The organism is Rhodococcus sp. T7, assembly GCF_009872365.1.
In the GTDB taxonomy this organism is placed as follows: Bacteria; Actinomycetota; Actinomycetes; order Mycobacteriales; family Mycobacteriaceae; genus Rhodococcus_F.
The window spans coordinates 111,300-168,970 of the sequence record NZ_WXYH01000111.1; the positions used below are offsets into that span (position 1 = coordinate 111,300).

Below are 57,671 nucleotides of genomic sequence, written 5' to 3' on the forward strand. Positions count from 1 at the left end.
AATACATTGCCGTCGACACGGACCAGCCGCGGACGTCGAGGGCGGACACCGCGTTGGATGTGGCGATCGCCGAACCGACGGCGCGGGACGCCTTCACCCGTCTCATCGCCCTCGTGACCAATGCCCGGATCCCTCTGCGCGACATTCGACGACGCATGGAGGAGCGGCGGCCGCGCCGATACCGCAAGACGCTCACAGACGCGGTACGACTACTCGCAGACGGGGTGCAGTCCGTGCTCGAATACCGCTACGCCACCGACGTCGAGGACGCGCACGGGCTTCCGCGGGCGCGGCGCCAGTCACCCGTGGTCGTGGATGGCCGCACCCTCTTCGAGGACTGCGACTACTCCGACCACGGCGTGCCGCTCATCGTGCGGCTCGACGGTCGCCGCGCGCACGCCATGGCGGAGGTGGCGTTCCGGGACCGTCGACGCGACAACGCGGCGGAACTGCAGGGGCGGCCGCGACTCGTCTACGGGTTCGACGAGGTGACGAAGAATCCGTGCGTCGTAGCCCGTGAAGTGGAGACCGTGCTCGTGCGGGAGGGGTGGAGCAGGCCCGGCGAAATTCCCTGCCGGGCCTGTGCGCCTTTCTGGTTGCCGTAGCTACCAAAAAGGCGCACGAGCGGCGGAGCCGCCTACTTCCACCACGGCCGGAGCGGGACGTGCGCCTCGCCCTTCGGCCCGAGCTTGACGGCGAGGACCTGGTGCAGCTGAACGACGTTGCGTTCGAAGCCGAGTCGCGACCCGGCCATGTAGAGGCCCCACACGCGGGCGGTGCCTTCCCCGACCTCTGCGACGCAGGCATCCCAGTTGTCGACCAGGTTCTGGCACCATCCGGCGAGGGTGAGTGCGTAGTGTTCGCGCAGGTTCTCCTCGTGCCGCACCTCGAGTCCGACGTTCTGGATCTCGGAGATGATGCGTCCGGAGCCGGTGAGTTCGCCGTCGGGGAACACGTACCGGTCGATGAACCCGCCTGCGCGGGCCTGACTCTGGTTGTCGGGCCGGGTGATGCAGTGGTTCAGCAGCCGGCCGCCTTCGCGGAGTTTGCTCTGCAGCAGTCCGAAGTAGGCGGGGTAGTTGCCGACGCCGATGTGCTCGGTCAGGCCGATGGAGGAGATGGCGTCGAAGCCGGTCTCGGGGACATCGCGGTAGTCGGAGAACCGGACCTCGGCGAGGTCGGACAGCCCCTCTTCGGCGATGGCCTTCTGCGCCCATTCGGCTTGTTCGCGGGACAGGGTGACGCCGATGACCTTGACGCCGCGGCGTGCGGCGAACCGGACCATCGATCCCCAGCCGCAACCGATGTCGAGCAGGCGGTCGCCGGGCTGGAGGCCGAGCTTCTCGAAGACGAGGCGGTACTTGTTTTCCTGCGCCTCTTCGAGGGTCTGCTCGGCGTTCTCGTAACACGCGCACGTGTACGTCATGGACGGGCCGAGGACGTACTCGTAGAACGTGTTCGAGACGTCGTAGTGGTGGTGGATGACCTCGGCGTCGCGGGACTTGGAGTGCCGCAAGCCTTCTGCGACCCGGCGCCACCGCGGGAGGTGCTCCTGCGGGGGAGGGGCGATGGGGCGCAGCAGATCCCAGCCGAGCGACCGGGTGATGGCGGCGAGTGTGAGCGCGGACGGGCGACGGAAGTGCAGTTCGTCGCCCATGACGCGGAGGATCTCGTACGGGTCGCCGGGGTGGACGCCGCGGGCCTCGAGGTCGCCGGACACGTAGGCCCGGGCCATGCCGAGGTCGCCGGGTGCGGTCGCCAGGTACGTGGTGCCCCTGGTCGTCTTGAGGTGGAGCCCGTAGGGGGCGTCCTCCGGGCCTGCGGCGCTGCCGTCGTAGGCGGAGAACCGCAGGGGGAGCATGCCGTCGGACAGAGTTTCGAGAATCTCTGCGATGGTCAGCTTGTGGTCTTGCGAGCGTGAAGCTTTCAGGGTTGTCATCGACGTTGCACCGCCTTGGAGAAAAGGTCCAGTAATCGTGTTTTGGGGTCGTAGCGTTTTTTCAGTTCCGTGTATCGATCGCCGCCGTAGTAGAGGCGTTCGAAGTCTTCTCGTGAATAGTACGAATCGGAGTAGAGGGACTTGTGTCCGTCGAAGTCGCTGACCTTGTCTTCGATCAGTCGATTCGCCGCCCCCTCGGGCCGGCCCGGGACGATGGGGACCGAGGACCAGAAGCCGATGTTCACGTACGTGCGTTTCGGTTCGAGGGGGTACAGGGGCCACGGGCGTTGCGAGGACGCGCCTGCGGGGGCGGGTTCCCGCAACCGCAACGGGCACAGCCACAGCGGCTCGATGGGGATCTCGTCGAGGAACCAGCGGACGAAATCCGCGGTGCGGTCGATGGGGACTTCGACGTCCTGCACGACGCGTTCCCGCGGCGGGTTGCCCTTGCGCTTCTCGATCCGGTCGCCGATGTCGTACTTGTGGTCGAGGGCGATGAGCTTCCAGTAGAAGCTGCTGCGGAGGAGCCGCTTCGGCCACAGCCTGCGGACGGTGGGGTTCTGGGCACCGAAGGCGCGTGAGCACCAGAACCAGTCGGTGTCCCAGCGCCACAGATAGTCTCGGATGGTGAGTTTGTCCGTTTTGGGGTGGTTCACGGAACTGTGCTGGATGGATCGGTAGAAGATGTTCTGGCCGGTGTAGTCGCTGACGGGGCCGCCCTCGTCGGTCTGATGGCCCAGCGTCAGGTAACTCTCGGACTCGGTGAAGACGACGCCGTCCAGGTAGTCGACGGGGATGCCGTCATGGACGCGGTCGGTGACGATGCGATCCATCGCCGACTGCAGCTCGTCCAACGAGTCGAAACGCAGATGCCGCAGTGCCACATATCGGTTGACGGGCTCGAGCTGGATGCGCAGACGCGTCGAGTAGCCGAGCGTTCCGTACGAGTTGGGGAACCCCCAGAACAGGTCGGAATTCTCGCCTTCCGGTGTCGCGGTGACGATGTCGCCGTTGCCGGTCAGGACGTCGATCTCGAGGACCGATTCGTGGGGGAGCCCGCTGCGGAACGACGTCGACTCGATGCCGAGGCCGGTGACCGCGCCACCGAGCGTGATGGTCTTGAGCTGCGGAACCACCAGCGGCGCCAGCCCATACGGCAGGGTGGCGTCCACCAGGTCCTCGTAGGTGCACATTCCGGCGACGTCCGCGGTCCGGGCCTGCGGGTCGACGGAGATGACTCCGCCGAGGCCGGAGACGTCGAGGCCGGGTGCGCTGGTCTGCGCCCGGGCCCGGAACAGGTTGGACGTCTTCTTCGCGAGCCGCACCGTGGCGTCCGTGGGGATCGCACGGTAGGACGCGAGGAGTCGTCGGACGCCGGCGCGGTGAGCGTCGATACCCGTGACGGGCAGAGTGCGATGCGCACGGAAGGGGCGTCCACCCTCCCGCATGCTTTTCAGTAGTTCAACCGAAGAGGCAGCCACACCTTGACGCTATCCCTCTCCGAGGGTTCAAGCCACGCATATCGGCGCGCGCGACCCAAGATTCACACAAATGTCTCATCAATGTGCGGGTCGCGACCATGCCGAAGTGAGCTACCTCACAATAGATTGCCACGTCATCGCCCCGACTCGCGGCCGGAAGGCAGGATGGGAGGAGGAAGCAGTTTCGTACAAATCGTACAAGAGGAGTCAGAACAGTGGGCCAGGTCAGCGCGAGCAGTTCGATCACCGTCGCAGCCACACCGGAGAAGGCGCTCGCGGCTTTGACGGACTACGAGACGGTGCGTCCGCGCATCCTCTCGGAGCAGTACCTGGACTACCGCGTCCTCGAGGGCGGGCAGGGCGGCGGCACCGTCGCGCAGTGGACGCTGAAGGCCACCGAGAAGCGGTCCCGCGACATCAAGGCCACGGTCACCGTGGCGGGCAACACGATCACCGAGACGGACGCGAACTCGTCGCTCGTCACCACCTGGGTCGTCGCGCCGAGCGGCAGCGGGTCGACGGTCACCACGACCACCGAGTGGAAGGGCGCGGGCGGCATCGGCGGCTTCTTCGAGAAGACGTTCGCCCCGCTGGGTCTGAAGAAGATCCAGGGGCAGGTGCTGGCGAACCTCGAGCGCGAACTCGGCTGACCCGGGTCCCGTTCGCTCCGGCGCCGTCGACGGGATTCGCGCGACGGGCGTCGGCGGCGGACCGCGCCGACGGTCACGGTCTACGCTGGCAGGGGAAACAGCAGAAAGGACCACGTCAGTGCAACCAGGTGGACAACCCGACATGTCGCAGCTCCTCGCGCAGGCGCAGCAGATGCAGCAGCAGCTGATGGCCGCGCAGCAGGAGATGGCCGAGGCCGAGGTCACCGGGCAGGCCGGTGGCGGACTCGTGACCGCGACGGTCAAGGGAACAGGTGAAGTGGTCGGTCTGAAGATCGATCCGAAGGTCGTCGATCCCGACGACGTGGAGACTCTGCAGGACCTCGTGATCGGTGCGATCGAGGACGCGTCGAGCAAGGCGCAGGAGATCGCGGCGCAGAAGCTCGGTCCGCTCGCGGGTGGATTCGGTGGGGGCGGCCTGCCCGGCCTCCCCGGTTTCTAGAGGCGCGGCGTGTACGAAGGTCCGGTTCAGGATCTGATCGACGAGCTGGGCAAGCTGCCCGGCGTCGGGCCGAAGAGCGCGCAGCGCATCGCGTTCCACCTGCTCAGTGTCGAGCCGCCGGAAATCGACAGGCTCAAGAACGCCCTGCAGCGGGTGCGTGACGGCGTCCAGTTCTGCGTGGTGTGCGGCACGGTGTCCGACAAGGAACACTGCCGCATCTGCGCCGATCCGCGCCGCGACCGCACGGTGATCTGTGTGGTCGAGGAGCCGAAGGACGTCCAGGCCGTGGAGCGCACCCGCGAATTCAAGGGCCGCTATCACGTTCTGGGCGGCGCGCTGGATCCGCTGTCCGGGGTGGGCCCCGACCAACTGCGTATCCGGGAGTTGCTCGCGCGCATCGGTAATCAGGAGGACGGCGTCGACGTCTCCGAGGTGATCATCGCGACCGATCCCAACACCGAGGGGGAGGCCACCGCGACGTATCTGGTGCGGATGCTGCGGGACTTCCCCGGTCTCACGGTCAGCCGGCTCGCGTCGGGTCTGCCGATGGGCGGCGACCTGGAGTTCGCCGACGAGCTCACCCTGGGCCGGGCGTTGTCGGGGAGGCGCACGCTGTGACGTCGGATCCGGGCACGGCGGCGCCGGTGAAGCGGACGGCCGAGCAGTCGCGGTCGCTGATCGTCGACGCTGCGGGCCGGGCGTTCGCGACGCGTCCGTACCGGGAGATCACGCTCAAGGACATCGCCGAGGACGCGGGGGTCAGCGCACCGCTGATCATCAAGTACTTCGGGTCGAAGGAGCAGCTGTTCGACGCGCTCGTCGACTTCCGATCTGCAGCGGAGGTGCTGTTCAGCGGTCCGCTGGACGGTCTGGGTGAGCGGATGGTGTCGACATTCGCTCGGCCGCTCGAACCGTACAAGCCGTTGTCGTTGAGCATCCTGTTCATGAGCGGGCCGAGCGAGGAGGCCAGCCGAAAGCTGCGGGCCAACTATTCGACGCAGATGATCGACACGCTGGCCGTACGACTGCCCGGGCCCGGTGGCCGGCTGCGCGCGGAACTGGTGATGTCGATGCTGACGGGTCTCGCCGTGATGCGCCGCAAGATGATGCAGGAGCATGCGACGGGCACCCCGGACGAGGTGGTGGCGCGTTACGCCCCGCTGGTGCAGGAGTTGCTCGACGGCTAGGGCGGATTGTCGGGCTTGCGGGGTAAATGGTTGTTCACCTACTGTGGTGAACAACCATTTACCAGCTGCGCGAGGGGTGACATTTGACGATCTCGTTGCCGCGCCCGCTCTCGGCGCTCGCGGATCACCCGGGCGCGCAACCAACATCGGCCAACGGATCGCGTTACCTCTTCCCGATTCTCGCCTTCGCGGGTGTGTTCCAGGCCGTCCTGCAGACGGTCATGGTGCCCCTCCTGCCCAGCATGCCGACGTTCACCGGCGCGAGTCAGACGTCGGTGTCCTGGCTGATCACCACCACCCTCCTGGTCGGCGCGGTCGTCACCCCGATCTTCGGCAGACTCGCCGACATGTTCGGCAAGAAGCGCATGCTCCTCGTCGCGTTCGTCTTCATGACGATCGGCGCGTTGATCTGCGCCGTGACGTCCGACATCGCGTTCCTGATCTTCGCGCGGGGACTGCAGGGGGCGGGCGCCGCCGTCATCCCGGTCGGAATCTCGATCCTCCGCGACGAACTGCCGCGCGAGAAGGTCCACGGCGCCATCGCCATGATGAGTTCGACCCTCGGTATCGGCACCGCGCTCGGACTGCCGTTCGCGGCGTCCGTTGCCGAGTACTCCAACTGGCACGTCCTCTTCTGGGTCATCGCCGGCATCGGGCTCGCGGTCACCGTGGCCGCGATGCTGTTCATCCGCGAGTCCGAGGTGCGGTCGGGTGGGCGGTTCGACGGGGTCGGCGCCGTCGGTCTCACCGCCGCACTCGTCTGCCTGCTCGTCCCGATCACCCAGGGCAGCTCGTGGGGCTGGGGAAGTCCCGCGGTGCTCGGCATGTTCGGGTCGGCGGTGTTCCTGTTCGCGCTGTGGGGGTATCAGCAGCTACGGAACCGGAATCCGCTCGTGGATCTGCGGGTGTCGGCGCGACGGTCGGTGCTGCTGCCCCACGTCACGGCACTGCTCGTCGGTTTCGCGTTCTACGGAAACGCCCTCATCACCACCCAACTTCTTCAGGCGCCCCGCGGCGACGCCGGCTACGGCCTGACGATCCTGCAGGCCGCGGTGTGCCAGCTCCCGACGAGTCTGTCGATGATCGTGTTCGCGCAGGTCGGGGCCCGGGTGTCAGAGCGCTACGGCTCGAAGGTGACGATTCTGTCGGGCGCGATCTGCTTGGTCATCGGCTACGTGCTGCACACCGTGCCGCACAAGGAGCTGTGGCTGGTGATCGCGGCGCTCGGGGTCGCGGCGATCGGAACGGCACTGGTGTACAGCACGCTGCCGATGCTCATCGTCCGGGCCGTGCCGTCCACGCAGATGGCCGCGGCCAACGGCGTCAACGTGCTGCTGCGGACGATGGGCACAACCATGTGCAGTGCGGTCGTCGCGACCGTCCTGGCCGCGAGCATGGTGGGAGGCGTCGCCTCCGCCACCGGATTCTCGATCGCCTACGGGGTGTGCGCCGTGCTGGCGGTCCTGGTGTTCGCGGTGTCCCTGGCCCTGCCCGGGCACGATCGGGCGAAGAAAAGTCCGATGGAACCTCTTGTGACGTAGATCACTCGCGTGTATCGTCAGTGATGCGGATCGAGGAAATGTACCTGTGAGCAGAGAAAACTCGAGAAGCAGAGATCCGGCCGAGAATGCAGAAGCATTCCCGGCCGAACCCCTGTCTGGGGTCTTTACTCCTCCATCGATTCCGCGATCTCCTTGATGGCTGCCAAACGACGGTCCCACTCGGCCCCGATCCGTTCCAGTGTCCGTGCCGTCTTGTTCAGTTCGGCGCCCAGCGCGCGGTAGCGGATCTCGCGGCCCACCTTCACCGATTCCACCAGCCCGCACGCTTGCAGCGCGGTCAGATGTTTCGCGATGGCCTGCCGCGACACCGGAAGCCGGGTGGCCAGCGACGACGCCGACTGGTCGGACCGCCCGAGTTCGGTCAGGATCTCCCAGCGGGTCTCGTCGGACAGCGCCGCGAACACCGAGGCCAGTTCGGCATACGTGCCCACCGTCATGCCTTCACGCCGTGCAGGTACGCGACCAGTTCGTCGAGTTCGGCGTGCCAGCCCTGGGCGTTGGCCTCGCGGGCCCGCTTCTGATCGGCGACCTCGCGGTCGAGGGTGTCGAACCCGGTTTCGACGACGGTCAGTTCGGTGCCGGCGGCGTGCTCGGACAGCGTGAACCGCACCAGGGTCGAGTTGCCGACCACCGGCTCGGCGTCGATGTCGGCGGCCCAGCGGAAACCGAACGCGTTCGGTTCGTCGACCTCCGTGACGACGGCGCGGGCCGTGCCGTGCTCGTCCCACGTGAAGGCGGCCTCGCCGCCGACACTGAGGTCGAGCGACGTGTGCTGCCCGAACCACTGGCTGATCTTGTCGGGATCCGTGATCGCCGCCCATACCGCCGCTCTCGGGGCGTTCGCGACAACGGTCCTGGTGATGCTGCTCGATGCGTCCATGGCGGCTACCTTTCTCGCGGGTTATCTGCAACTCCATGGTTGCACACGTCTGCCGGTTCGTGCAACTGCTGGGTTGCACTGACACGTGAGTGGCAAAGCGTCGCCGGGGACGCTTTGCCACTCACCTGGGTTATGCACAGCTTGTGGATAACCGGGCCTGCGGGACCGATCCGTGTCGGGGACGGCCGACACCGTTTCGGGCATGGAACACGACTCATGGCAAGCGCTTCTCGACGCCCAGGACGGCGTCGTCACCACGGCACAGCTACGGGCGCACGGCGTCAGTGCCACCGCACTCCGGCACCGGGTGGTCACCGGCCAATGGTTGAGGGTGCTTCCCCGGGTCATCGCGGTGACCAACGGCCCGCTCACGCGCCCGATGGCCCTCTCCGCCGCGCTTCTCTACGGCGGCGGTCGCGCGATCCTCAGCCACCGGACCGCGGCCGAGGAGTGGGGGATGCTCCGCATCGACGACCCGTCCGCTCCCGTCCACATCACCGTGCCCTACAAGTGCTCGGCGGTGAACCAGGGGCCGTCGGTACGTGTACCGGGCGGTCCACGCCCGACCTCTGCCGGCAACGCCCTCGTGCACGGCGGCGTCGTGGTCCATCGGTCCCGGGCCTTCGGGCACATCGCCGTCCCGTTTCGCCAACCCCGAACATCGAAGGCCGACACGGTGTTCGACCTCGCTGTGTCCGAAGAAACCCCGAAGGAAGCGGCGGCGCGATTGATCGAAGCGGCCACCAACGGCAAGGTTCACGTCGATGCGCTCCGCCGGAAACTCGAGCTCCGGCGCCCGTACCGGCACGCGACGGAGATCGCCGATGCGGTGACGCTGCTCGGCGACGGCGTCCAATCCGTCCTCGAGCATCGGTACGCGCTCGACGTCGAGAGGTCGCACGGACTGCCGGCCGGGAAGCGTCAGATGCCGCACGTCGTGGACGGCCGGATTCTGTACGAAGACGTCGACTACAGCCCGACCGGAGTCCCGTTGATCGTCCGGCTCGACGGGCAGCAATATCACAGCGGGCAGCAGTCCCGCTTCCGTGACCGCCGGCGTGACAATGCCGCGGAACTCGCCGACCGTCCGCGGTTGGTCTACGGGTGGGACGAGACCACCCGCGACCCGTGCGGGGTGTTCGAGGAGGTGCGGCGCGTGCTGGTCCGGGAGGGCTGGGCCGACACGACGCACCGCTGTCCCGCCTGCCGACGTGAGTGAAATAGCGTGTCCGGGGACTCTTTCCCACTCACCTGCGAGGTGAGTGGGAAAGCGTGCGGGACCACACTTTGTCACTCACGTACCTAGACGCGCAGACGCTCCCGGCGCAGTTGGTCGACCTCGGGCAGGTCGAGGGGGGCGAGTTCGTCGACGCCCAGTGCCCGCTTCAGCAGCAGGTCGGCGAGTTCGGGGTTGCGGGCGAGCGCGGGTCCGTGCATGTACGTGCCGATCACGGAACCCTGCACGACGCCTTCGAGCCCGTCTCCGACGCCGTTGCCGACACCGTGCGTGACCCGGGCGAGTCCGCGGGCTCCGGCGCCGAGTGTGGTTCCGCCGCGGTGGTTTTCGAATCCCGTCAGCGGCTGCGTCAACCCGTCGATCTGCGGGGTGGTGATCACCTCGCCGATGGACCGCGTCGCCTGCGGGGACGTGGTGACGTCGAGCATCGACACGCCGTCGACGCGTTCGCCGCTCGACGTCTCGTACCAGTTGCCGAGCACCTGGATGGCGGCGCAGATCGCCAGGACGGGGGCGCCGCGTTCGGCGGCTTTCTGCAGTCCGGGGTACTTGGCGAGGTGCCGGGTGGCGAGGCGTTGCGCCGAGTCCTCGGCCCCGCCGAGCGTGTACACGTCGAGGGACTCCGGGACCGGGTCGTTCAGCGTGATCTCGACGATCTCCGCGTCGTAGCCGCGCATCCGCAACCGCTGCCGGAGGATCAGGGCGTTGCCGCCGTCGCCGTAGGTGCCCATCACGTCGGGCAGCACCAGGCCGATGCGGACGGTCGAGTCAGGCATTGCGCGCCTCCTTCGCGATGGCGGTGTTGAGGTCGCGGAACGCGGTGTAGTTGGCGAGCACCTCGACGCGTCCGGGTGGGCAGGACGCGATGGCCCGCAACGGGTTCGGGTCGAGGGTGTGCTCGACGCCGGCGTACGTGAGGCGGACGGCAAGGTCGGTGCCGCGTTCGCCGGCCGCCACCACCTTGACGCCCTCGAAGTGCTCGAACCGCACGTCCCACAGCCAGGACAGGTCCTCGCCGTCGGGAACCTGCCCGTTGACGGCGATCACGAGTCCGTCGACGGTGGGGTCGATCATCGACAGCGCTTCCTGCCAGCCGGCGGGGTTCTTCGCGAGCAGCATGTGCACGGAGTGCGATCCGACCTCGACGGTGCTGTAGCGGCCCGCGACCTCCTGCACGGTGGCCGCGGCGGCGACCGCGTCCTCCGCCTTCGCGCCCATCGCGACGGCCGCCGCGACGGCCTGCGCGGCGTTGCCACGGTTGGCGCGCCCGGGCAGGGCGAGCGTCATCGGGATCTTGAGACCGTCGGGCCCGTACAGGTTTTCGTCGTCCAGCCACCAGTCGGGGGTGGGGCGCGCGAAGTCGGAGCCGGTGCTGCGCCAGTGCGAGCCCTCCCAGACGATGGGTTCGCCGGTGCGCGGACAGCTGGCGGCGTCGCTGGCCCAGCCGCCGCCCGCGGCGACCCAGACGACGTTCTTCGCGTCGTAGGCGACGGAGGCGACGAGGACGTCGTCGCAGTTGGCGATCACGACGGACTCCGGGTGCGCGGCGACGCAGGCGCGAAGTTTGCGTTCGATCATGTTGATCTCGCCGACGCGGTCGAGCTGGTCGCGGCTGAGGTTGAGCAGAACGAGGGCTTCGGGGTTGACGGCGTCGCTGACGTGCGGGACGTGCAGTTCGTCGACCTCGAGGGCGGCGAGGGGCGCGTGGACGCGGGTGCTGAGTGCGGCGACGATGCCGGCGTCCATGTTGGCGCCGTCCGCCTGCGTCGCGACCTCACCGAGGGTGGAGAGCGCCGCCGCGGTCATCCGGGTGGTGGTGGACTTGCCGTTGGTGCCGGTGATCACCGCGGTGCGCCGGTGGGCGCCGAGCTGTTCCATCAGGGTCGGGTCGATCTTGAGGGCGATCAGCCCGCCGATCATCGAGCCCTTGCCGCGCCCGGCCTTCTGCGACGCCCAGGAGGCCGCGGCCGCAGCGCGCAGGGCGACCTTCCCGCGCGTGGTGATCCCAGTTCCAGTACTCACTCCGCGAGTTTTGCACAGGGTCCGGTCAGACGCCGACTCGCGCGGGGGCAGGTGAGTGCGAAAGTGTGCTCGGACGCGCTTTGGCGCTCACCTGGGTGGCGGCGGCACCGGCGATGACGACGGCCCCGCCGATCAGCGACAGGACGCTCGGCTCCTCGTGCAGCACCAGCCAGGACGCCCCGATCCCGACGATCGGGACCAGGAGGGAGAACGGCGCGACCATTCCGGCGGGGTAGCGGCTGAGCAGCGCCGTCCACAGACCGGAGCCGGCGACCGTGCCGAGGATCACGATGTAGGCGAGGCCCGCGAGCGCGAGCGGACCGGTGCCGTGCAGCGAGGACGTCAGGGCGTCCCAGCCGGCCGACGGCCCCTCCACCCCGAGCGACAGCGCCAGCATCGGCAGCGGCGGGATGACGCACATCCACAGCATCAGCCGCATCGGCTGGTCGGACGCGGCCTTGCGGTTGCCGATGTTGCCCAGCGCCCACGACAGTCCCGCGAGCAGGGTCAGGGCCACCGGCAGCAGCGCGGCGTGCTGGGCGCGGTCCCAGCCGATGAGGGTCATTCCAGCCATCGCGACGAGCAGTCCGCCCACCTGCGCCGGCCGCAGCCGCTCCCGCAGCGCGGCCGCGCCGAGGACCACCGTGAACGGCGCGGAGGACTGCAGCACCAGCGACGCCAGCCCGGTCGGCATCCCGACGTGCATGGCCCAGAACAGGAACGCGAACTGGCCGACGCCGAACCCGACGCCGTACACGAGCAGCCACTTCAGCGGGACCTGCGGTCGGGGAACGAACAGGATCACCGGGATCGCGATGACGAAGAATCGCAGGGCCGCGAAGAAGAACGGCGGGAAGTGGTCGAGGCCGGCGCGGATGGCGAGGAAGTTGAGCCCCCAGAGGACGACGACGGTCAGTCCGAGCAGCCGGTCGCGGGAGGTCATGCATTCCATCGTGAGGGCCGGAAACAATCAGGACAAGCGCATTAAAGTGCACCATCGATGTAGTTTTGTTACATGGATGCGACCCGGTTGCGCGTGCTCCGAGAGCTGGCGGACCGCGGGACGGTGGCGGCGACCGCGCAGGCGTTGTCGATGACGCCGTCGGCGGTGTCGCAGCAGCTCAAGATCCTCTCGCGGGAGGCCGGGGTGACGCTGCTCGAACCGGCAGGCCGCCGGCTGCGGCTCACCGATGCCGGTCAGGCCCTCGTCGTCCGCGCCGACGACGTGGTGGCCGCCCTGGACCGCGCGGCGGCCGAGATGAGCGCCTACCGCGGTTCGCCACGCGGCCGGGTACGGGTGGCGCTGTTCCCGTCCGGTGCCGCACTGCTGCTGCCCGGACTGCTGGACGCGCTCGCGGGCAGCGGGGTGGACGTGCAGGCGCGTGACGAGGACCTGCCGGCGGCCGCGGTGCCCGCCCTGCTCGCCGATTACGACGTGGTGCTGACCCATCGCGACGAGCGGGCCCCCGACACGTCTTCGCCGCGGGTGACGGCCGAGCCGCTGATGCGCGAGCCCATCGACCTGATCCTGCCGCCCGGCCATCCGCTCGCCGGACAGGACGCGGTCCGGCCGGACCAGCTGGCGGACGAGAGGTGGATCAGTGTGCGCGGCGGGTTTCCCGTCGACGACGTGCTGATGTCGGTGGCCGCCGCGACCGGTGTGCAGCCGCACGTGGCGATGCGCATCAACGACTTCCGGGTCATCGAGGAACTCGTCGCCGGCGGTCACGGCGTGGCTCTGCTGGCCCGGCACGCGGTGACCAGCCGCGCGGTGGTTCAGCTTCCCCTCGCCGGGGTCCGTGCGGCCCGCATCTACGAACTGGCGCGCCGACCCGCGGCCGACGACATTCCCGCCGTCGCCACCGTGCTGCAGGCGTTCCGGGACGTCGCGGGCCGGATCGGGGAGTGAAGGAGCGGATCGCGGACTGAACGGGCCGGATCGGGGACTCAGCGGGCCGGAAACGGAAGAAGGTCCGCCGGGCAGGCGGGCCTTCTTCGGGGCGGGCGCTCAGCTGCCCAGTGCTCAGCTGCTCCGTGCTCAGCTGCCCAGTACTCAGCTGCTCAGCGCCTTCGCCTTCAGCGTCTCGTATTCCGCCTGCGTGATGGTGCCTGCATCGAGGAGGCCCTTCGCGTCCGCGATCTGCTCGGCCGAGGATTTGCCCGCGACGGAACGGATGTAGCTGTCCTGCGCCTGCTTCGCCTCCTGCGCGGCCGCCATCGAGCGCTCGGCCATGCTCTTGCTCCGGGTGATGAGGTACACGAGCGCGGTCAGCAGCGGGACGAAGAACAGGAAGACGATCCAGATCGCCTTCACCCAGCCCGACGTCTTATGGTCGCGGAACAGGTCGGTGATGATGGAGAACAACAGGATCAGGTAGGCCACGAAGCCGAAGGTGACGATGATCACCCAGAGAAAGTCCCAGAAAGAGTCCATAGCAGCGCTCCATTCACAGTCGAATTCACTCTGCGCTGACTATCGCACCGGGTCGGGGCGCCCGCGTCATCCGAAACAGGTGAAATGCGGCGGTGCAGAGCCCGGCTCCGTGAAACACCGAACGGCCGCGACACCAGGTAGGTGCCGCGGCCGTTCGGGTGGGGACTACTTGCCGGCTTCGACCGCCCGGCGCATGCCGCGCTCGACCGCACCGATGATGTACGGACGCAGCTCCACGGCGGGGATGACGGCGTCGACGGAGCCGACCCGCTGTGCCCGCTGGATGTTGTGCACGGCCTCGAACTCGGCCGCGACCTCACCGAGCTTCTCGTTGCGCACCGCAGCCTGCTGGGCCGCCAGTTCCACCCGCAGGTGAGCCTGCTGGGCGTCGTTCTGGGCGCCGGCCAGGTTGGCCTCGAGCTCCCGGATCGACGGGTCCGCCGCCACCCGCGAGTTGACCTCACGGGTGAACACGACGGCCGCGGCGGGGGCACCACCGAGGACCGAGGCGAACGAGCCCTCGACCGCCAGCACCTCCATGTTGTCGTTCAGTGCTCCGGAGAACACCACGAACGCGCCACCGTGGTAGCGGGAGACGACGCAGAACACGATCGGGCCGTCGAAATTGACGATGGCGCGGCCGATCTCGGCACCGTACTCGAGCTGGATGTGGCGCAGCGAGTCCGGGGAACCGTCGAAACCGGACAGGTTGGCCAGCACCACGAGCGGCCGGCTGCCGCTGGCGGCGTTGATCGCCCGGGCCGTCTTCTTCGACGACTGCGGGAACAGCGTGCCCGCGGTCCACTGGTCGGGACCGTTGGCCGGCGACCATCCCTTACGGGCGATGGCGCGCGACTCGATGCCGATGACGCTCACCGGGTATCCGCCGAGGTGTGCGTCGAACACGACGGACGTGTCGGCGTCGGCCATGTCGGCCCACCGCTCCAGCACCGTGTGGTCCTGGTCGACGAGTGAACGCATCACCGTGCGAATGTCGAACGGCTTCTTGCGTTCCGGGTTCGTCTCCGCGGAGAAGATGTCGCCGACCGTGGTGAAGTCGCTGGACGGGTGGATGTGCGGGAAGGACCGCACGTCGCGCCCGATCGGGTCGCTGGTCTGCGCCCGCCGCGGGAAGCGTTCTCCGGCAACGACGTACGCGTGGTCGTAGTGCGCGAACAGGATCTCGCACGCGGCGGGCAGGTTCGGCGCCCAGTACTGCGCCTCACCGTTGGGGCCCATCACGCGGTCGTAACCACCGATGCCGAAGTTGTCCTCGGCCGAGACGCCACCCGAGTAGTCGAGCGAGTTCTTGCCGGTGAGCACCATGGCGCTGTCCGGCGTCATGACGAGGATGCCCTTGGTGTGCATCAGCATCGTGGCTTCGGCGTTCCAGTACGGCTGCGCACCGACGTTGATGCCGGCCACGATCACGTTGACCTCGCCACCGTCCTGCGTGAACGTGATGAGGCGACGCAGACCGCGCGACACCCAGTCCATGTTCTCGGTGCCGCTGTCCATGGAGATCGTCGCGCCGGACGACAGCGCGAACCACTCGACGGGAACACCCAGCTTCTCGGCCAGGTCGACACCGGCGACGAGGCGGGCGCACTCGGCTTCCGCCACGGTGCCCAGAGCCTTCGTCGGGTCACCGAACAGCGCGACGCGGGTCATGCCCTCGGGGTGCCGGTCGGTGCGGGCCGTGACCAGACCGACGACGAGGCCGGCCTTGTTCTGGCCGTACGGACGCTCGACGGGCACCAACTGGCCCGACTCGTCCAGGTCGTGCTCGACGAAGCTGCCGTCGCGGCCGGTGAGCAGCGGGATCAGCTCGTACGGGTAGACGGTGCCGCGGGCACGGGAGCTGCGGACCTTCTGCGTGTACGCGTCGAGCGGCTGCAGCGGCTCGGTCGGCGGTTCGGTGACCTTGACGACCACACCTGCGCCGGTGCGGTAGGAGAAGCGCAGAGCCTTCTCCCGCGACTCCGTGCCGGGCTCGCCCTGGAGGCGGGCGATCACGGTGATCTCCTCGAGGCCGGCGCCCGCGGTGAGCGGTGCCGCGACCCGGGCGAACGCCTCGAGATCCTCGACGGGGACGTCGATCTTCGGCCACACGTACAGCACGACGCGGTTGGCGTCGAGCTTGCGCTTGCTGCCGCGCGTGGCCTGCGCCCGGCGGATGCCGTCGAGGCACGACTGCAGCACACGCTCGGCCGCGGGAACACCGACGACCTGGCCGTCCTCGTTGCGGACCGGCGTGATGTCACGGACCTCGGCGAGCGCGATGAGGCGCTCGTCGGTGGGGTTGTCGCGCGAGACCAGGTTGAACAGGAACGTCTCGGCGGACGCGGGGAGGCGGGTGCCGTCGAAGTTCTTCAGGCGCCACAGGTCGAGTCGCTGACCGGTGAGCGGGTGCATGTCCCGGATCAGCTTCTCCTCCGCGAGGACGCCAGCGTCCGGGCGGTAGGTGAACTTGCGGACGTCGACGTCGGTTCCGCCGAAGACGGACACCGTGACGCGGCGGCAGGTCGCGGCCAGCGGCAGCGCCGTCAGTGCCTTCCGCAGGTCCTCGGACATGGTGTCCGGGTCGGCGGGCGGCGCGGTCCACGACAGGTAGAGGTCGAGGACGAGGTTCTCGGGGTTCTCCGAGGCGACGGCACCGATCTCGTCGAGCGCGCCGGGCAGTTCGGCGTACTCGGCGACGGCGGAGACCAGGTTCAGGCGCTCGCCGAGCAGGTCGAAGTTGCCGGTGACGAAACGGCGTCCGTTGCGTTCGAAGGACGTGACGTCCTCGAGCGTGCGGATGTCGTAGTAGCGCCGGGTGACGACCTCCAGCAGCGGGCCGACGGTCGTGCTCTTGCGCGCGATCCGCTGTCCGAGGAGCTCGGTCAGCGACTGCGGGGTGGCGACCAGGGCTTCGAGGCGTTCCTGGTAGTCGCCGGCGGCGGGGTTCTCGGCGAGGTACTCGAGGCTGCCGCGGACACCGTCGTACACCTGCTCGCGGGCCTTGCGGATCTGCGGCTCGTCGAAGAAGCGGAACCGCACGTTGCGGGCGACGTTGCCGATGACCGGGTAACGGACCTGGGTGGCGGTGATGAGCCGGTCCAGGACCTCGCCGAGTCCGCTGGGTGCGCGGCCGGGAGCGTTGCCCTCGTTCAGCCACCGGTCGAGCAGGGCGGCGATGACGGGAACCTGGTTGTCCATGCGCTGCTGCGCGAGGAACAGGCGGTAGACCGCCTCCTCCAGCTCGCCGGTGCGCTCGAGGTCGGTGACGTCGTAGTGACGCAGCGCCCGCGACAACCGGGTCGTGAACGACTCCGGCAGGCCTTCGAGTTCGACGTCGAGGGTGTGCAGGTAGGTGTGGAAGTGCTCGCGCGGGCTGTGGACGCGCTCGTCAGCGTCCTCCTCGGCTGCGGTGGGACGGTTACGTCCGATCTCGCAGATGTCCGCGAACGTGTTCAGCAGGGCGAGTTCCGCCTGCACCAGATCCGCGTCGCCCGCGATTTCGGAGCGCAGCTTCTCGTAGTCGGCGAGGAGCACGCCTGCCCGCTTCGCGCTGACGTCGTAACCGGTGAGCAGCGCGGCGAGCGCGTCGATCTGCTCGAGGGCGTCGGTGCGGACGTCGCCCTTCGAGGCGGGGACGGCGACCTCGAATTCGACGCGCGGCGACTTCGGAGCGGTGGACTCCTCCGCGGTCTCCTCGACGCGCAGCAGTGCGGTGCCGGCGTCGACCTGGGAGTTGACCATCGCGAGAACTTCGCGGACCCGGCCTGCGACGGGCGCACGGACGGCGGTCTCCATCTTCATGCTCTCGAGGACGACCAGCGTGTCGCCGACCTCGACCTCGTCGCCGACGGACACGGGCACCGCGACCACGACTGCGGGAGCGGGTGCGCGGACGACGCCGGCCTCGTCCTGGCTGATCTGGTGGCTGATGCCGTCGACCTCGACGAGGTACTGGGCGCGGCCGGCGACCGACACCACGTGGTGGCGGCGGGTGCCGACGACGAGGCGGCTCTCGAATTCGCTGAGCCGGTCGACCTCGACCTCGACGTCGGGGCTGTCGCCGTCGACGCGGTAGCTGTGGGCGCCGACCTGCGTGACGGTGAGGCCGTAGGCCTGACCCTGGTAGCTGAGCTCGACCTTGCGGCCGATGGCGTGACCGGCGCGGGGGCGTCCACCGCGAGCGGAGGAGAGGAACGCCTCGCGCTCGAGCTTCTCCTCGGCGTCGTAGACGTCGATGGCGGCGGCGATCAGTGCGACATCGGCCACCTTGGTGGGCGTCGTGACGCTACCGACGCCGGTGCGGTCGAGCCAGCCGGTGTCCGCGGACGCGGAGATGACCTCTTCGCGGTCGAGCAGTTCGAGGAGGAACGACTTCGTGGTGGTGCCGCCCTGCAGCACGACGGTGGTCTCGCGGAGCGCGGTGCGCAGACGCGCGAGGGCCTCGGAGCGGTCGCGACCCCAGGCGATGACCTTGGCGACCATCGAGTCGTAGTCGGGCGGGATGACGTCGCCCTGGGCGATGCCGGTGTCGACGCGGAGACCGCTGCCGAGCGGGAACTTGAGCAGCTGCACGGCGCCGGGTGCGGGAGCGAAGCCGTTGGCGGCGTCCTCCGCGTTGAGGCGGGCCTCGACGGCATGACCGAACTCGGGCGGGCAGTCGCCGACGAGCGGCTCGCCGCTCGCGACGAGGATCTGCAGCTTCACCAGGTCGATGCCCGTGGTGGCCTCGGTGATGGGGTGCTCCACCTGCAGGCGGGTGTTGACCTCGAGGAACGTGAACGTCTTCTGCTCGGGCTGGTACAGGTACTCGACCGTGCCGGCGCCGCGGTAGCCGGCGGCGCGCACGAGCTCGGCGGAGACGGTGCGCAGGTGGTTCGACTGCTCGGCGGTGAGGAGCGGGGAGCTGGACTCCTCGATGACCTTCTGGTTCTTGCGCTGGATGGAGCAGTCGCGCACACCGGGAGCCCAGACGTTGCCGAAGTTGTCGGCGATGACCTGTACCTCTACGTGGCGTGCGTCGGTGACCAGCCGTTCGATGAACACGACGGGGTCGCCGAAGGACCGCTGGGCCTCACCCTGGGTGCGTTCGAGCGCGAGTTCGAGCTCGTCTTCCGACCACACCTTGCGGATACCACGGCCACCGCCGCCGGAGCGGGCCTTGATGATGAGCGGGTAGCCGATGGCCTGGGCGTGACGACGGGCGTCGGCGCGGGTGGCGACGGGGCCACCGCTCCACGGCGCGACCGGGACCTCTACCTTCTCGGCGAGGAGCTTGGCCTCGACCTTGTCGCCCAGCAGGCGCATCGCTTCGGCGGGCGGGCCGATGAACGTGATGCCGAGTTGCTCGCAGACCTCGACGAACGCCGGATCCTCGGCGACGAAGCCCCAGCCGACCCACACGGCGTCGGCCTTGCTCTCGCGCAGCGCGCGGGCCAGCTCGGCGTGATCGAGGTAGGCGGTGCCGGTCTTGACTGTGCGCAAGCACACACCTTCGTCGGCCTGCCGGACGAACATCGCGCGACGCTCGGCCTCGGTGTGCAGGGCGATCGTGCGGATGCCGTAGTTGTGCTCGGCGTTCAGTTCGCGCACCGCACGAATCAGGCGGACGGCCGCCTCGCCGCGGTTCACTATCGCTATTCGCTTGAACATCTGTTATCGCTCCGTTTCCGTAAAACTCATTGATCCGCAGAGTGTTTCGATGGCCAAGGCCATGTCCGCCGAGGACTGGGTGCCGCCTTCGCGGACACGTGCACCCCTGCACAACCCACTTGACTTCCTCCAGGGGCGCCCCGAACGCGATCGTCGAACCTGCGTCGTTGCAGGGCCGATGCTCGGGGAATGCGAGCATAACGTCGAAAATATGTACCCGCGCGTAACTTCTGCGAGGCCCGGATCGGCTTGTCAAGTCTTCAAGGACTTGCGTGTCGACCCTACGAGAGAGTAAGAAGGCCGGAATTCCGTCGAGCTGGGCGTCCTTCGGCAAACTATCTGCAACCCGTTGTCACGGAGTCGGTTTCGTCCGGTTTTTCGAGATGTTCTCGCAGACGGGAACTTTCACACGGAAGTTACTGAGGGTTCACCTTCGGTTCGGCGGTGGCCGGTTCGGTCGCGTGCGCCACCGCGCCCCGCAGGCCCACGTGCGCCTCGCGGTGCATCCGGTCGACCATGTGCGGATAGTGCAGTTCGAACGCAGGCCGCTCGGAGCGGATGCGCGGCAACTCGGTGAAGTTGTGCCGCGGCGGCGGGCAGCTGGTCGCCCACTCCAGGGAGTTGCCGAAACCCCACGGGTCGTCCACGTTCACCACCTCGCCGTACCGGTAGCTCTTGAAGACATTCCAGACGAACGGCACCGTCGACGCGCCGAGGACGAACGCGAACACCGTCGACACCGAGTTGAGGACGGTGAAGCCGTCCGAGGGCAGGTAGTCGGCGTAGCGGCGCGGCATCCCCTCCGCTCCGAGCCAGTGCTGGACGAGGAACGTGCCGTGGAACCCGGTGAACGTCGTCCAGAAGTGCCACTTGCCGAGGCGTTCGTCGAGCATGCGTCCGGTCATCTTCGGGAACCAGAAGTAGATGCCGGCGTACGTGGCGAACACGATCGTCCCGAACAGCACGTAGTGGAAGTGGGCGATCACGAAGTAGCTGTCCGTCACGTGGAAGTCCAGCGGCGGGCTCGCGAGGATGACGCCGGTGAGGCCGCCGAAGATGAACGTGATGAGGAAGCCGAGCGAGAACAGCATCGGGGTCTCGAACGTCAGCTGACCCTTCCACATCGTGCCGACCCAGTTGAAGATCTTCACCCCGGTCGGCACCGCGATCAGGAACGTCATGAACGAGAAGAACGGCAGCAGCACCGCGCCGGTCGCGTACATGTGATGCGCCCACACGGCGATCGACAGCGCCCCGATGGCGATCGTCGCGTAGACGAGCCCGCTGTACCCGAACACCGGTTTGCGGCTGAACACCGGGAAGACCTCCGTGACGATGCCGAAGAACGGCAGCGCCACGATGTACACCTCGGGGTGGCCGAAGAACCAGAACAGGTGCTGCCACAGCAGCACGCCGCCGTTCGCCGGGTCGTACAGGTGCCCGCCCAGATGCCGGTCGACGAACAGGCCCATCAGCGCGGCGGTGAGGATCGGGAACGCCACCAGGATGAGGATGCTGGTGACGAAGATGTTCCACGTGAAGATCGGCATCCGGAACATGATCATGCCCGGCGCCCGCAGGCAGATGACGGTGGTGATCATGTTGACACCGCCGAGGATGGTGCCGAGGCCCGACAACGCCAGCCCCATGATCCACAGGTCGGCGCCGACCCCCGGGGAGTGCAGCGTGCTCGTCAGCGGCGAGTACGCCGTCCAGCCGAAGTCCGCGGCGCCGCCCGGGGTGACGAACCCCGCGATCGCGATGGTCCCGCCGAACAGGAACGCCCAGTAACTGAACGCGTTGAGACGCGGGAACGCCACGTCGGGCGCGCCGATCTGCAGCGGCAGGATGTAGTTGGCGAACCCGAACACGATCGGCGTCGCATACAGCAGCAGCATGATCGTGCCGTGCATCGTGAACAACTGGTTGTACTGCTCGTTCGACAGGAACTGCAGACCCGGGACGGCCAGTTCGCCGCGGATCAGCAGCGCCATCAGACCGCCGGCCATGAAAAATGCGAACGACGTGATCAGGTACAGAATCCCCAGGTCCTTGGGGTCCGTCGTCGTGATCATCTTGTAGAAGAAGGCGCCCTTGGGGCGACGCCGGGCCGGATACGGACGGACCGGACGATGCTGTTGAAATGCCAGATTCACGACGCCCCCCGAAGGGTCCGAGGCGGTTCGGGTCCGGTGTGGACTCCGTTACCAGGGTAGTCACCCGGTGCCCGGAGAGCGGCACTTTCGCACCCCGAAACAAGGCCCGGAAACGACGCTGCCGCAGGTGCGCGTGATGCGCGCCTGCGGCAGCGGTGGTGCGGGAGCGGTCAGTGCGCCCGGTTGACCGCCGAGACGACGGCGCGCAGCGACGCGGTGGTGATCGACGTCGCGATGCCGACGCCCCAGACCACGGTGTTCCGTCCGTCGGGAGCGGTCACGGCGCACTCGACGTACGCGGCGGCCTGGGCGTCGTCGCCCGCCGACATGGCGTGCTCCGAGTAGTCGAGGACCCGCACGTCGAAGTCGATCGTGGCGAGCGCGTCGACGAACGCGGCGAGCGGGCCGTTGCCCGAACCCGAGATCTCGTGCTCCTTGCCGTTGACCTTCACCGTCGCGGTGATCGAGTCGGTGCCGCCGTCCTCCTCGGCCGCGGTGACCTTCTGCTTCATCCGCTCGAGCGGCGTGATCGGAGCCAGGTACTCCTCGTGGAAGACGTCCCACATCTCCTTGGGCGACACCTCGCCGCCCTCGCCGTCGGTGATCCGCTGGACGGCCTGCGAGAACTCGATCTGCAGGCGACGCGGCAGCACCAGTCCGTGATCGGCCTTCATGATGTACGCGACGCCGCCCTTGCCGGACTGCGAGTTGACGCGGATCACGGCCTCGTACGTGCGGCCCACGTCCTTCGGGTCGATCGGCAGGTAGGGGACCGCCCACAGGATGTCGTCGACGTCCGCGTCCTGCGAATCGGCGTCGAACTTCATCGCGTCGAGGCCCTTGTTGATCGCGTCCTGGTGGCTGCCGGAGAACGCGGTGTACACGAGGTCGCCGCCGTACGGGTGGCGCTCGTGGACGGGCAGCTGGTTGCAGTACTCGACGGTGCGGCGGATCTCGTCGATGTTCGAGAAGTCGATCTGCGGGTCGACGCCGCGGGTGAACATGTTGAGCCCGAGCGTGACCAGGCAGACGTTGCCGGTGCGCTCGCCGTTACCGAACAGGCAGCCCTCGATGCGGTCGGCCCCGGCCTGGTAGCCCAGCTCGGCGGCGGCCACACCGGTGCCGCGGTCGTTGTGCGGGTGCAGCGACAGGATGACCGAGTCGCGGCGGGCCAGGTTGCGGTGCATCCACTCGATGGAGTCGGCGTACACGTTCGGCGTCGCCATCTCGACGGTGGCGGGCAGGTTCAGGATCACCGGGTTCTGCGGCGTCGGCTGCAGCACCTCGGTGACGGCGTCGCACACCTCCTTGGCGTACGCCAGTTCCGTGCCGGTGTACGACTCGGGGGAGTACTCCCAGCGCCACTGCGTGTCCGGGTACTTCTTCGCCTCTTCGAGGGCCAGGGTCGCCGCGTCGGTCGCGATCTTCTTGATCACCTCGCGGTCGGCCTTGAACACCACCCGGCGCTGCAGCACGGACGTCGAGTTGTAGAAGTGGACGATCACCTTGTTCGCGCCCTCACAGGCCTCGAACGTGCGCTTGATCAGTTCCGGCCGGGACTGCGTGAGCACCTGGATGGTGACGTCGTCCGGGATCGCGCCGTCCTCGATGATCTCGCGGACGAAGTCGAAGTCCGTCTGGCTCGCCGACGGGAAGCCGACCTCGATCTCCTTGTACCCCATCCGCACCAGCAGTTCGAACATGCGGCGCTTGCGGGCGGGGCTCATCGGGTCGATCAGTGCCTGGTTGCCGTCACGGAGATCGACGGCGCACCACTGCGGGGCGCGGTCGATGATCTTGTCGGGCCACGTGCGGTCCGGCAGCGACACCGGCTCCACTTCTTCGGAGAAGGAGCGGTAGCGGAACGTCGGCATCGACGAATTCTTCTGCGTGTTCCATTCCGGCTGATCGGAGGGAGCAGGCTTGGATGGCGGCGTGATGGTGCGCGATCCGGAGGTAAAGGCGTCAGCGGGGGACATGGGATTGATCTCCAGGTTCGATGTGGACTGTGGGGAGTCCAACGGCTGTGTCGACCGGCGCACGAAAAACCCCGCGACGGGAAGCCAGTCTGGATCAGACCCCGTCGCGGCAACCAAGGAGGAGTGCGCGCTGCATACTCAGCACTGTACTCCGGGCACCGTCGTCCGCGTGCCGGGGTTCGAAGTCCGAGTGAGGAGAGAGCGGTGGGCCGCAGCGCGACGGTGGTATCACCGCTGGTGGCCGCCGTTTTTGCGATGGTGCTGGTGTCGTGTTCCGGCGTCGTCGCGGGGGCGCCGAGCGTCGCGGGGGAAGGTGAGCCGATCTACGGCCTGCCGGTCAGCGAGCACACCCGCGCGGAGTTGGCCGTCGCCGCCGCGGCCCGCGACCTCGCACCGTGCGGACTGCTCGACGGGGATCTGGTCGCCGCGTTCGGGCAGGTCACCGCGTACGGACCCGTCGGCGATCTGTCGACCTGCCACGCCGAACTGGTGCCTGCGCGCGGCACCCCCGCCAACCCCGTCTGGGTCGAGGTGACGGTGGGTGAACGCGAAACCACGGAGCGCACCGGCGCGGGGGAGGCGGCGTCGGGAATCGAGGTGCGTTCCGCGGCCGGCGCACTGCCGGGCACGTGCACCCTCTACTTCTCGCTGCCGCCGGTCCCGGACGCCGCCGCCCCCGGTCGCTGGGGTCATGTGTCGTACCTCGACGGGGCCGGCGGGACGGGCGACTCCGCGGCCGGGGACGACTGCGCGGAGGCTCGGACGGTACTCGGATCGGTCGTGGGCAGGCTGGGGTCGCCGGTGTCTGGACCGTCGGATATTCCTCTTGCGCAACAGGATCCGTGCCGGGTGGTCGAGAAGCTGTCCGTCGAGACGTTCACCCCCGGCAGCCGCCCCTTCGAATGCCTCCTGACACTCCGCGGCGGCGCCGAGGCGTCCGTGCAACTGGCGCTGTCGCCGGAACCGTCGCAGGCCGGCGGCCCCGAAACGGTCGAACTCGACGGCAAGCCGTTCACCTACTTCCGGGACGCGATCGAATGCCACTACTACTTCTATCCGGGGTCCGTGTTCGACACGAACCTGCCGTCGAGTCCGGTGAGCGAACGGGACAAAATCGGCAACCGGCTGACGGCGTCCGTCGCGGCGTCCGCACCTAGCTGCGACGACGCGGAAACGCTGGTGCTCGCCGCGACCGAAGTGTTCGACTACTGAGATGAACACACAGGTCGATGTCGCCCGGGCCTACCTGGACGCGTTGCTCAGCCACGACGGCAACTCGGTGCCCATCGAACCCCGGGCCGTGCGATACGAGATGGGGCTGAAGACGGCGTTCTCCGGAAATCACCTGCGCCGAAGCCTGTCCGGCGGTCCGCAGTACCGGGTGATCCGGTCGATCCGCGACTGCGTGTGGACGGTCGACGGCGACGACGTCACCGTCGACTACCTCCTCGACGCCGGACTCCTCGGCCGCACCCTCGCGACGGTCCGGGTGGTCGAGACGTTCCGGATCCCGCCGCATGACCTGCGCATCCACCGCATCGACGCGAAGATCCGGCGCCCCTGAGCGGTAGCTTCCGATCGGGCTGTCGCGCTGGGACTTCCGGCACGTGAGTGGCAAAGTGTGCTCCCGCACGCTTTGCCACTCACGTACCCGTCAGGCGAGTGTTTCGTGCGCTGCGGGAACGGAACCCAGGCGGCCGGCCTGGAAGTCCTCGAACGCCTGCAGCACCTCGGCCTTGGTGTTCATGACGAACGGTCCGGCCATCGCGACGGGCTCGCGGATCGGCTTGCCGCCGAGGACGAACACCTCGAACGACTCGGTCCGCGAATCCTGCGTGTCGGCCGCGGCGATCGTCAGGGTGTCACCGCGCCCGAAGACGGCGGTCTGACCCATGCGGATCGGCCGGCGCTCGGATCCGACGAGTCCGTCGCCCGCGAGGACGTAGGCGAGCGCGTTGAACTCGGGGTTCCACGGCAGCGTCAGGCTCGCACCCGGCGCGACCGTCGCGTGCACGAGGCTGATCGGCGTGTAGGTGGACCCGGGACCGTGGTGACCGCCCACGTCACCGGCGATCACGCGAACGAGGGCGCCGCCGTCGGGCGAGGACAGCAGGGCCACCTTCGCGCCGGTGATGTCCTGGTAGCGGGGTGCGGCCATCTTGTTGTCGCGCGGCAGGTTCACCCACAACTGGACGCCGTGGAACAGGCCGCCGCTCGTCACCAGGTGCTCGGGCGGGGTCTCGATGTGCAGGATGCCGCCACCCGCGGTCATCCACTGGGTGTCGCCGCCGCCGATGGTGCCGCCGCCGCCGTTGGAATCCTGGTGCTCCATGATGCCGTCGATCATGTAGGTGACGGTCTCGAAGCCGCGGTGCGGATGCCACGGTGTGCCCTTGGGTTCACCGGGTGCGTAGTCGACCTCGCCCATCTGGTCCATGTGGATGAACGGGTCGAGGGCCGACAGGTCGATGCCGGCGAACGCGCGGCGCACCGGGAAGCCTTCACCCTCGTACCCGACGGGTGCGGTGGTGAGCGAACGGACCGGGCGGTCGACGGCGCCGGGAGCAGGTGCGTCGATACGCGGCAGGGCAAGGATGTTGTCGACCGTCACGGCTGGCATGGGGTGTCTCCTCGTACTCAGGTAATTGATTGTTCAACTACTTCATGCTGTGTAACACCCGCGGGGGAAATAAATTCCCCGTGCGCCTTTCTGGTAGCTGCAGCAACCAGAAAGGCGCACGGGCGCGAAGCGCCTAGTTGAGGACGTTCTCGTGGTCCGGGCAGTACCGCGTGATCGCGCCGATGATGTACGGGTAGACGCCGTCGTTGGTGAGCATCGGCGTCCACTCCTCACGCACCTGGTCGAGGGGCTTGCCCGCGTCGAGGGCGGTGCAGATCTCGCCGGCCTGATGCACCGCCAGGTCGTCGTCGGTGACGGTCTGGTTGTTCGCGCGCAGGTAGGCCAGGTAGTCGGCGGCCGTCTGCGGGTCGTCGGCGACCGCGAACACTCGGCTGCCGGGGGCTGTGGCGGCGGTCGTCCGCGCCGCCACGGACGCCGAGGCGGACGTGGTCTCGGATGCTGAGGTGTCGGTGTCGCCACCACCGCAGGCGGTGAGGAGTGCCGCGGAGCAGACGGTGAGGGCGGTCAGAGCAAGGGTGCGGCGCATGGGGCGTGTGATTCCTTTCGAGGCCTGTGACGGCGACGATCGTATCGCCTGCGGGGCCGGTGTTCCCGGCGGCGATCACCCACGCTGTTCCCGGTCAGAGACCGCGGTCGATCAGGTCCAGGATCTCCTCACTCGTCGCGGCGTGAATCTTGTCGACCGCGGCGGCATGCGCGTCGTCGGACGTTCCGACCTCGGCGAGGAGGCTTCCGAGGCGTTGCGCGATGGCCGACCGCGCCTCGGCGTCGTCGCCGAGTTCGGCGATGGTGGCGCGCAGCCGGTCGACGTCGGCGAGCGCCACCGACATCGGATCCGGGACGAGTTCCGAGCGCAGGAACTCGGCGACGGCCCGCGGGCTCGGGTGGTCGAACACCATGGTCGGCGGCAACCGCAGTCCCGTGGCGGCACCGAGATGGTTGCGGAGCGCGACGGCCGCGAGTGAATCGAAGCCGAGTTCCTTGAACGCCTGATCCGGGTCCACCGAGTCCGACGCGTCGTAGCCGAGCACCGTGGCGGCCCCGCCCCGCACCAGGTCGAGCATCAGGTGCCGCTGCTCGGGGATCGACAGGTCGGCGAGTCGCTGCGACCAGTCCGACGGCCCCGACCCGTTCGGCCCGGTCACGACCGAGTCCGATCCGGCGGCGTGCGGGCGCGACTCCCGGATCAGGCCCCGCAGCGGCGGGGGAACGTACGGTGCGGCCGAACCGGAGTGGTCGAACCGCGCGGCGGCGACGGTGGGGGCACCCGCGGCCAGCGCGCTGTCGAACAGGGCGAGGCCGTCCGCTGCGGGCATCGGCACCATCCCACTGAGACGGGCGCGGGCGAGGTCGATGGCACCGAGGTTGTCGGTCATGGCGCTCGGTGTCGCCCACATGCCCCACGCGATCGAGAGCCTAGGCAGCCCGAGCGCGTGCCGGTGATGGGCGAGGGCGTCGAGGAACATGTTCGCGGCCGCATAGTTCGCCTGCCCGGGAGCGCCGAGGACGCCGGCGAGCGAAGAGAACACGACGAACGCCCGCAGATCGCTGTCCGCGGTCAGCCGGTGCAGATTCCAGGCTGCGTCGACCTTCGGCCGCAGGACCGTGTCGAGTCGCTCGGGTGTCAGCGACGCCAGGGTGCCGTCGTCGATCACCCCTGCCGCGTGGACCACCGCTGTCAGGGGATGCTCGGACGGTATCCCCGCCAGCAACCCGGCGACCGCCGACTCGTCCGCGGTGTCACATGCGACGATGCTCACCTCGGCGCCCAGATCGCTCAGTTCGCGGCGCAACCGGTCGCTGCCCTCGGCGCCGGGTCCGCGCCTGCTGGTCAGCAACAGGTGCCGGACTCCGTGCTCGGTCACCAGGTGGTGGGCGACCAGAGACCCGACCGTCCCGGTGCCGCCGGTGACGAGCACGGTGCCGCCGGGATCGAACGTCGTCGGCTCGTCGACGGCGGGCATGCGCCGCAACCGCGGTGCGCACAGCGTGCCGTTCCGGGCCGCCACCTGCGGTTCCCCGCTCGCCAGTGCCGACGTGATCGCGGCCTCGGCGTCCGACGCGTCGTCGAGGTCGATCAGTACGAACCGGTCCGGGTTCTCGTTCTGCGCGGAGCCCACCAGGCCCCACACCGCCGCGGCCGCGAGGTCGGGACGGGCGTCGTGGTCCTGCCCGTCGTCGGTGACCATGGCGTTGCGGGTCACGATCACGAGCGGGTTGTCGGCGAACGTCTCGTCGTCCTGCCAGTCCTGCAGCAGTCGCAGCACCCGCGCGCACAGTTCGTGGGTCGCGTCCGGACCGTGGTCGCCGTCGGTCGCGCACCCGACGAGCACCGTCCACGGACGCCGGTCGTCTTCGTCCGGCCCGGATTCCATCGCGGTCCGCAACGACTCCAGGTCGGGACACCCCGGGAACGTCGAACCGATACCCGGGTCGCCGAATCCGTCGGAGCCGAGAACGACCACCGGTCCGCGCGGCCCGGACGGCGCGGCCTCCACTCGGATCCAGGCGGTCCGGTGCAGTCGCAGCGGAGCCGGACGGCCCCCGTCGACCGTCCTCTGCACCACGCGCAGCGCCTCGACGGTCAGCACCGGCTCACCGGCGGGGTCGACGGCGGTGATGCGATGCCGTCCGTCGTCGCCGGGTGTGAACCGGGCGGTCACCGCGTCCGCACCGACGCTGTGCAGACGGATCCCCGACCAGGTCTGCGGCCGGCCGTCCCACCCGAGGAGGGGTTCGATCGCGGCCTGCAGCAGCACCGGGTGGATGCCGAACCCAGACGTGTCGACGCCGTCCCCGAGCCGCACCTCGGTTTCGGTGTCGACCGGATCCTGTTGCGGCACTGCGGTGGACGAGCCGACGACGTCGTCGATTTTCGCCGACGCGTTCCGAACCCAGCTGTCCGGGCTGTCGGTGTCGCCCGACTTCGACGACACGGTGACGGTGCGTGCCCCGGTGGTGTCCGGCGGCGACACGAGGACGCGGATCGAGGCCAGCCCCGACGTCGAGAGGACGAGCGGGTGGTGCAGGGTGAGTTCGTCGATGTGGTCGAGGCCGACGTGGTGGGCCGCGTGCAACGCGAGTTCGACCGGCACCGCGGGCAGCACCGTCTGTGCCTCGCTCGCCGACGGGGAGTCGCCGTCGTCGACCGGCGGTGGCACGAGCCAGGGGTCCCGGTGCAGCGACAGCTGTCCGGTGAACAGGGTCGCGTCGTCGTCGAGGGTCACCGCGGCACCGAGCAGCGGATGATCGGACGGGGTCAGTCCCAGTTCGGTGGGATCGCCGGTGTTCCGGACCGATGCCGTCGGCCAGTAGGAGCGGCGCTGGAATGCATACGTGGGCAGGGCAACCCGGCGCCGGCCGGGCAGCACCCGATCCCAGTCGACCGGTGCGCCCTGCACGTAGGCGGCGGCGACCGCCGCGATGATCCCGTGCGCCTCGTCGTCGGTCCCGGGAAGCGTGGCGATCGTGTTCGGCACGACCTCGGCGGCGAGTGCCGCCAGGGTTGCGCCGGGACCGACCTCGACGAGGCGGGTGACGCCGAGTTCGTCGAGGGCGCGCACGCCGTCGTGGAACCGCACCGTGTGCCGGATGTGCCGGGTCCAGTAGTCCGGCGACACGAGTTCCTCGGCGGTGGCGACGCGTCCGGTGACGTTGGAGACGACCGGGATCTTCGGTTGCTGCGCCGACAGTTTCGACAGGACGGCGGTGAACTGGTCGAGGATCGGATCCATCAGGGTCGAGTGGAAGGCCCGCTCCACCCGCAGGCTCGTGGTCTTCAGTCCGGCGGCGGACAGTTCGGCGGCGACGGCGTGCACGTCGCGTTCGCCGCCGGCGAGAACCACGGATTCGGCGCCGTTGACGGCCGCGAGATCGACACGACCATCGATCCGCGGCAGGATGTCCTCCTCGCGTGCCCGGACGGCGATCATCTGACCCGGTTTGGTGGACTGCATCAACCGTCCGCGGTCACCGACCAGGGCGGCCGCATCGGGCAGGCTGAACACGCCCGCGACGTGGGCCGCAGTGATCTCGCCGATCGAATGGCCGATGAGGTAGTCGGGGGTGATGCCCCACTCCCGCAGCAGCCGGTACAGCGCGACCTCGATCGCGAACAGCGCCGGCTGGGTGTATTCGGTGCTGTCGAGTTTTGCGCCGTCGTCCTCGTCCCAGATCACTTGCCGTACCGGGGTTTCGACATGCTCGTCGAGGACGGAGCAGACCTCGTCCAGTGCCGTCGCGAACACCGAGTAGGCGTCGTAGAGGCCACGGCCCATCCCGATGCGCTGCGCGCCCTGGCCGGTGAACATGAACGCCGTCTTGCCGCGGGCGCTCGTCCCGGTGACGACGTTGCCGCCGGGACGCTCCGTGACGATGCGGGCGAGTCCGTCGCGCAGGTCGTCCAGCGTTTCCCCGATCACCGCGGCGCGGTGCGTGAAACCGGATCGGGTGGTGGCCAGCGAGTAGGCGAGGTCGGCCGGGTCCGGGAGTTCGGTCTCGTTCGTGTCGAGGAATTCCGCCAACCGGGTTGCCTGCGCGCGCAAAGCGTCCCCGGTCTTTCCGGAGAGCACCCACACCAGTGGCGACGCCGACGGCGGCGAGATCTCCGGCGGCGCGTCCTCGGGTGGCTGTTCGAGGATCATGTGCGAGTTGGTGCCGCTGATCCCGAACGACGACACGGCCGCCCGCCGGGGCCGCCCGGTTTCCGGCCAGGCCACCGCTTCACCGAGCAGCGACACCTCCCCCGCGGTCCAATCGACGTGCCGGGTGGGGACGTCGCCGTGCAGGCTCGGGGGCAGCACCCCGTGCCGCATCGCCATCACCATCTTGATCACGCCCGCGACGCCCGCCGCCGCCTGCGAATGGCCGATGTTCGACTTGACGGAACCGAGCCACAGCGGACGGCCCTCCCGGCCCTGCCCGTACGCGGCGAGCAGCGCCTGCGCCTCGATCGGGTCGCCGAGCGTGGTGCCGGTGCCGTGTGCCTCGACGGCGTCGATGTCGGTGGGGCCGAGCGCGGCATCGGCCAGCGCCTGACGGATGACACGTTCCTGGGACGGTCCGTTCGGGGCGGTCAATCCGTTGGACGCCCCGTCCTGGTTGACCGCGGATCCACGGACGATCGCCAGCACCCGGTGCCCGTTGCGCCGGGCGTCGCTGAGCCGTTCCAGCACCACCATTCCCGCGCCTTCGCTGAGGCCGGTGCCGTCGGCCCGGTCGGAGAACGGCTTGCAGCGTCCGTCCGAGGCGAGCCCACGCTGGCGGCTGAACTCGACCAGCACACCGGGTGTGGCCATCACCGTCGCCCCGCCGGCGAGCGCCAGCGTGCATTCACCGTCGCGCAGGGCCCGCGCCGCGAGATGCATGGCCACCAGCGACGACGAGCACGCCGTGTCCACCGTGACCGCGGGACCGGTGAAGCCGAGCGTGTAGGAGATCCGGCCGGACGCCACGCTGTTGCTGGTCCCGGTCATCAGATAACCCTCGGCGTCGACATTGCGCTGCGTCATCAGGTGGAACCCGTAATCGCCGCCCATCAGCCCGACGAACACACCGGTGTCGGTGAGCCCGGGCGCGGTCGGCTGGATCCCGGCCTGTTCCAGGGCTTCCCACGCGCTTTCGAGGAGCAGCCGGTGCTGCGGGTCCATCGCGATCGCCTCACGCGGGCTGATGCCGAAGAACGCGGCATCGAATTCGTCCGCGTCGTAGAGGAACCCGCCCTCCCTCATGTACGTGGTGCCGGGCCGGTTCGGGTCGGGGTCGTAGACCTCGTCGAGATTCCAGCCCCGGTTGTGCGGATATTCGCCCACCGCGTTGTGGCCGTCGCGGACGAGTCGCCACAGGTCCTCCGGGCTGTACACCTTGCCCGGGTAGCGGCACGCCATCCCGACGATCACGATCGGGTCGTCGTCCCGCCGGGCCCGCGCCGGGCCTGCCGGCTGCGGAGCCGCGTCGTCCCCGAGCAGGCGGGCCACCAGTTCCTGGGTGAGCGCGTCCGCGGTGGGATGGTCGAACACCACCGTCGCCGCCAGACGCACACCGGTGGCGGTCGCCAGCTGATTGCGCAGTTGCACCGCGGTCAGCGAGTCGAAACCGAGTTGCTTGAAGGCGCGTTCCGGGTCGATCGCCTCCTTGCCTTCGTGACCCAGCACGGCCGCGACGTGGGTGGTGACGATGTCGAGCACCCGGCTGTGCCGCTCCCCGGGGTCCAGCGCCCGCAACTCCTCGGCCAGTCCGGTCGGGGAATCGGCGGCAGCGGCGCGGCGACGACGGACCCCGAGCACTCGGCGCAGGATCGGCGGCAGCGACTCGCCCTCGGATCGGGAGGCTCGCGTCGACAGCCGGACCGGCACGATCAACGGCCGGTTCACGGCGAGCGCGGCGTCGAACAGCGCCAGCCCCGCCTCCGGGCTGATGGTGTCGATGCCGTTGCGCTGCAACCGGTCCAGGTCGGCCGCATTCAGATGCGACGTCATCCCGCTGGGCCGGTCCCACAGCCCCCAGGCCATCGACGTCGCGGGCAGCCCGCGGGCCCGACGGTGCTGTGCGAGCGCGTCGAGGAAGACGTTCGCCGCCGCGTAGTTCGCCTGTCCCGCGCCGCCGAGCACGCCCGCCGCCGAGGAGAACAGCACGAACGCCGACAGGTCGCGGTCCCGCGTGAGGTCGTGCAGATGCCAGCCGCCGTCCACCTTGGGGCGCAGAACCGCGTGCAATTGCTCCGCGCTCAGGGTGGCGGCGGTGGCATCCTCGAGCACGCCGGCGGCGTGGATCACGCCGGACAGGTCGGGAATGCCGGCGAGCAGCGCGGCCACCGCGTCGCGGTCGGCCACGTCGCAGGCGACAGCGTCGACCTCCGTTCCCGACTCGGCGAACTCGGCCCGCAGTTCGGCCGCCGCCTCGTCGTCGAGCACACGCCGGCCGGTCAGCACGAGCCGCCGCACCCCGTGCTGCGCGACGAGGTGCCGGGCGATCAGCCTGCCGATGGTGCCGGTGCCGCCGGTGATCAGGACGGTGCCGTCCGGGCCGAACGTGGCGGGATCCTCGTCGGGCGCGGCCGTCGCGGGGGTCACCGCGGCGAGCATCGGCGCCAGCAGCACCCCGTTCCGGACGGCCAGCTGGGGTTCGTTGCAGGCCAGCGCCATCGACAGCAGCGCGGGATCGGAGAGTTCACCGGCCGCCGCGTCCAGATCCACCAGGGTGATGCGGTCCGGATGCTCGTTCTGCACCGCGCCGATCAGCCCCCACGCGGGCGCCGCGGACACGTCGTCGACCGGTTCGTCGTCGCGGACCGCCACCGCGAGGCGCGTCGTGACCAGCAGGCGGGTCTCGGCCAGCCGATCGTCGCCGAGCCAGGCCCGGACCGCCCGCAGCGTCGACTCCGCGGCGGCGTGCGACCGGGCGGGCACGTCCGCCTCGTCGCCCGGTGCGCGGTCGAGCCACAGCACGCGACCGTCGGGGTCACCGCCCGCGAGCGCCTCGTCGAGCGGCATCAGATCCGTCGGAGAAGCGCTCGACGCACCCACCGGCATCCACTCCACCCGGTACAGGCTGTCGCGGACCCGGGCCGCGGGCACACCCGCGTCGCCGAGCGGCCGCAGGGCCAGCGATTCGGCGGTCAACACCGGTCGGCCTGCCGCGTCGTACGCGGAGACCCGGTAGCGCTCGGGTCCGGTCGTGGTGACGTGCACGCGCAGCGCGGTGGCGCCTACGGCGTGCAGTTGCACCCTGTCCCAGGCGAACGGCAGCCGGATGCCGGTGTCCGCAGCCCCGAGCGCAATCAGGTGCAGCGCCGCGTCGAGCACCGCCGGATGGATCCCGTACCCCGCGACCGCGGCGGCCGGGTCCTCCCCGCTCAGCCGCACCTCGCCGTACAGGTCGTCGCCGCGGCGCCATGCCGCCTTCAGACCGCGGAAGGCCGGGCCGTATTCGTAGCCGGCGTCGTCGAGCACGTCGTACAGGCCGCGGACGTCGATCGGCGTGGCCTCCGCGGGCGGCCACTGCTGTTCGAGGGCGTCGGCGGTGTCCACGGCCACCGTGAGCGTGCCGGTGGCGTGCCGGGTCCACGGCGTGTCCGGCGCGGCATCCGCGGGCCGGGAGTGCACCGACACCGTGGAACGGCCCGCCTCGCCGTCGGCGAGCACGCTCACCTGCAACGCCACCTCACCCTCGGCGGGAATCACCAGGGGCGCCTCGATGGCGAGTTCCTCGAGCCGCCCGCACCCGACGCGGTTCCCCGCGTGCAGGGCGAGTTCCACGAAAGCCGTGCCCGGCAGGATGACCGTGCCCTCGACGCCGTGATCGCTCAGCCAGGGAAGGCGTTGCGGCGACAGCAGTCCCGTGAACACGGCGCCCCGGCCGTCGCCGAGTTCGACCGACGCGGCGAGCATCGGGTGCCCGCCCGCCTCCATGCCCGTGGACGCGAAATCGCCCTGCGGGACCGGGCTCTCCAGCCAGTAGCGGCGATGCTGGAAGGCGTACGTGGGGAGGTCCACCCACTGCTGCCGGTCGTCGTGCCGGGCCCAGCCCACCCGGTCCCACTCCACGTGCAGTCCGTGGACCTGCGCCTCGGCGAGCGCGGCGGTGAACTGCCGGAGCCCCGCGCGGTCGCGGCGGATGGTGCCGACGGCGCGGCCGGCGACGCCCGCCGCGTCCAGGGTTTCCTGCAACGCCACCGTGAGGACGGGGTGGCTGCACGACTCGACGAACAACCGGTACCCGTCCGCGGCCAGCGATCTCGTCGCCTGCTCGAACCTGACTGTCCGTCGCAGATTCCGGTACCAGTAGTCGGCGTCCAGCGCGGTGCCGTCCAGCACGCCACCGGTCACCGACGAGTAGAACGGGATCCGCGACCGGCGTGGGGTGATCGACGCGAGGACGTCGAGAATCGGCTCCCGCAGCACGGACACGTCCGCACAGTGCGACGCGTATTCCACCGCGATCCGCCTGGCCTGGACACCGTCGCCCTGCAACTGTGCGATCAGCAGGTCGAGGGCGTCGACGGGGCCTGATATCACCGTCGCGGACGGACCGTTGATCGCCGCCACCTCGACGGCTCCGGCCCAGGGCTGAATCTTCTCCCGCACGAGGTCCGCGGGCAGCGTCACCGACGCCATCCCGCCGCCCCGCTTGGCCGACGCGCCGATCACCCGGCTGCGGGCCGCCACGACGAGCGCCGCGTCGGACAGGCTCAGCGCCCCCGCGACATACGCGGCCGCGATCTCGCCCTGTGAATGCCCGACGACTGCCGCGGGTTCGACGCCGTGCGAACGCCACAGCCCGGTGAGCCCGACCATCATCGCGAACAGCGCCGGTTGCACCACGTCGACCCGGTCGAGCGCGGCGGGATCGCGGTCGCGCAGCACGTCCAGCAGCGAGAAGTTGGTGTACGGAGCCAGCGCTTCGGCGCACTCCCGCACGGTGTCCGCGAAAACCGGTGACGTGTCCAGCAGTTCGGTGGCCATGCCCACCCACTGCGAACCCTGGCCGGGGAAGACGAACACCGGCCGGTCGCCGGCCTCCAGCGCCACACCGGTGACCACGTCGGCGCTGGGCGCGCCGCGGCTGAGCGCGTCGAGGCCGTTCAACAGCGCGTGGGGTTGTGCGCCGATCACGGCGGCGCGGTGGTCGAACGTGGCACGGGAACCCAGCAGGGCGCCGGCCACCGCGGCGGGTGTCAGGTCGGGGTGGCCGCTGACGTACTCGCGTAACCGCTCGGCCTGGGCGCGCAGTGCGGGCTCGGTGTGTCCCGACACGAACCAGGCGACGACTTCGTCAGGGGGACGCGGCGGTTCGGCGTCCGACGGTTCGATCGGCGGCGCCTCCTCCAACACGACGTGAGCGTTGGTGCCGCTGATGCCGAACGACGAGACCGCGGCCCGGCGGGGACGGTCGGATTCGGGCCACTCCCGGTTCTCGGTGAGCAGCGACACCGCACCGGCGGTCCAGTCGACGTGCGGGGTGGGCCGGTCGACGTGCAGCGTTTTCGGCAGGACGCCGTTCCGCATCGCCATGATCATCTTGATCACCCCGGCGACGCCCGCGGCCGCCTGGGTGTGCCCGAGATTCGACTTCACCGAGCCGAGCCACAGCGGCCGGTCGGCGGGGTGCTCGCGGCCGTAGCCGGCCAGGAGGGCGGACGCCTCGATGGGGTCGCCCAGTTTCGTGCCGGTGCCGTGCGCCTCGACCACGTCGACGTCCCCGGGCCCGAGTCCCGCATTCGCCAGCGCCTGCGCGATCACCCGCTCCTGCGCCTGCCGGTTCGGTGCGGTCAGTCCGTTGCTGGCGCCGTCCTGGTTCACCGCGCTGCCCCGGATGACGGCCAGGATCCGGCGACCCTTGCGTTCCGCGTCGGACAGCCGCTCCAGCGCGACCATCCCCGCGCCTTCACCCCACGCCGTGCCGTCCGCCGCGGCGGAGAACGCCTTGCACCGCCCGTCGCGGGCCAGTCCGCGCTGACGGCTGAACTCCACGAACACCGCGGGGGTCGCCATGACCGTCGCCCCGCCCGCCAGCGCCAGTTCGCATTCGCCGCTGCGCAGCGCCTGCATGGCCAGGTGGATGGACACCAACGACGACGAACACGCGGTGTCCACCGTGATCGCGGGACCGTTCAGTCCGAAGCTGTACGCCACCCGGCCGGACGCGACGCTCATCGCGTTGCCGGTGATGAAGTAGCCCTCCAGGTCCTCGGGCGGCATGCCGCCCGCCCGCGCCGCGTAGTCGATGCCGGACAGCCCGGTGAAGACGCCCACCTGCCTGCCGTGCACCGACCGCGGGTCGATGCCGGCGTGCTCGAACGTCTCCCAGCTCGTCTCCAGGAGAAGCCGTTGCTGCGGGTCCATCGCCAATGCCTCGCGCGGCGAGATGCCGAAGACCTCGGGGTCGAACCCGGCGGGGTCGTCGAGGAAACTGCCCTGCACCGTGTACGTCTTGCCGGCCTGCTCGGCCTTCGGGTCGTAGAGATCCGCCAGGCCCCAGCCGCGGTCCTCGGGGAAACCGGCGACGGTGTCCGACCCCGACTCGACCAGCCGCCACAGGTCCCGCGGCGAACGCACACCGCCGGGGAACCGGCAGCCCATGCCGATGACGGCGATCGGTTCGCGGCTCACGCCCTCGACCTCACGGAGCTTCTCCCGCGCCTGATAGAGGTCCGCGGTGACTCGTTTCAGATAGTCGAGGAGCTTCGCCTGATCGGCCATACGAGGTCCTATCCGAGATCCGCCGTACGTAGCGCGGAAACCTCGATTGTATCCGCCGACACGATGCGGATGGAGCGGTCTGAGCTTCGCGCCGACGACCGATCTACCTGGTCAGCTCGGCACGCCAAGGGGATACCCAGCGGCGCTCCGGTGTATGCCGATTCCGGCTGTTCGGCTTCCCGGCGACCACCGCTGTCGGTAGTGTTGCGACTCCCAGCAGGATCCGTATCGAGGAGGTGAGAACCGTGTCCGTTCGTTCAGGTCGGGTGCTCTCACTTCGCGACCGCGCGGTCGTACCGACATAAGGTGACCGGGAGAGCGCCCATCGGCATTCCGAAAGGCTCTCCCATGCCAGTGTCTCTCTCCCCGTCCCTCGAATTCGTCCTCGTCACGAGGCTTCGCGCCGCCGGCTGTGTGTTCGCCGAGGACGAGGCGCGCCTGATCGTCTCCGCCGCCCGCACGTCGGACGAACTCGCCTCGATGCTCGACCGCCGCGTCGCCGGCGTCCCCCTCGAACACGTCCTCGGCTGGGCCGAATTCTGCGGGCTCCGGATCGAGGTCGATCCGCGGGTGTTCGTGCCGCGGCGCCGCACCGCGTTCCTCGTCGAGCAGGCCGCCGCCCTCGCATGCCCGCACGCGGTCGTGGTCGACCTGTGCTGCGGTTCGGGGGCGGTGGGCGCCGCGCTCGCAGACACTCTCGACGGCATCGAGTTGTGCGCGGTGGACATCGACCCCGCCGCGGTCCGGTGTGCGCGGCGCAACCTCGCCGAACCGGCCCGGGTGTTCGAGGGCGACCTGTACGCACCGTTACCCCCGGCGCTGAGGGGACGCATCGACGTCCTGGTGGCCAACGCCCCCTACGTGCCGACCGATGCGATCAGGTTGATGCCGCCGGAGGCCCGGTTCCACGAACCGCGGGTCTCACTCGACGGCGGCGCCGACGGACTCGACGTCCAGCGGCGCGTCACCGCCGGGGCGTGCGACTGGCTCGCGCCGGGCGGTCACCTGCTGATCGAGACCAGCGCGAGTCAGGCCCCGCTCACCGCCGCGGCGTTCGCGGAGGCCGGGCTCACCACCCGGATCGAGACGTCCGAAGACGTGGGCGCCACCGTCGTCGTCGGCACCAATCCCAGGTGAGCGACCACTCCAGGTGAGCGCGACCATCCTCAGGTGAGTGGCAAAGCGTCCCGGGGGACACTTTGTCACTCACGTGGGGAGTCGATCCGCACGCAGCAGTACCCCTCGGCCGGGGCCAGAGTCGCGTGGCGGTCCTCGCAGCCCGCGCCGTCGAGCAGCCCGGACAGCAGTGCGAGGTTCATCCCGCACACCATGTCGGTGTGCTGCCGGGCGAGCGCATGGAACGGGCAGTTGACCAGCACGATGGTCCCGTCGCTGCTCCGCGGTTCGTAACCGCACTCCGCGAGCGCCGCGGTCAGGTCGTCCTCCGAGCAGCCGAGGTCGGCGCCGAGGCCGCGCCCGAAGTCGTGCGCCCGCGCGGACAGGGCGTCGCGCGGAGAGGCGCCGGTCGCGTCGGCGTCTTCGATCGCCCGCGCGAACAGCTCGCCGGCGAGCGCGTACGTGCGTTCGGGGAGGTGCACCGCGAACTCGCGGTCGGACCGCCGGTACAGCTTGGCGGGTCGTCCCGCGCCCGGTCCCGAGCGCCCGCCGCGCCGCGCGAACTCGACCGCCAGCAGTCCCTCGTCGGCCAGTTTCTCGAGATGGAACGCGGACGTCGAGCGGGCGAGACCCAGCGCCTCGGCGACGTCGTCGCGGCTGACGGGGGACGGCTGCGTGCGCACGTGGTCGTACACCTGCCTGCGGACCGGTTCGCCGAGGGCGGAGACGGCCGAGACGTCCGAGCGTGGTGTGGCATCCATGAGCCCATTGTAAAACTCAGAATCGTTGACTAAATTGCGCGCGGAATTCTATAGTCAAAGAACATAGTTTTTAGAAGGAGTCATCATGGCTACCAACACACCCCACCAGGTCAGCCACGGTTCGCACACCCTGTCCGAACCCGGCTACCAGGCCTTTCTCGTGCTGCGCACGGTCTTCACGGTGGCACCCATCCTGTTCGGGCTCGACAAGTTCACGAACTGGCTCACCGACTGGCCCCAATATCTGGCGCCGTGGATCGACGACATCCTGCCGGGCACCGCGCAACAGGGCATGTACGTCGTCGGCGTGATCGAAGTGATCGCCGGAATCCTCGTCGCCGTGGCACCGCGGATCGGCGCCTGGGTCGTCGTCGCCTGGCTGGCCGGGATCATCGTCAACCTGCTCACGCTGTCCGGCTACTACGACGTCGCACTGCGCGACTTCGGATTGCTCGCCGGCGCCGCCGCCCTCGGCCTGCTCGCCGCCGAGTACGGGCGCCCGATCCACCGCCCACACACCTGATCGGAGCCGCGCACCGCACGTGAGATGCACCTCATCGACTGTTTCGAGTGACACGACCGCTCGTAGGGTGAGTGGTCGTGTCGGTAGGTGCGCAGGATCAGGGAACCGGATCGCGGGATCACGGTGTGCCGATCCCTGCGCCGGCCCCGGCACGGTCTTTGCTTCTCGGAGTGCCCAAGCTGGGTCGGCGCTGGCCGGGTGTGGTCCGTGCCGGCGTGGCCGTGGGCCTGCCCGCGCTGGCGGGGGTCGCGCTCGGACATTCGGCTGTCGCGGCGACCGCCACCCTGGGGGCGTTCGCCGTCGTCTACGGCGAGGGCCGCGCATACCGGGTGCGGTGGCGGGTGGTGTCGATCGCCGCTGCCGTGATGGTGCTCCTGGCCGGGGTGGGCGCGGCGGTCGGCGGGTTCGTGCACGACCTGACCGCGTCGGGAGGGTCCGCGCTGTGGGGGATGGCGCTCGTCCTCACGATGACCGTGGTCGTCGCCGTCTGCGCCTTCGTCGTCGACGGACTGCGACTTGGCGCGCCGGGCGCCTTCCTTCCGCTGCTCACCGTGGAGATCGCGTCCGCGCTGCCCGCGCTCGGTGTCGGCGTGGCGGAGGTGGTCGTCTGGGCGGCGGTCGGCGCGTTGTCGGCGTTGCTCGTGTCGATGTCGGGACTGATCGTTCGTCCCCGCACCCCCGAGCGTGCCGCGGTCGCGACCGCGGTCGCTGCAGTAGACACCGCACTCTCCGACCCGTCGTCGCCCGGTTCCCGGCGGGACGCGGTGCGGTCGCTGCACACCGCCTGGCAATGCCTCCACGACGCCGCCCTCGTCGGCCGTGATCATCCGCTGACCCGCACGTTGCGTGCGGCGCATCTGCGGTGTGCGGCGACCGTGGACGGTGTCGACGCGGACCATGCCTCGGACGACGACGACCTGCGGCCGCAGGTCCCGCTGCCGCGTCCGTCGATCCGCTACCGGCTCCGCCGAGCGTCGCATCTGCGGGGCCGGTCCTGGACGATCGTCGCGCGACTGCTGGTCGCGTGCCCCGCGGCCGGTCTCCTGGCGCTGGGCTTCGGTGTCGGCAGGCCCGACTGGGCGGTGATCACCGCGGCAATGATCCTGCACCAGGGACCGGACCGGGTGCTGGGGACGTACCGCGGGCTGCACCGGTTCTTCGGAACGGTGCTCGGACTGGTCGTGCTCGCCGTGCTGTCATCGCTCGACCTGCCTGCGGCGGCGCTGGTGCTCGTGGTGGCGGGTCTGATGGCGGGGATCGAGGCGTTCCTCGTCCGCAATTACGGGCTGGCGATGGTGTTCATCACCCCGCTCGCCCTGGTTCTCGGCAGCCGCGGCACGCACGTGGACCTGACGACGGTGTCCCGCGACCGGCTCGTCGAGACCGTGCTCGGTGTCGCGGTGGCGCTGGTGGTGCTGTGGACCGTGCTCCCCGGTTCCTACCGGCGGATCCTGAGCGACGCGGACGAGCAGGTGGCCGCGACGATCGGCCGGCTCGGCGACGCCCGGGAACCGGCTGCCGTCGCCGCACTCCGCCGGGACCTCGAGTTCGACCTGCACGCCTCCACGACCGCCGCGATCACCGCCGCCCACACCGACCCGGCGTGGACCCGCGACCGGTGGCCCGAGCACCACCACCTTCACGAACTCGGCTACCGAATCCTCAGCCGGCACTTCGGACCTCGCCTTTAGCCGGTTGTCGCCGGATTTCCGCTGTTAGGGTTCGGTGATGGGTCCTGTGACGGGAATCGGAACAGTATTTCGGGCCTCGTTGGCCGCGGCTCTCTGCGTCGGGGTGCTGGCCGCGTGCTCGTCGGACGAGGAACCGCAGAGCGATCCGGCGGCCACGTGCGCGGACGTCCCCAACGGCACCCCGGTGTCCAAGGCGCCGCCGCCTCCCGGCCCGGCGCCGACCACCCAGAATCTCGCGACCAACCCCGAGATCGCCACCGTGTACCGCTCCGGGATGACGCCCGTGACCACCGCGTCGTACGCGGTCTCCACCGCCAATCCGGTGTCGACGCAGGCCGCGTGCGAGGTACTCCGGGACGGCGGGACGGCCGCCGACGCGCTGATCGTGGCCCAGACCGTTCTCGGTCTCGTCGAACCGCAATCCTCCGGAATCGGTGGCGGCGCGTTCCTGCTCTATTACGACGCCGGGCAGAACAGTGTCGAGGCGTACGACGGGCGGGAGGTCGCGCCGATGGCCGCGACGGAGAACTACCTCCGCTGGATCAGCGACACCGACCGCACCGAGCCCAAGCCCGACGCCCGCGCGAGCGGACGGTCCATCGGTGTCCCCGGCGTGGTGCGGATGCTCGAGATGGCGCACCGCGACCACGGGCGGGACGCGTGGCGGGAATTGTTCGACCCGGCCATCTCCCTCGCCGACCAGGGCCTCGAGATCAGCCCGCGGATGGCCGGGCAGATCGCCGAGTCCGCGCCCGACCTGGCCGTCGACGAGCCGTCGAAGGCGTATTTTCTGAACCCCGACGGCAGCCCGAAGCCGGCCGGGACGAAGCTGACGAACCCGGCCATGGCCAAGACGCTCGGAGCGATCGCCGCGGGCGGCGCGGACGCCTTCTACACCGGGGCCGTCGCCCAGGGCATCGTCGACGCGACGGCGACCGCGTCGGGCGGCCGCACCCCCGGCCAGATGACTCTCGACGACCTCGCCAACTATCAGGCGAAGAAGCGGACACCGCTGTGCACGCCGTACCGGGACCACGAGATCTGCGGCATGCCGAACCCCTCGTCCGGTGGCACCGCGGTCGCGGCGACGCTCGGCATCCTGGAGAACTTCGACCTGTCGCAGTACGGGCCGACGAACCTCGACGACAACGGCGGAAAGCCGACTGCGGAGGCCGTGCACCTCATCTCCGAGGCCGAGCGACTGGCGTACGCAGACCGGGACAAGTACGTCGCGGACTCCGATTTCGTTCCACTGCCCGGCAATTCCCTCGACACACTGCTGAACGAGGACTACCTGAAGCAGCGGGCCGCCCTCATCGACCCGGGCAAGAGCATGGGCACCGCGCAACCCGGCAACTTCGGGCCCGTTCCGCTCGGCGTGCAACCGCAGGACAAGGAACACGGCACCAGCCACATCTCGATCGCCGACAAGTACGGCAACGTCGCATCGATGACGACGACGGTGGAATCGGCGTTCGGCTCGTTCCACATGACCGACGGATTCGTGCTCAACAATCAGCTCACCGACTTCTCGGCCCAGCCGGTCGGCCCCGACGGCGCGCCCCTCGCCAACCGCGTCGAACCGGGTAAGCGGCCCCGGAGTTCGATGGCGCCGACGCTCGTCTTCGACCGCGGCAGCGACGGTTCACGCCGCGACGTCCAGTTCGCGACCGGGTCACCGGGTGGTTCGGTGATCATCCAGTTCGTCGTGAAAACGCTCGTGGGAATGCTGGATTGGGGCCTGAACCCGCAGCAGGCCGTGTCGGCGGTCGACTTCGGGGCGGCCAACACACCGGTCACCGGTGTCGGCGGAGAGCATCCGAACATCGACGCGGTCAACGACGGCGCGACCGACCCGTTGATCGTGCAACTGCGGGCGATGGGTCACCAGGTGTCGGTCGCGCCGCAGTCCAGTGGGCTCAGTGCGCTGCAGCGTCAGGACTCGGGGTGGGTCGGCGGCGCGGACCCGCGGCGCGAGGGCGCGGTGATGGGTGACGGGACGGGATAATCGATCCGATGGTTCAGACCCCGATCCGCGGGGAACCCATCGACCATGGCGAACAACGATGTGAACGATCCCCCGGACGGCACCTGGGCGTTCTTCGACCATTCCGAGGGTGCCACAGGGAAATAGAGGCCCATCGTGCTCGTCAGCGACCCACGGAAAGTGGGGGTCGAAGAGGAATTCCATCTCATCGATCGCAAGACCCGGCGCCTGACCACCCGCGCGCCGGAATTGCTGGCACGACTTCCCGACGACGTGTACGTCGACGAACTCCAGCAGTGTGTCGTCGAGGTCAACAGCGGTGTGTATGCCGACCTCGACGGCCTGCGCAGCGATCTGGAGCGGCACCGGACGGTGCTGATCGACGCGGCCGAGGGACTCGGGATCGGGGTGGCGGCCGCGGGTTCGATGCCGCTGGCGCTGCCCGCCGAGATGCACGTGACGGGGACGCAGCGCTACCGGCGGATGCTCGCGGACTACCAGATGCTCGCCCGTGAGCAGCTGATCTGCGGCACCCAGGTTCACGTCGACCTCCCCGACCGTGACGAGGCCGTGCAGGTCGCGCACCGCATCGCCCCGCACATGCCCGTCCTCCTGGCGCTCAGCGCGAGTTCCCCGTTCCGGTCCGACGGTGCCGACACCGGCTATGCCAGCGCACGGACGCTTCTGTGGTTGCGCTGGCCCAGCACCGGTCCGGCCGCGCCCGTCTCCTCGGCCGCCGAGTACAGCGCCCTGATCGACGACCTGGTTGCGAGCGGGGTGATCAGCGACCCGGGTATGGCGTATTTCGACGTCCGGCCGTCGGTGAAGCTTCCGACCCTGGAATTGCGGGTGTGCGACAGCTGCCCGCGGCTGGACACGGTCATTCTCGTCGCCGCCCTGTTCCGGGCGCTCGTCGAACGCGAGGTGGAGGGTCTGCGCGCCGGGACCAAGGGCGTCGAGGTGGTCCCGACCCTGACGCGGGCTGCGCTGTGGCGGGCGGCGCGGTCGGGGTTGGAGGGAGACCTCGTCGACGTGCGGTTTCCGCAGGCGCGTCCCGCGTCGGAACTCGTCGGCGACTTCGTGAACTCGCTGCGACCGCAGCTCGAGCAGACCGGCGACTGGGACACGGTGGTGGAGCTGTCCGCGGAGGCGTCCGCGCACGGGAGTTCCGCCGCGAGGCAACGTCACGCGCTCGCTCGCCGGGGCCGGCTCACCGACGTCGTCGATCTGCTGCTCGCGGAGACGGCGGGCCGCACCGAGCACCTCCCCGAGGTAGAGGCCCCGCCCGCACCGCCGCAGACGGGCCCGACCTCGATCGGTGCTCGCCGGACTCGACGGTATTGGAGCGCCAGGCTCTGGGATCGCGGCGACACCGCCGACATGACGTGGACGGAGTCGACGGAGCTCGACGAGAAGAAGCTGATCGAGTGGCGCCGGGATCTGCACGCGCATCCGGAGTTGTCGTTCGAGGAACGCCGGACCACCGGAATCGTGCGGAACCACCTCGTCGGTCTCGGACTCGAACCCGTCATGTTGCCCGGCGGCACCGGCCTGTGGTGCGACCTCGGGCCGGAGACGGGTGAATGCGTCGCCCTGCGCGCCGACCTCGACGCACTGCCGGTCGCCGAGACGACGGGTCTCCCGTTCGAGTCGACGGTCCCCGGGGTGTCGCACGCCTGCGGTCACGACGCGCACACCACGATGCTGATGGGGGCGGCGTCGGTCCTCGTCAGGCACCCGCCGACGACCCGGGTCCGGCTCATCTTCCAACCCGCCGAGGAGACGACACCCGGCGGTTCCGTCGACACGATCGCCGCGGGAGCACTCGACGGGGTGGCGAAGATCTTCGCACTGCACTGCGACCCGCATCTCGAAGTCGGCAAGCTCGCCACCCGGACCGGGCCGATCACGTCGTCCAACGATTCCGTCACCGTGCGGTTGTGGTCGGCGGGTGGGCACACTGCGCGACCGCACCTGACCGGGGATCTGATCCACGCCGCCGCCGTCCTGGTGACGGGGCTCGCGTCCGTGCTCGACCGACGCGTCGACGCCCGCACCGCGACGGTCCTCACCTGGGGCAAGGTGGCCGCGGGGCAGGTCGCGAACTCCGTGCCCGAGTCGGGTGAACTGGTCGGGACTCTCCGCAGCGCGTCCCGCGAGACGTGGGCCTTGCTCGAACCGCTGGTCACGGACGCGATCTGCCACCTGCTCGCCCCGTACAACGTGCGGTACGAACTCTCCTACCGGCAAGGCGTCCCGCCCGTCGTCAACGATCCCGACTGCACCGCCGACCTGCGGGAGGCGATCGAATCGGTGGTCGGCTTCGACCACCTCGGCGAGGCCCACCAGTCCAGCGGCGGCGAGGACTTCGCCTGGTACCTGGAGAAGGTCCCGGGCGCGATGGCCAGGCTCGGCGTGTGGAACGGCACCGGCACACCCCAGGAGCTGCACCAGCCGGGGTTCAACCTCGACGAACGCGCCATGGTGCACGGGGTCCGGACGCTGGTCGCGCTCACCCGGCTCGAAGACGAGTCGGAGTGAACGTCAGGCCGGTTCGACGAGCATTCGGCGCCGTCTTCGCTGCCGGACGAGCACGCTGACCTGCAGGGACTTGCTCAGCGGCTGTGCATCTGCGGCGGATACGGGGGAGTCGGCTCCGGAATCGGCGGACCCGGAGGCGGCGTCGGCCCCGGCGGACCCGGCTGCGGTCCAGGCTCGGGCGGTGCGGGTTCCGGACCCGGCTCCGGCGGAAACGGATGCGGCGGTGTCGGCGTCGGCGGCACGGGAGGTGGGCTCGGTGACGGCGGCACCGGCTCCGGGTCGGGCACAGGATTGCCGTGCTCGTCGCGCGCACTCGCCATCGACAGACCACCTTCCGATCGGCTGATTGAGTGGTACCCGGAACGGGCATCCCGCAATCACAGAGCTAGCTGTGGCCGCCCGGGAACAAAATGCGGGATCGGTGCGTTGTCTAGCAACCGTGCCCCGCAAGTGTGGAATTTCACGACGCGGGGAACATGAGCCAAAGGGAGGAAGTCATGGCAACCGACTACGACGCACCACGGGTTACCGTCGACGATGAACTCGCCGCGGACTCGCTCGAAGAACTGAAGACACGGAGGAACGACTCGCAGTCGTCCGTCGTCGACGTCGAGGAGACCGACACGGCGGAGTCCTTCGAACTGCCCGGCGCCGACCTGTCCGGTGAGGAACTCACGGTCCGCGTCATCCCGAAGAGGGCCGACGAATTCACCTGCAGCAGTTGCTTCCTCGTCCATCATCGGTCGCGTCTCGCGTCCGAAGAGGGCGGGCAGCTGATCTGCCGCGACTGCGCATAGGAGGCCCGCGTGGCCGACGTCAGCAGAACGTTCACCGTCGCCTCACCGCTCGGGGAAGTCGTCGCATACCTGCGTGACTTCGCGAACACCACGGCCTGGGATCCCGGGACCGAGAAGTGCGAGCAGACCACCCCCGGTCCGGTGGCGGTGGGCACCGAATGGCACAACGTGTCCTCGTTCTTCGGGCGCACCACCGAACTCACCTACCGCATGACCCGCGACGACCCCGATCACGTCGTGTTCGAGGGTCGCAACGGAACCGCGATCACGTCGGACGACCTGTCGTTCGAGAAGGTGGACGACGCCTCGACGTCGATCACCTACCGCGCGCATCTCGAATTCACCGGTCTGGCGCGCGTCGCGGACCCCGCCGCCCGCCTCGCGTTCGAGGTGCTCGCGGCCAAGACCGTCAAACAGATGACCGGGGTTCTCGAGGCGAGGTAACGATCCGCCGCACACCGGTTTTGGTCGCGCACACAATGCGCATGCGGGCGCCCCGCACGATACGAGGCGCCCGCGATACGTCGTCGCCGATCAGCTGAGGTGATGCACCTCCTGCAGCCCGTACACCGGTGTCGGGATCTCCTCGTGCCGCGCCTTGAGTTGCAGGGCGAGGTACAGCGAGTAGTGCCGCGACTGGTGCAGGTTGCCGCCGTGGAACCACAGCGCTTCCTGTTGGGTGGGCTTCCACATGTTGCGCTGTTCGCCCTCCCACGGCCCGGGGTCCTTGGTGGTGTCGGAGCCGAGACCCCAGCACTTTCCGACCTTGTCGGCCACGTCCTGGCCCATGAGGTCGGCGGCCCAGCCGTTCATCGACCCGTAGCCGGTGGCGTAGACGACGAGGTCGGCAGGCAACTCGGTGCCGTCGGTGAGAACCACGGCGTCCTCGCTGAGGTGGTCGACCTGCCCGGACACCAGGTGGATGCTGCCGTCCGCGACGAGTTCGGACGCGCCGACGTCGATGTAGTAGCCGGAACCGCGGCGCAGGTACTTCATGAACAGACCGGACCCGTCGTCACCGAAATCGAGCTTGAAACCGGCCTTTTCGAGTCGCGCGTAGAAGTCTTTGTCCCGTTCGGCGATCTTCTGATACACCGGGATCTGGAACTCGTGCATGATCCTGTACGGCAGCGACGCGAACGTGAGGTCTGCCTTCTCCGTCGTCATGCCCGCCGCGAGCGCGCGCTCCGAGTAGAGGTCGCCGAGGCCGAGGTCCATCAGCGAATCCGACTTCACGATGTGCGTGGACGACCGTTGCAGCATCGTCACGTCGGCGCCGGTCTCGAAGAGCGCCTTGCAGATGTCGTGCGCCGAGTTGTTTGCCCCGACGACGACGACGCGCTTGTCGACGTACGCGTCCGGGCCGGGGTGCCGGCTCGAATGGTGCTGTTCGCCGCGGAAGACGTCCTGGCCGGGGAACGTCGGAACGTTCGGTTTGCCCGACATGCCGGTGGCGAGCACCAATTGCTTCGGGTGCAGCACCACCTCTTCGCCGTCGCGGTCGAGGACGACGGTCCACTCCTTCGTCTCTTCGTCGAACTTCGCAGACGTGCACGTGGTGGACGCCCAGTACGGAATCTCCATCACCTTCGTGTACATCTCGAGCCAGTCGCCGATCTTGTCCTTCGGCGCGAACACCGGCCAGTTGTCCGGGAACGGCATGTACGGCAGGTGGTCGTACCAGACCGGGTCGTGCAGGCACAGCGACTTGTACCGGTTGCGCCACTGGTCGCCGGGGCGTTCGTTCTTGTCGACGACGATGGCGGGCACGCCGAGTTGGCGCAGTCGCGCGCCGAGCGCGATGCCGCCCTGGCCGCCGCCGATCACGAGAACGTACGGCTGCCGGGTGTAGCCGAGTTCCCGCTCCTCGATCTCCCGCTTCTCCGCCCAACTCTGGGTGTCACCGCCGGAACCGTGGACCGCGCCCTTGACGCGGTTCCGTCCCCGGCGCTCCTCGTGGCCCTTCAACTCCTGCATGGTGGTGAGGAACGTCCACGCCTCGTCGTCCTTCAGCCGCAGGTGCCCCTTGCCCCGTCCGGTCGCCGTCTCGAATTCGATCCACGCAGACGTGACGCCGTCGGCCTCGTCCGGGGTCTCGGTGGTGCGGAAGTTCGTCGGATCGGTGTCGTCGAGGCGTGCGTTCAGCATCGCGGCGACGGCGTCGCGTCCCTCGACGGTCTTGAGGTTCCAGGTGAACGCCACCAGGTCCCGCCAGAAACTGTCGACGGCGAACATGCCCGCGGCACGATCGACGTCGCGCGCGACGAGAGCGGACTCGAAGCTCGCCAACCACAGGTCGACGCGTTCCTGGGGGGTCAGGGTCGTCTGCACCTCGGCCGGCTGGACCGTCTGTGTCATGTACCTCTCCTTCGCTCGGTATGTGACATACAGCACACGCCGGTCGAGGCTGAGCGGCAAGCGTTGCATCGTGTTGCAATCGCCCCCGTGAGTACTTGTTAACCGCCGGCGGTTAACAAGTACTCACGGCTGATGTCGAAATCGGAGCCCGCCGTTCGACGTACCGTGTGAGTCCAGGCAGAAGCCGGGACCGACCACAATCGAGGAGGAAATCATGCGGGTCATGGTGATGATCGAGGGTGCCGGAGCCGACGAAGACAAGATCGCCCCGACGGAGGCGATGCTCGCCGCGATGAGCGCGTACAACGAAGACCTGGTGAACGCCGGGATCATGCTCGACGGGCAGGGCCTGAAGCCGACCAGCGCCGGGGCGCGAGTGGTGTTCGAGGGCGGCACGACGTCGGTGGTCGACGGCCCGTTCACGGAGTCGAAGGAGATCGTCGCGGGCTTCTGGATCTGGGAGGTGCGGTCCCTCGAGGAGGCGATCGAGTGGGTGAAGAAGTGCCCCGCCGACCCCGGCACCGGAATGCGACAGCTGATCGAGGTGCGGCCGATCTTCGAGTCGGACGACTTCGGGGACGAGTTCACGCCGGAATTGCGGGAGCGGGAAGAGGCGCTCGCGGCGCGGATCCGCGAGCAGCACCCCGACCGCTGACATGGACGCGCGGCGCACGGTCGAGGCGGTGTGGCGGATGGAGTCGCCGCGGCTCATCGCGTCCCTCACCCGTCTCGTCCGTGATGTCGGCACTGCCGAGGAGATCGCGCAGGACGCGTTCGTGCTGGCGCTGGAGCAGTGGCCGCGGGACGGCGTCCCGGACAATCCGGGTGCGTGGCTGACGGCGACGGCCAAGCACAAGGCGATCGATCGGATCCGCCGTGAGCGGTCGCAGCAGTCGAAGTACACGCAGATCGCCGTCGACCCGTCGGCGCAGCAACCGAGCGCGATGCCCGCGCCGGACGCGGTCGAGGGTGTGGAGGACGACCTGCTTGCGCTGGTGTTCGTGGCCTGTCATCCGGTGCTTCCCCGGGAGTCGCGGGTGGCGTTGACACTGCGGCTGGTGGGCGGGCTGCGGACGGACGAGATCGCGCGGGCGTTCCTGGTGCCGTCGGCGACGATGGGGCAGCGGATCAGCAGGGCCAAGCGGACGCTGTCGGAGGCGAAGGTGCCGTTCGAGGTGCCGTCGCGCGAGGAACTTCCGGCGCGACTGTCGGCGGTGCTCGAGGTGGTCTATCTGGTGTTCAACGAGGGCTACTCGGCCACGTCGGGTGAGAACTGGATACGACGTGATCTGGCCGCCGAGGCGATGCGGCTCGCCCGGGTCCTCGCCGGACTGCTGCCGGGTGAGCCCGAGGTGCACGGACTGGTGGCGCTGACCGAGTTGCAGGCGTCGCGGTTCGCCGCCCGGCTGGGCCCGGGCGGTGAGCCGATCCTGTTGCAGGATCAGGACCGGTCGCGGTGGGACCGCATCCTGCTGAAGCACGGGAACGCCGCGCTGGAGCGGGCCGTCGCGCTGGGCCGCCCGCTCGGTCCCTACTCGCTGCAGGCCGCGATCGCCGGGTGTCATGCCCGGGCGTCTCGGTTCGAGGACACCGACTGGGAGGCGATCGTCGCACTGTACGATGCGCTGGCGCAGGTGGCGCCGTCGCCGGTGGTGGAGCTCAATCGCGCGGTGGCGCTGCTGCATTCGGACGGTCCGGACGCGGCGCTGGCCGCCCTCGACGCGGTCGGGGACGATCCCCGGCTGGCCCGTCTCCATCTGTACGGCGCCGTGCGAGGCGAAGTTCTCGAACGCCTCGGCCGCTACGAGGAGGCAGCCCGGACGCTCGAGGACGCCGCGGCCACCGCACCCACCCGGCGTGAACGCAACCTGCTCATGGCACGGGCCGCCGCAGCGTCCGCGCGCACCGAACCGTGAGACGCGTCGCAGATCAGGGTCTCGGCCGGGACTGCTTGTGATCGCCGAACGGCTCGTCGCGTTCGCGGACGGCCTCCCGGAATCCGGCGGTGGCCGAGCGCAATTGGAACGCGTACCCCTCGCGGGTGTGCCGGGACACGCCGTCGAAGACGGTACTCACCATCGTCGAGTTGGCGACGCCCTGCGCGAGCAGTGCGCTGTTCAGCGCGAGTTTGACCATCATCAACTGGTTGATCGGCATCTGCGCGATCCGCTCGACGAGGTCCTCGGCGCGGCGGTCGAGTTCGTCCGCGGGCGCCGACTCCACGGCGAGTCCCCAGTCGGCGGCCTGCCGTCCGGTGATGCAGTCGCCGGTGAGGAGGAGTCGTTTCGCCCGCTGGTCGCCGAGGCGGTGCGCCCACATGCCGGCGGCGGGCACGCCCCACACGCGGGTCGGCGGGTAACCGATCTTCGTGTCGTCCGCGGCGACGATCTGGTCGCAGTACAGCGCGATGTCGGTGCCGCCCGCCACGCAGAATCCGTGGATCTTCGCGACCGTCGGCTTGTTCGCGTGCAGCAGGCTCGCGAACCCGCGGTTGAACCGGCTCATCATGGCGTAGTCGGCCATCGGATCCCAGTTGGCGAACGGATTGTGGTTGCGCGCCTGCACGATCGGATCGAGGACGGTGCCCGTCGTGACGCCCGGGTCGTCGCTGCCGCCGCCGTTCTCGGCGAAGACGCCCAGGTCGTATCCGCCGCAGAATCCCTTCCCCCGGCCCGACAGCAGGATCACGTGGACGCGCGGATCGAGGTCGGCCCGTTCGACGGTGGCGGCGAGTTCGAGCGGGGTGTCGGCGGTGATCGCGTTGCCGTGCTCCGGCCGGTCGAACGTGATCCGGGCGATGCGGCCGGTCACCTCGTAGGTGAGGGTCCGGTACTCGGTTCTGTCCTTGACTCGATCCTGTTCACGACCCGCGAACAGGGAGTCCGCGCCCTCGTCCCAGCCGTCGCGCCAGGCGGCCGGACGGGTGCCCGCGTGATCGTCGTGCCCGGTCACGCTCCCACCTTGGGGGTGGCGCGGTCGATGATGGAGGCGGTGTCGACACCCGTCGGCAGCGTCCCGAACACGGTGCCCCAGTCGCCGGACAACCGGCTGACGCAGAACGCGTCGGCGACCGCGGGGTGCCCGTGGCGGACGAGCAGCGAACCCTGCAGGGCGAGTGCCATGTCGCCGACGACGCGGCGGGCCCGGTGCTGGAGCGTGTCGACGTCGCCGAAACTGGACTTCAGTTTCGTGACGGCGGCGTCGAGTCGCGCGTCGGCGCCCGCGGTCGAGTCGAGTTCGTCGAAGAACACCTGAAGCGTCTCCGGCTGTTTGGTCATCGCCCGCAGGGTGTCCAGGGCGGCGACGTTGCCGGAGCCCTCCCACACCGACAGCAGCGGCGCCTCCCGGTACAGCCGCGGCATCCGGGATTCCTCCACATACCCGTTGCCGCCCAGGCATTCCAGGGCCTCGGCGGCGTGGATCGGCCCGCGCTTGCAGACGAAATACTTGCTGACCGACAGCGAGATGCGGCGGAGCGTGTTGGCGCGCTCGTCGCCCGCGGTCGCCCGGTCGGTGAGCGCGGCCAGCCACAGCGCGACGGTCGTGGCGGCCTCCGACTCGACGGCGAGGTCGGCGAGCACGTTGCGCATCAGCGGCTGATCCACCAGGTGGGCGCCGAACGCGCTGCGGTGGACGGCGTGGTGCGCGGCCTGCGCCGTGCCGACCCGCATGCCGGTGGCCGTGCCGATCGTGCAGTCGAGGCGGGTCATGTTGACCATCTCGATGATCGTCGGGACCCCGCGACCTTCCTCGCCGACCAGCCAGGCCACCGCCTCGTCGTACTCGACCTCGCTGCTGGCGTTGGAGTGGTTGCCGAGCTTGTCCTTGAGGCGCTGCAGGTGCATTCGGTTGCGGGTGCCGTCCGGCAGGACCCTGGGCAGGAAGAAGCACGACAGTCCGCCGGGCGCCTGGGCCAGCACCAGGAACACGTCGGACATCGGCGCCGACGTGAACCACTTGTGCCCGGTCAGCAGATAGCTGCCGTCGGACTGCGGCACGGCGCGGGTAGTGCCCGCGCGGACGTCGGAGCCACCCTGTTTCTCCGTCATCGACATCCCGGCGATCAGGCCGGCCTTCGTCAGGGGAGGGTGCAGGGCGGGATCGTAGACCCGTGCGGTGAGCAACGGTTCGTACTGTTCCGCGAGCGCCCGATTGTGTCGCAGGGCGGGAACGACGGCGTACGTCATGGAGATCGGGCAGCCGTGACCGGCGTCGACCTGGCCCCACACCGCCATCTTCGCGGCCCGGACCAGGTGGGCCCGCGGGTGCGGGTCGGCCCACGGTGCGCCGTGCAGGCCCATCTCGACGGCGGTGGTCATCAGCTGGTGGTAGGCGGGGTCGTACTGGACCTCGTCGACGCGATTGCCGTAGCGGTCGTGGGTGCGCAGGACGGGAGGGTGCGCCTCGGCGAGGTCGCCCCAGCGCTGCGCCTCCTCGCTCCCGGCGAGGCGTCCGACGTCGTGCAGTTCCTCGAGCGCGTCGTGTGCGCCTTCGCGTTGCAGCGCTTCGAGAATCGGTGCGTAGTCGGCGGCGTCGAAGTTGATCAGGGGCGGCACCTGGTTGACGACCTCGTGTGTGGCACTCATGTCGGGCTCCCGAGGGATCGAAGGGTGAAGGTGAGCAGGGCGGGGATGATTGCGGCGTCGGCGGCGCCGCGGGCGAGGGGCAGGATCAGTGCCTCGCCGATGGCTCCGACGATGCAGGCGGCGGTGACCGACGCGTCCTGGTCCGGGATCTCCCCGGCCTCGACGGCGCCGGCGATCGCGACGGCGAGTGCGTCCCGGAACGACTCACGGAACAGGAGACGTTCGGTGTCGACCTGCGGGTCGACGGGTTCGACGAGCAGCGCGTATGCCAGGACGGGTGCGCGCAGGGCGCGTTCGGCGAACGTGCCGACGGAGGCGGACACCGCGGCGACGCAGCGGCCCTCGGCGGCCCGGGCCGCGTTGCCGGATTCGACGGCGGCGCTCACCTCCCGGCTGCAGACGATGCGGAAGACCTCCGCGAACAGTTCGCCCTTGTTCGAGAAGTGCCGGTAGACGGTGCCGGTGCCGACCCCGGCCCCGGCCGCGACCGCGGAGATCGAGCACCCGGCGTAGCCGTGGCGGGCGATCAGCCCGATCGCGGAGTCGATGAGGGTGGTGCGGAGAGCGTCCAGGCGTTCCTGGACCGCGGGGGTGCGCCGATAGGCCATAACAAAGAAGTGAACACCCGTTCCGTTCTTCCGTCAAGAGTGCTAGCGTCGGCCACACCAGCGAGGAAAGGCGCACTCGATGACTTCCGATTTGGTACTCGTCCGCAAGGACGGCCCGGTCACGACGATCAGCCTGAACCGGCCCGAAGTCCGCAACGCTGTCGACCGGCCCACCGCCGAGGCGCTCGCCGACGCCTTCCGTGCCTTCGACGCGGACGAGGACGCGTCCGTCGCCGTCCTGCACGGCGAGGGCGGAACATTCTGCGCCGGAGCCGATCTCAAGGCCATCAGTTCCGGCACCGGGAATCGGGTGGCCCCCGACGGCGACGCCCCGATGGGCATCTCCCGGATGCGGTTGTCGAAACCGGTGATCGCCGCGATCGACGGGCACGCGGTGGCGGGCGGACTCGAACTCGCGTTGTGGGCCGACCTGCGGGTCGCAGGCGCGGACGCCGTCCTCGGTGTGTTCTGCCGCCGTTGGGGCGTGCCGCTCATCGACGGCGGAACCGTCCGCCTGCCGCGGCTCATCGGGGAGAGTCGCGCGATGGACCTCGTCCTCACCGGTCGGCCCGTCGACGCCGACGAGGCCCTGAGCATCGGGCTGATCAACCGGAAGGTCGCGGCGGGCGACGCTCTCACCGCGGCCCGGCAACTGGCCGCCGAGATCGCCGGCCTGCCCCAGGTGTGCCTGCGGCAGGACCGGTTGTCGCTGCTCGAGCAGTCCGGGCTCACCGAAGATCAGGCGCTGCTCAACGAATTCCGGCACGGCGCAATCTCTCTGGCCAACGGGACGATCGAGGGTGCCGCACGCTTCGCCGCCGGGGCCGGCAGGCACGGTGATGCCGCCCCCGTGAGTACTTGTTAACGTCGGGCGGTTGACAAGTGCTCACGGGTTGTCGCCGAGCAGTATGGGTCGCGTACCTGCTCGCGCTGGCGGTCACGATCTTCACGCTGGGGCTGCCCACCGACCGCATCTACCAGGCGACGTGGATCGTCGTGGGACTGATCGCGTTCACGATCGACCGGCCGTGGCGGGACCATGTGCGTGTCGTGTGGGATTGGTTGCCACTCATCGCCGCTCTCGTCGTCTACGACCTCAGCCGGGGTGTCGCCCACCACCTCGGGATGCCGGTGCGGGCGCAGGAACTGGTGTCCGTGGAGCGCTGGCTCTTCGGCGGCACCGTCCCCACGGTCTGGTTGCAGCAGCATCTGCTGCCACCGACGGGTGCGCTGCCGTGGTGGACGCTGCTCACCGGAATCGTCTACACCAGCCACTTCATCGTGCCGTGGGTGGTCGCGGGCGTCTTCTACGCATACTCGCGAGACGTGTGGTCGGGGTACATGCGGCGGGTGCTGCTGCTGTCGTATCTCGGCCTCGTCACGTACATTCTGCTGCCGTCGGTCCCGCCGTGGCTGGCCGCCGAGGGAGACTTGATCTCCGGCAGCGTGGGCCGTGTCGCGGGTTTCGGATTCGGTGTCGTCCCCACGGACGTCAGCACGCGGTGGCTGGAGGCGCAGAGCAATCCGGTCGCCGCGCTGCCGTCGCTGCACGCGGCGTTCGCGCTGCTGGTCGCGGTCGCGTTGTGGCCGTTCGCGAGGAATCTGTGGTTGCGCGCGCTGCTGGTCGCGTACCCGGTCGCCATGGCGTTCGTGCTGGTTTACGGCGGCGAGCACTACGTCGTCGACGTGCTGGCGGGATGGGCGTACCTGGGACTGGCGATCCTCCTGGCGCGGGCGTGGGAGTCCCGCACGGCGACGACGCCCGGCCGGGACGTCACCGCCGTCCGCCCGCCGCGTCGCTGGTGACCGACACCTCGTCGAGCGTGGTGCGGAGGAACGGCAGGATGCGCTCGACGATCGCCTCGTTGTACGCGACCGGTTGCTGATTCGGGTTCGCGTGGCCGGTGCCGTCGAGCTTCGCCACCAGCAGTGCGCCGTCGGTCCCGCCGGACTGCTCGACGAGAATCTTCTGCGTGTAGTCGACGTCGACCACACCGTCCATCCAGCCCGCGCGGGGACGCACGAAGACGATCCCCGGTCGCGGTTTGTCGTCCGACTCCACCGCCAGCGACTTCAGGTTGTCGATGGCACCGGACGCGACGATGGTCTTGAACTGCGATTCGATCAGCCCGTTGCTCGCCACGTCCTCCGACAGGACCTTCTCGGTGAGGACCTCGTCGAGGACGTCGCGGAATTCGTCGACGTCGACGTACGGATACCAGTCCGACTTCGTGTCGAGGAATCTGCTCTGCCGGGCCGCGGTCTCCACCAGCACGCGCATCGTCCGGCTTTCCCGCGCGCCGGGGAGCCAGCCGATCCACCGCAGCATGTCCTCGCCGCTGTCCCGGCTCCCGGCCCGGACGGCGTGCAGGTCCACCGGGGTGCAGTCGAGCACGACGCCGATGAGATTGGCGTCGGTGTCCTCGTAGATGTGCTGCGCCACCTCCAGCGCGACGACGCCGCCCATGCTGTGCCCGGACAGGACGACGTTGTCGATCCCCTCCTCGGCGGCGCGGGCGGCGATCAGTTCGCTGATCACCTTGGTGTCGATGCCGCCGTTGTCGTACTGGACCGCCCAGACCCGCCCGATGCCGTCGTACGAGGACAGCGTCCTGGCCGTGTCGGTGGCGTCCTTGTTGCCGAGGCCGACGAGGTCGACGACGGCGGTGTCGTGGTCGGCGGGCGACTGCGCGTCGTACACCTCGTGGATCTGCGGCTGGGTCAGTGCGAGCCGCTGGCGTTCGGGCTGGACGTCGTGAACCCAGTACTGGCCGCCGGCGAGCAGCAGGGGAACGGTCCCGAGCGCGACGGCCGCGAGGAAGCGCCTGGTGCGGCCGAATTTCTGCCACCGGTGACCGAGCCGTGTCGCGTGCAGTCGCGCCTTGCGGCGGTCGTTGCTCCAATCGGCCACGGTGGACGGATGGCGTGTAACTCTTTCCGGCATCTACTCCGATGGTACTCACGGGCGGCGGCTTCGCCGCCCGTGAGTACTTGTTAACCGCCGGACGTTAACAAGTACTCACGGCGGAAGCGGCTGGAATCCGGGCACAGCGCGGCGACCGGGGCGACGTCGGCCGCGTAATCGACGTCCCGGAGCGTCGGCAGCGACAGCACCTCGGCGCCGGCGGCGAGCAGCGCGGCCCGGGTGAGGCGCCCGGTGTCCGGACTCGATGTGGGAACCGGGAGTATCGCCCGCGCCGAAACCGCATCGGGCACACCGAGGAT

General features: G+C 69.4%; 42 protein-coding genes (2 of these 42 cut by a window edge). 21 read left to right on the plus strand and 21 right to left on the minus strand.

Annotated elements, in window-relative coordinates:
• Positions 1 to 605, plus strand: partial view of a type IV toxin-antitoxin system AbiEi family antitoxin domain-containing protein gene (locus MLGJGCBP_RS13990; RefSeq protein ID WP_160096276.1) — the 3' portion only. It extends 433 nt beyond the left edge of the window; the window shows 605 of its 1,038 coding nt (coding positions 434-1,038); the start codon falls outside the window, past its left edge; it ends in the stop codon at positions 603 to 605.
• Between the two features lie 32 nt (positions 606 to 637).
• Here the strand turns inward: MLGJGCBP_RS13990 and MLGJGCBP_RS13995 are convergent, their stop codons facing one another.
• Both MLGJGCBP_RS13995 and MLGJGCBP_RS14000 read right to left on the minus strand, forming a co-directional pair.
• Complete coding sequence (locus MLGJGCBP_RS13995; RefSeq protein ID WP_087557180.1) at positions 638 to 1,939, minus strand: class I SAM-dependent methyltransferase; 1,302 nt, start codon at positions 1,937 to 1,939, stop codon at positions 638 to 640.
• Positions 1,936 to 3,387, minus strand: a complete 1,452-nt coding sequence (locus MLGJGCBP_RS14000; RefSeq protein WP_160096441.1) for an FAD-binding oxidoreductase — start codon at positions 3,385 to 3,387, stop codon at positions 1,936 to 1,938. The genes MLGJGCBP_RS13995 and MLGJGCBP_RS14000 overlap by 4 nt, the downstream gene beginning before the upstream one ends.
• A 248-nt stretch (positions 3,388 to 3,635) precedes the next feature.
• Between MLGJGCBP_RS14000 and MLGJGCBP_RS14005 the strand changes: the two genes are divergently transcribed.
• The 5 genes from MLGJGCBP_RS14005 (at position 3,636) to MLGJGCBP_RS14025 (ending at position 7,258) form a co-directional block, all read left to right on the plus strand.
• Positions 3,636 to 4,070, plus strand: coding sequence for an SRPBCC family protein (locus MLGJGCBP_RS14005; protein WP_087557182.1), 435 nt, complete (start codon positions 3,636 to 3,638; stop codon positions 4,068 to 4,070).
• A gap of 118 nt (positions 4,071 to 4,188) precedes the next feature.
• Positions 4,189 to 4,530 (plus strand): YbaB/EbfC family nucleoid-associated protein, encoded by a 342-nt coding sequence (locus MLGJGCBP_RS14010; RefSeq protein ID WP_012691319.1) that lies wholly within the window; start codon positions 4,189 to 4,191, stop codon positions 4,528 to 4,530.
• A gap of 9 nt (positions 4,531 to 4,539) precedes the next feature.
• Complete coding sequence (gene recR / locus MLGJGCBP_RS14015) at positions 4,540 to 5,148, plus strand: recombination mediator RecR (RefSeq protein ID WP_005248644.1); 609 nt, start codon at positions 4,540 to 4,542, stop codon at positions 5,146 to 5,148.
• Complete coding sequence (locus MLGJGCBP_RS14020) at positions 5,145 to 5,717, plus strand: TetR/AcrR family transcriptional regulator (RefSeq protein WP_160096278.1); 573 nt, start codon at positions 5,145 to 5,147, stop codon at positions 5,715 to 5,717. The genes recR and MLGJGCBP_RS14020 overlap by 4 nt, the downstream gene beginning before the upstream one ends.
• A gap of 83 nt (positions 5,718 to 5,800) precedes the next feature.
• Positions 5,801 to 7,258, plus strand: coding sequence for an MFS transporter (locus MLGJGCBP_RS14025; RefSeq protein ID WP_160096280.1), 1,458 nt, complete (start codon positions 5,801 to 5,803; stop codon positions 7,256 to 7,258).
• A 125-nt stretch (positions 7,259 to 7,383) separates the two neighbouring features.
• Here the strand turns inward: MLGJGCBP_RS14025 and MLGJGCBP_RS14030 are convergent, their stop codons facing one another.
• Positions 7,384 to 7,716, minus strand: a complete 333-nt coding sequence (locus tag MLGJGCBP_RS14030) for an ArsR/SmtB family transcription factor (RefSeq protein WP_072938215.1) — start codon at positions 7,714 to 7,716, stop codon at positions 7,384 to 7,386.
• Complete coding sequence (locus MLGJGCBP_RS14035; protein ID WP_160096282.1) at positions 7,713 to 8,159, minus strand: SRPBCC family protein; 447 nt, start codon at positions 8,157 to 8,159, stop codon at positions 7,713 to 7,715. The genes MLGJGCBP_RS14030 and MLGJGCBP_RS14035 overlap by 4 nt, the downstream gene beginning before the upstream one ends.
• A 202-nt stretch (positions 8,160 to 8,361) precedes the next feature.
• Between MLGJGCBP_RS14035 and MLGJGCBP_RS14040 the strand changes: the two genes are divergently transcribed.
• Positions 8,362 to 9,378: a type IV toxin-antitoxin system AbiEi family antitoxin domain-containing protein gene (locus tag MLGJGCBP_RS14040; RefSeq protein WP_160096284.1), complete on the plus strand. Its 1,017-nt coding sequence runs from the start codon at positions 8,362 to 8,364 to the stop codon at positions 9,376 to 9,378.
• An 83-nt stretch (positions 9,379 to 9,461) separates the two neighbouring features.
• On the opposite strand, the gene MLGJGCBP_RS14045 is transcribed toward MLGJGCBP_RS14040, so the two are convergent.
• Genes MLGJGCBP_RS14045 through MLGJGCBP_RS14055 form a run of 3 tightly spaced genes read right to left on the minus strand, consistent with a single transcriptional unit; the run spans position 9,462 to position 12,361 of the window.
• Entirely contained in the window at positions 9,462 to 10,172 is a 711-nt protein-coding gene (locus MLGJGCBP_RS14045; RefSeq protein WP_087557187.1) for a type 1 glutamine amidotransferase, read from the minus strand.
• Positions 10,165 to 11,418, minus strand: coding sequence for a Mur ligase family protein (locus MLGJGCBP_RS14050; RefSeq protein ID WP_087557188.1), 1,254 nt, complete (start codon positions 11,416 to 11,418; stop codon positions 10,165 to 10,167). Before MLGJGCBP_RS14050 ends, MLGJGCBP_RS14045 begins: the two co-directional genes overlap by 8 nt.
• A 25-nt stretch (positions 11,419 to 11,443) precedes the next feature.
• The gene (locus MLGJGCBP_RS14055; RefSeq protein ID WP_160096286.1) at positions 11,444 to 12,361 is read right to left on the minus strand and encodes an EamA family transporter; all 918 of its coding nucleotides are present in this window, start codon (positions 12,359 to 12,361) and stop codon (positions 11,444 to 11,446) included.
• A 72-nt stretch (positions 12,362 to 12,433) separates the two neighbouring features.
• Between MLGJGCBP_RS14055 and MLGJGCBP_RS14060 the strand changes: the two genes are divergently transcribed.
• Positions 12,434 to 13,327 (plus strand): LysR family transcriptional regulator, encoded by an 894-nt coding sequence (locus MLGJGCBP_RS14060; RefSeq protein ID WP_160096288.1) that lies wholly within the window; start codon positions 12,434 to 12,436, stop codon positions 13,325 to 13,327.
• Positions 13,328 to 13,471: 144 nt separating this feature from the next.
• Here the strand turns inward: MLGJGCBP_RS14060 and MLGJGCBP_RS14065 are convergent, their stop codons facing one another.
• The 4 genes from MLGJGCBP_RS14065 to leuA form a co-directional block, all read right to left on the minus strand.
• Entirely contained in the window at positions 13,472 to 13,852 is a 381-nt protein-coding gene (locus MLGJGCBP_RS14065) for an SHOCT domain-containing protein (protein WP_087557191.1), read from the minus strand.
• A gap of 165 nt (positions 13,853 to 14,017) precedes the next feature.
• Positions 14,018 to 19,504 (minus strand): ATP-binding protein, encoded by a 5,487-nt coding sequence (locus MLGJGCBP_RS14070; RefSeq protein WP_087557192.1) that lies wholly within the window; start codon positions 19,502 to 19,504, stop codon positions 14,018 to 14,020.
• A gap of 416 nt (positions 19,505 to 19,920) precedes the next feature.
• A complete protein-coding gene (gene ctaD / locus MLGJGCBP_RS14075; protein WP_160096290.1) occupies positions 19,921 to 21,660 on the minus strand; it encodes an aa3-type cytochrome oxidase subunit I in 1,740 nt (579 codons plus the stop codon).
• A 170-nt stretch (positions 21,661 to 21,830) separates the two neighbouring features.
• The gene (leuA, locus tag MLGJGCBP_RS14080) at positions 21,831 to 23,639 is read right to left on the minus strand and encodes a 2-isopropylmalate synthase (RefSeq protein ID WP_087557195.1); all 1,809 of its coding nucleotides are present in this window, start codon (positions 23,637 to 23,639) and stop codon (positions 21,831 to 21,833) included.
• Between the two features lie 204 nt (positions 23,640 to 23,843).
• On the opposite strand from leuA, the gene MLGJGCBP_RS14085 reads away from it, so the two are divergent.
• Both MLGJGCBP_RS14085 and MLGJGCBP_RS14090 read left to right on the plus strand, forming a co-directional pair.
• Positions 23,844 to 24,851, plus strand: a complete 1,008-nt coding sequence (locus MLGJGCBP_RS14085; protein ID WP_160096292.1) for a hypothetical protein — start codon at positions 23,844 to 23,846, stop codon at positions 24,849 to 24,851.
• A 1-nt stretch (position 24,852) separates the two neighbouring features.
• Entirely contained in the window at positions 24,853 to 25,203 is a 351-nt protein-coding gene (locus tag MLGJGCBP_RS14090) for a hypothetical protein (RefSeq protein WP_072938185.1), read from the plus strand.
• A gap of 90 nt (positions 25,204 to 25,293) precedes the next feature.
• Here MLGJGCBP_RS14090 and MLGJGCBP_RS14095 read toward each other — a convergent pair whose 3' ends face one another.
• The 3 genes from MLGJGCBP_RS14095 to MLGJGCBP_RS14105 form a co-directional block, all read right to left on the minus strand.
• Complete coding sequence (locus tag MLGJGCBP_RS14095) at positions 25,294 to 26,259, minus strand: pirin family protein (protein ID WP_160096294.1); 966 nt, start codon at positions 26,257 to 26,259, stop codon at positions 25,294 to 25,296.
• Between the two features lie 133 nt (positions 26,260 to 26,392).
• Positions 26,393 to 26,806, minus strand: a complete 414-nt coding sequence (locus MLGJGCBP_RS14100) for a DUF732 domain-containing protein (protein WP_160096296.1) — start codon at positions 26,804 to 26,806, stop codon at positions 26,393 to 26,395.
• Positions 26,807 to 26,900: 94 nt separating this feature from the next.
• On the minus strand, positions 26,901 to 37,478 hold the full coding sequence (locus tag MLGJGCBP_RS14105) for a type I polyketide synthase (RefSeq protein ID WP_160096298.1): 10,578 nt from the start codon (positions 37,476 to 37,478) through the stop codon (positions 26,901 to 26,903).
• Between the two features lie 348 nt (positions 37,479 to 37,826).
• On the opposite strand from MLGJGCBP_RS14105, the gene MLGJGCBP_RS14110 reads away from it, so the two are divergent.
• On the plus strand, positions 37,827 to 38,615 hold the full coding sequence (locus tag MLGJGCBP_RS14110) for a putative protein N(5)-glutamine methyltransferase (RefSeq protein WP_160096300.1): 789 nt from the start codon (positions 37,827 to 37,829) through the stop codon (positions 38,613 to 38,615).
• A gap of 65 nt (positions 38,616 to 38,680) precedes the next feature.
• Here the strand turns inward: MLGJGCBP_RS14110 and MLGJGCBP_RS14115 are convergent, their stop codons facing one another.
• Positions 38,681 to 39,355 carry a helix-turn-helix transcriptional regulator gene (locus tag MLGJGCBP_RS14115; protein WP_160096302.1) on the minus strand — a complete coding sequence of 225 codons (675 nt, stop codon included), beginning with the start codon at positions 39,353 to 39,355 and terminating at the stop codon, positions 38,681 to 38,683.
• Between the two features lie 85 nt (positions 39,356 to 39,440).
• Between MLGJGCBP_RS14115 and MLGJGCBP_RS14120 the strand changes: the two genes are divergently transcribed.
• The 6 genes from MLGJGCBP_RS14120 to MLGJGCBP_RS14145 all read left to right on the plus strand — a co-directional run bounded on the left by MLGJGCBP_RS14120 (position 39,441) and on the right by MLGJGCBP_RS14145 (position 47,338).
• Positions 39,441 to 39,878, plus strand: a complete 438-nt coding sequence (locus tag MLGJGCBP_RS14120) for a DoxX family membrane protein (protein WP_160096304.1) — start codon at positions 39,441 to 39,443, stop codon at positions 39,876 to 39,878.
• Between the two features lie 125 nt (positions 39,879 to 40,003).
• Positions 40,004 to 41,569: an FUSC family protein gene (locus MLGJGCBP_RS14125; protein WP_236581079.1), complete on the plus strand. Its 1,566-nt coding sequence runs from the start codon at positions 40,004 to 40,006 to the stop codon at positions 41,567 to 41,569.
• A gap of 37 nt (positions 41,570 to 41,606) precedes the next feature.
• Positions 41,607 to 43,577 carry a gamma-glutamyltransferase gene (gene ggt, locus MLGJGCBP_RS14130; protein ID WP_160096306.1) on the plus strand — a complete coding sequence of 657 codons (1,971 nt, stop codon included), beginning with the start codon at positions 41,607 to 41,609 and terminating at the stop codon, positions 43,575 to 43,577.
• Between the two features lie 135 nt (positions 43,578 to 43,712).
• On the plus strand, positions 43,713 to 46,097 hold the full coding sequence (locus tag MLGJGCBP_RS14135; RefSeq protein ID WP_160096308.1) for a glutamate--cysteine ligase: 2,385 nt from the start codon (positions 43,713 to 43,715) through the stop codon (positions 46,095 to 46,097).
• A 497-nt stretch (positions 46,098 to 46,594) separates the two neighbouring features.
• Positions 46,595 to 46,894, plus strand: coding sequence for a DUF4193 domain-containing protein (locus tag MLGJGCBP_RS14140; RefSeq protein WP_073359047.1), 300 nt, complete (start codon positions 46,595 to 46,597; stop codon positions 46,892 to 46,894).
• Between the two features lie 9 nt (positions 46,895 to 46,903).
• A complete protein-coding gene (locus MLGJGCBP_RS14145; RefSeq protein WP_087557207.1) occupies positions 46,904 to 47,338 on the plus strand; it encodes an SRPBCC family protein in 435 nt (144 codons plus the stop codon).
• A gap of 90 nt (positions 47,339 to 47,428) precedes the next feature.
• Here MLGJGCBP_RS14145 and MLGJGCBP_RS14150 read toward each other — a convergent pair whose 3' ends face one another.
• On the minus strand, positions 47,429 to 49,252 hold the full coding sequence (locus tag MLGJGCBP_RS14150; protein ID WP_160096310.1) for a flavin-containing monooxygenase: 1,824 nt from the start codon (positions 49,250 to 49,252) through the stop codon (positions 47,429 to 47,431).
• Between the two features lie 214 nt (positions 49,253 to 49,466).
• Between MLGJGCBP_RS14150 and MLGJGCBP_RS14155 the strand changes: the two genes are divergently transcribed.
• Positions 49,467 to 49,907: a YciI family protein gene (locus MLGJGCBP_RS14155; protein ID WP_087557209.1), complete on the plus strand. Its 441-nt coding sequence runs from the start codon at positions 49,467 to 49,469 to the stop codon at positions 49,905 to 49,907.
• Between the two features lies 1 nt (position 49,908).
• Positions 49,909 to 51,168, plus strand: coding sequence for an RNA polymerase sigma factor (locus MLGJGCBP_RS14160; protein WP_087557210.1), 1,260 nt, complete (start codon positions 49,909 to 49,911; stop codon positions 51,166 to 51,168).
• Between the two features lie 13 nt (positions 51,169 to 51,181).
• Here the strand turns inward: MLGJGCBP_RS14160 and MLGJGCBP_RS14165 are convergent, their stop codons facing one another.
• The 3 genes from MLGJGCBP_RS14165 to MLGJGCBP_RS14175 are packed head-to-tail and all read right to left on the minus strand — an operon-like array spanning position 51,182 to position 54,446.
• Positions 51,182 to 52,204 (minus strand): crotonase/enoyl-CoA hydratase family protein, encoded by a 1,023-nt coding sequence (locus MLGJGCBP_RS14165; protein WP_160096312.1) that lies wholly within the window; start codon positions 52,202 to 52,204, stop codon positions 51,182 to 51,184.
• Complete coding sequence (locus tag MLGJGCBP_RS14170) at positions 52,201 to 53,838, minus strand: acyl-CoA dehydrogenase family protein (RefSeq protein ID WP_160096314.1); 1,638 nt, start codon at positions 53,836 to 53,838, stop codon at positions 52,201 to 52,203. Before MLGJGCBP_RS14170 ends, MLGJGCBP_RS14165 begins: the two co-directional genes overlap by 4 nt.
• Positions 53,835 to 54,446 (minus strand): TetR/AcrR family transcriptional regulator, encoded by a 612-nt coding sequence (locus MLGJGCBP_RS14175; RefSeq protein ID WP_087557213.1) that lies wholly within the window; start codon positions 54,444 to 54,446, stop codon positions 53,835 to 53,837. The genes MLGJGCBP_RS14170 and MLGJGCBP_RS14175 overlap by 4 nt, the downstream gene beginning before the upstream one ends.
• Before the next feature lie 79 nt (positions 54,447 to 54,525).
• On the opposite strand from MLGJGCBP_RS14175, the gene MLGJGCBP_RS14180 reads away from it, so the two are divergent.
• Both MLGJGCBP_RS14180 and MLGJGCBP_RS14185 read left to right on the plus strand, forming a co-directional pair.
• Positions 54,526 to 55,311, plus strand: a complete 786-nt coding sequence (locus MLGJGCBP_RS14180) for a crotonase/enoyl-CoA hydratase family protein (RefSeq protein ID WP_160096316.1) — start codon at positions 54,526 to 54,528, stop codon at positions 55,309 to 55,311.
• 17 nt (positions 55,312 to 55,328) lie between these two features.
• Positions 55,329 to 56,252 carry a phosphatase PAP2 family protein gene (locus tag MLGJGCBP_RS14185; protein ID WP_160096318.1) on the plus strand — a complete coding sequence of 308 codons (924 nt, stop codon included), beginning with the start codon at positions 55,329 to 55,331 and terminating at the stop codon, positions 56,250 to 56,252.
• Here MLGJGCBP_RS14185 and MLGJGCBP_RS14190 read toward each other — a convergent pair.
• Complete coding sequence (locus MLGJGCBP_RS14190; RefSeq protein ID WP_160096320.1) at positions 56,221 to 57,390, minus strand: alpha/beta fold hydrolase; 1,170 nt, start codon at positions 57,388 to 57,390, stop codon at positions 56,221 to 56,223. The genes MLGJGCBP_RS14185 and MLGJGCBP_RS14190 overlap by 32 nt on opposite strands.
• Before the next feature lie 50 nt (positions 57,391 to 57,440).
• Positions 57,441 to 57,671: the 3' end of a TIGR04282 family arsenosugar biosynthesis glycosyltransferase gene (locus MLGJGCBP_RS14195; protein ID WP_160096322.1), read on the minus strand. 444 nt of this gene lie beyond the right edge of the window; only the last 231 of its 675 coding nucleotides appear in the window; the start codon falls outside the window, past its right edge; it ends in the stop codon at positions 57,441 to 57,443.

What these genes read in the sequence shown, in the direction of transcription:
- MLGJGCBP_RS13995 (WP_087557180.1), bottom strand. Translation starts at nt 1,939, where the DNA reads ATGACAACCCTGAAAGCTTCACGCTCGCAAGACCACAAGCTGACCATC.
- MLGJGCBP_RS14000 (WP_160096441.1), bottom strand. Translation starts at nt 3,387, where the DNA reads ATGCGGGAGGGTGGACGCCCCTTCCGTGCGCATCGCACTCTGCCCGTC.
- MLGJGCBP_RS14030 (WP_072938215.1), bottom strand. Translation starts at nt 7,716, where the DNA reads ATGACGGTGGGCACGTATGCCGAACTGGCCTCGGTGTTCGCGGCGCTG.
- MLGJGCBP_RS14035 (WP_160096282.1), bottom strand. Translation starts at nt 8,159, where the DNA reads ATGGACGCATCGAGCAGCATCACCAGGACCGTTGTCGCGAACGCCCCG.
- MLGJGCBP_RS14040 (WP_160096284.1), top strand. Translation starts at nt 8,362, where the DNA reads ATGGAACACGACTCATGGCAAGCGCTTCTCGACGCCCAGGACGGCGTC.
- MLGJGCBP_RS14045 (WP_087557187.1), bottom strand. Translation starts at nt 10,172, where the DNA reads ATGCCTGACTCGACCGTCCGCATCGGCCTGGTGCTGCCCGACGTGATG.
- MLGJGCBP_RS14055 (WP_160096286.1), bottom strand. Translation starts at nt 12,361, where the DNA reads ATGACCTCCCGCGACCGGCTGCTCGGACTGACCGTCGTCGTCCTCTGG.
- MLGJGCBP_RS14060 (WP_160096288.1), top strand. Translation starts at nt 12,434, where the DNA reads ATGGATGCGACCCGGTTGCGCGTGCTCCGAGAGCTGGCGGACCGCGGG.
- MLGJGCBP_RS14065 (WP_087557191.1), bottom strand. Translation starts at nt 13,852, where the DNA reads ATGGACTCTTTCTGGGACTTTCTCTGGGTGATCATCGTCACCTTCGGC.
- MLGJGCBP_RS14070 (WP_087557192.1), bottom strand. Translation starts at nt 19,504, where the DNA reads ATGTTCAAGCGAATAGCGATAGTGAACCGCGGCGAGGCGGCCGTCCGC.
- leuA (WP_087557195.1), bottom strand. Translation starts at nt 23,639, where the DNA reads ATGTCCCCCGCTGACGCCTTTACCTCCGGATCGCGCACCATCACGCCG.
- MLGJGCBP_RS14090 (WP_072938185.1), top strand. Translation starts at nt 24,853, where the DNA reads ATGAACACACAGGTCGATGTCGCCCGGGCCTACCTGGACGCGTTGCTC.
- MLGJGCBP_RS14095 (WP_160096294.1), bottom strand. Translation starts at nt 26,259, where the DNA reads ATGCCAGCCGTGACGGTCGACAACATCCTTGCCCTGCCGCGTATCGAC.
- MLGJGCBP_RS14100 (WP_160096296.1), bottom strand. Translation starts at nt 26,806, where the DNA reads ATGCGCCGCACCCTTGCTCTGACCGCCCTCACCGTCTGCTCCGCGGCA.
- MLGJGCBP_RS14105 (WP_160096298.1), bottom strand. Translation starts at nt 37,478, where the DNA reads ATGGCCGATCAGGCGAAGCTCCTCGACTATCTGAAACGAGTCACCGCG.
- MLGJGCBP_RS14110 (WP_160096300.1), top strand. Translation starts at nt 37,827, where the DNA reads ATGCCAGTGTCTCTCTCCCCGTCCCTCGAATTCGTCCTCGTCACGAGG.
- MLGJGCBP_RS14115 (WP_160096302.1), bottom strand. Translation starts at nt 39,355, where the DNA reads ATGGATGCCACACCACGCTCGGACGTCTCGGCCGTCTCCGCCCTCGGC.
- MLGJGCBP_RS14120 (WP_160096304.1), top strand. Translation starts at nt 39,441, where the DNA reads ATGGCTACCAACACACCCCACCAGGTCAGCCACGGTTCGCACACCCTG.
- ggt (WP_160096306.1), top strand. Translation starts at nt 41,607, where the DNA reads ATGGGTCCTGTGACGGGAATCGGAACAGTATTTCGGGCCTCGTTGGCC.
- MLGJGCBP_RS14140 (WP_073359047.1), top strand. Translation starts at nt 46,595, where the DNA reads ATGGCAACCGACTACGACGCACCACGGGTTACCGTCGACGATGAACTC.
- MLGJGCBP_RS14150 (WP_160096310.1), bottom strand. Translation starts at nt 49,252, where the DNA reads ATGACACAGACGGTCCAGCCGGCCGAGGTGCAGACGACCCTGACCCCC.
- MLGJGCBP_RS14155 (WP_087557209.1), top strand. Translation starts at nt 49,467, where the DNA reads ATGCGGGTCATGGTGATGATCGAGGGTGCCGGAGCCGACGAAGACAAG.
- MLGJGCBP_RS14160 (WP_087557210.1), top strand. Translation starts at nt 49,909, where the DNA reads ATGGACGCGCGGCGCACGGTCGAGGCGGTGTGGCGGATGGAGTCGCCG.
- MLGJGCBP_RS14170 (WP_160096314.1), bottom strand. Translation starts at nt 53,838, where the DNA reads ATGAGTGCCACACACGAGGTCGTCAACCAGGTGCCGCCCCTGATCAAC.
- MLGJGCBP_RS14175 (WP_087557213.1), bottom strand. Translation starts at nt 54,446, where the DNA reads ATGGCCTATCGGCGCACCCCCGCGGTCCAGGAACGCCTGGACGCTCTC.
- MLGJGCBP_RS14180 (WP_160096316.1), top strand. Translation starts at nt 54,526, where the DNA reads ATGACTTCCGATTTGGTACTCGTCCGCAAGGACGGCCCGGTCACGACG.
- MLGJGCBP_RS14190 (WP_160096320.1), bottom strand. Translation starts at nt 57,390, where the DNA reads ATGCCGGAAAGAGTTACACGCCATCCGTCCACCGTGGCCGATTGGAGC.